The 42,036-nt window shown below is 39.7% G+C and carries 37 protein-coding genes (1 of these 37 cut by a window edge); 4 read left to right on the top strand and 33 right to left on the bottom strand.

The window, feature by feature from the left end; translation table 11 throughout:
• Nucleotides 1–656: 656 nt before the first annotated feature.
• From lysS to pth, 12 genes are all read right to left on the bottom strand, one after another.
• Nucleotides 657–2,153 carry a lysine--tRNA ligase gene (lysS, locus tag OS139_RS12480; RefSeq protein WP_002296055.1) on the bottom strand — a complete coding sequence of 499 codons (1,497 nt, stop codon included), beginning with the start codon at nt 2,151–2,153 and terminating at the stop codon, nt 657–659.
• A gap of 110 nt (nt 2,154–2,263) precedes the next feature.
• Complete coding sequence (gene dusB, locus OS139_RS12475) at nt 2,264–3,268, bottom strand: tRNA dihydrouridine synthase DusB (protein WP_002307694.1); 1,005 nt, start codon at nt 3,266–3,268, stop codon at nt 2,264–2,266.
• The gene (hslO, locus tag OS139_RS12470) at nt 3,269–4,156 is read right to left on the bottom strand and encodes an Hsp33 family molecular chaperone HslO (RefSeq protein ID WP_002298174.1); all 888 of its coding nucleotides are present in this window, start codon (nt 4,154–4,156) and stop codon (nt 3,269–3,271) included.
• A 216-nt stretch (nt 4,157–4,372) separates the two neighbouring features.
• Entirely contained in the window at nt 4,373–6,481 is a 2,109-nt protein-coding gene (gene ftsH / locus OS139_RS12465; protein ID WP_104856508.1) for an ATP-dependent zinc metalloprotease FtsH, read from the bottom strand.
• 89 nt (nt 6,482–6,570) lie between these two features.
• A complete protein-coding gene (hpt, locus tag OS139_RS12460) occupies nt 6,571–7,116 on the bottom strand; it encodes a hypoxanthine phosphoribosyltransferase (RefSeq protein ID WP_002287415.1) in 546 nt (181 codons plus the stop codon).
• Nucleotides 7,116–8,561, bottom strand: coding sequence for a tRNA lysidine(34) synthetase TilS (gene tilS / locus OS139_RS12455; protein ID WP_016628009.1), 1,446 nt, complete (start codon nt 8,559–8,561; stop codon nt 7,116–7,118). Before tilS ends, hpt begins: the two co-directional genes overlap by 1 nt.
• A 119-nt stretch (nt 8,562–8,680) precedes the next feature.
• Nucleotides 8,681–9,151 (bottom strand): S1 domain-containing RNA-binding protein, encoded by a 471-nt coding sequence (locus OS139_RS12450; protein WP_002287412.1) that lies wholly within the window; start codon nt 9,149–9,151, stop codon nt 8,681–8,683.
• A gap of 45 nt (nt 9,152–9,196) precedes the next feature.
• The gene (locus tag OS139_RS12445; RefSeq protein WP_002287409.1) at nt 9,197–9,622 is read right to left on the bottom strand and encodes an FtsB family cell division protein; all 426 of its coding nucleotides are present in this window, start codon (nt 9,620–9,622) and stop codon (nt 9,197–9,199) included.
• 66 nt (nt 9,623–9,688) lie between these two features.
• A complete protein-coding gene (locus tag OS139_RS12440; RefSeq protein WP_002287407.1) occupies nt 9,689–9,958 on the bottom strand; it encodes an RNA-binding S4 domain-containing protein in 270 nt (89 codons plus the stop codon).
• Between the two features lie 10 nt (nt 9,959–9,968).
• Nucleotides 9,969–11,564, bottom strand: a complete 1,596-nt coding sequence (locus tag OS139_RS12435; protein ID WP_325066963.1) for a putative polysaccharide biosynthesis protein — start codon at nt 11,562–11,564, stop codon at nt 9,969–9,971.
• Between the two features lie 14 nt (nt 11,565–11,578).
• Nucleotides 11,579–15,100 carry a transcription-repair coupling factor gene (gene mfd / locus OS139_RS12430; protein ID WP_016628011.1) on the bottom strand — a complete coding sequence of 1,174 codons (3,522 nt, stop codon included), beginning with the start codon at nt 15,098–15,100 and terminating at the stop codon, nt 11,579–11,581.
• A gap of 16 nt (nt 15,101–15,116) precedes the next feature.
• Nucleotides 15,117–15,677, bottom strand: coding sequence for an aminoacyl-tRNA hydrolase (pth, locus tag OS139_RS12425; protein WP_002287401.1), 561 nt, complete (start codon nt 15,675–15,677; stop codon nt 15,117–15,119).
• Between the two features lie 352 nt (nt 15,678–16,029).
• Between pth and OS139_RS12420 the strand changes: the two genes are divergently transcribed.
• Nucleotides 16,030–17,004, top strand: a complete 975-nt coding sequence (locus OS139_RS12420) for an L-lactate dehydrogenase (protein ID WP_002287399.1) — start codon at nt 16,030–16,032, stop codon at nt 17,002–17,004.
• A gap of 169 nt (nt 17,005–17,173) precedes the next feature.
• A complete protein-coding gene (locus OS139_RS12415) occupies nt 17,174–18,574 on the top strand; it encodes a L,D-transpeptidase family protein (RefSeq protein ID WP_002298179.1) in 1,401 nt (466 codons plus the stop codon).
• Between the two features lie 77 nt (nt 18,575–18,651).
• On the opposite strand, the gene OS139_RS12410 is transcribed toward OS139_RS12415, so the two are convergent.
• Both OS139_RS12410 and OS139_RS12405 read right to left on the bottom strand, forming a co-directional pair.
• Complete coding sequence (locus tag OS139_RS12410; protein WP_002332261.1) at nt 18,652–19,374, bottom strand: YebC/PmpR family DNA-binding transcriptional regulator; 723 nt, start codon at nt 19,372–19,374, stop codon at nt 18,652–18,654.
• Between the two features lie 78 nt (nt 19,375–19,452).
• Entirely contained in the window at nt 19,453–19,959 is a 507-nt protein-coding gene (locus OS139_RS12405) for a VanZ family protein (RefSeq protein WP_002287389.1), read from the bottom strand.
• 122 nt (nt 19,960–20,081) lie between these two features.
• Here OS139_RS12405 and OS139_RS12400 point away from each other — a divergent pair, with 122 nt between their 5' ends.
• Nucleotides 20,082–21,881 (top strand): M3 family oligoendopeptidase, encoded by a 1,800-nt coding sequence (locus OS139_RS12400; RefSeq protein WP_002332260.1) that lies wholly within the window; start codon nt 20,082–20,084, stop codon nt 21,879–21,881.
• A gap of 67 nt (nt 21,882–21,948) precedes the next feature.
• Here the strand turns inward: OS139_RS12400 and OS139_RS12395 are convergent, their stop codons facing one another.
• The 18 genes from OS139_RS12395 to OS139_RS12310 all read right to left on the bottom strand — a co-directional run bounded on the left by OS139_RS12395 (nt 21,949) and on the right by OS139_RS12310 (nt 40,443).
• Complete coding sequence (locus OS139_RS12395; protein ID WP_002307706.1) at nt 21,949–23,514, bottom strand: C40 family peptidase; 1,566 nt, start codon at nt 23,512–23,514, stop codon at nt 21,949–21,951.
• Between the two features lie 254 nt (nt 23,515–23,768).
• Nucleotides 23,769–24,278: a rod shape-determining protein MreD gene (gene mreD, locus OS139_RS12390; RefSeq protein ID WP_002287385.1), complete on the bottom strand. Its 510-nt coding sequence runs from the start codon at nt 24,276–24,278 to the stop codon at nt 23,769–23,771.
• Between the two features lie 3 nt (nt 24,279–24,281).
• On the bottom strand, nt 24,282–25,136 hold the full coding sequence (mreC, locus tag OS139_RS12385) for a rod shape-determining protein MreC (RefSeq protein WP_002296044.1): 855 nt from the start codon (nt 25,134–25,136) through the stop codon (nt 24,282–24,284).
• 154 nt (nt 25,137–25,290) lie between these two features.
• Entirely contained in the window at nt 25,291–25,929 is a 639-nt protein-coding gene (locus OS139_RS12380) for a thiamine diphosphokinase (RefSeq protein WP_002287382.1), read from the bottom strand.
• The gene (gene rpe, locus OS139_RS12375) at nt 25,930–26,580 is read right to left on the bottom strand and encodes a ribulose-phosphate 3-epimerase (protein WP_002287380.1); all 651 of its coding nucleotides are present in this window, start codon (nt 26,578–26,580) and stop codon (nt 25,930–25,932) included.
• A 12-nt stretch (nt 26,581–26,592) separates the two neighbouring features.
• Nucleotides 26,593–27,492: a ribosome small subunit-dependent GTPase A gene (gene rsgA / locus OS139_RS12370; RefSeq protein ID WP_002287379.1), complete on the bottom strand. Its 900-nt coding sequence runs from the start codon at nt 27,490–27,492 to the stop codon at nt 26,593–26,595.
• Nucleotides 27,493–27,656: 164 nt separating this feature from the next.
• On the bottom strand, nt 27,657–29,726 hold the full coding sequence (gene pknB / locus OS139_RS12365; RefSeq protein ID WP_002287377.1) for a Stk1 family PASTA domain-containing Ser/Thr kinase: 2,070 nt from the start codon (nt 29,724–29,726) through the stop codon (nt 27,657–27,659).
• On the bottom strand, nt 29,723–30,463 hold the full coding sequence (locus tag OS139_RS12360; RefSeq protein ID WP_325066962.1) for a Stp1/IreP family PP2C-type Ser/Thr phosphatase: 741 nt from the start codon (nt 30,461–30,463) through the stop codon (nt 29,723–29,725). Before OS139_RS12360 ends, pknB begins: the two co-directional genes overlap by 4 nt.
• Nucleotides 30,464–30,475: 12 nt before the next feature.
• Complete coding sequence (gene rsmB, locus OS139_RS12355; RefSeq protein ID WP_002307709.1) at nt 30,476–31,834, bottom strand: 16S rRNA (cytosine(967)-C(5))-methyltransferase RsmB; 1,359 nt, start codon at nt 31,832–31,834, stop codon at nt 30,476–30,478.
• Entirely contained in the window at nt 31,834–32,772 is a 939-nt protein-coding gene (gene fmt, locus OS139_RS12350; protein ID WP_002301208.1) for a methionyl-tRNA formyltransferase, read from the bottom strand. Before fmt ends, rsmB begins: the two co-directional genes overlap by 1 nt.
• Nucleotides 32,765–33,256 (bottom strand): peptide deformylase, encoded by a 492-nt coding sequence (gene def / locus OS139_RS12345; protein WP_002287369.1) that lies wholly within the window; start codon nt 33,254–33,256, stop codon nt 32,765–32,767. Before def ends, fmt begins: the two co-directional genes overlap by 8 nt.
• A 14-nt stretch (nt 33,257–33,270) precedes the next feature.
• Nucleotides 33,271–35,679 carry a primosomal protein N' gene (gene priA / locus OS139_RS12340; RefSeq protein ID WP_002332257.1) on the bottom strand — a complete coding sequence of 803 codons (2,409 nt, stop codon included), beginning with the start codon at nt 35,677–35,679 and terminating at the stop codon, nt 33,271–33,273.
• 252 nt (nt 35,680–35,931) lie between these two features.
• Nucleotides 35,932–36,237: a DNA-directed RNA polymerase subunit omega gene (gene rpoZ / locus OS139_RS12335; protein ID WP_002287365.1), complete on the bottom strand. Its 306-nt coding sequence runs from the start codon at nt 36,235–36,237 to the stop codon at nt 35,932–35,934.
• Nucleotides 36,238–36,241: 4 nt separating this feature from the next.
• Entirely contained in the window at nt 36,242–36,856 is a 615-nt protein-coding gene (gmk, locus tag OS139_RS12330; RefSeq protein WP_002287358.1) for a guanylate kinase, read from the bottom strand.
• Nucleotides 36,857–37,342: 486 nt separating this feature from the next.
• Entirely contained in the window at nt 37,343–37,627 is a 285-nt protein-coding gene (locus OS139_RS12325) for a hypothetical protein (protein ID WP_002287356.1), read from the bottom strand.
• 17 nt (nt 37,628–37,644) lie between these two features.
• A complete protein-coding gene (locus OS139_RS12320; protein ID WP_002301205.1) occupies nt 37,645–38,535 on the bottom strand; it encodes a YicC/YloC family endoribonuclease in 891 nt (296 codons plus the stop codon).
• A 19-nt stretch (nt 38,536–38,554) separates the two neighbouring features.
• Entirely contained in the window at nt 38,555–38,773 is a 219-nt protein-coding gene (locus tag OS139_RS12315; protein ID WP_002287352.1) for a YdbC family protein, read from the bottom strand.
• A complete protein-coding gene (locus OS139_RS12310) occupies nt 38,743–40,443 on the bottom strand; it encodes a patatin-like phospholipase family protein (protein WP_002307711.1) in 1,701 nt (566 codons plus the stop codon). The genes OS139_RS12315 and OS139_RS12310 overlap by 31 nt, the downstream gene beginning before the upstream one ends.
• A 267-nt stretch (nt 40,444–40,710) precedes the next feature.
• On the opposite strand from OS139_RS12310, the gene OS139_RS12305 reads away from it, so the two are divergent.
• Nucleotides 40,711–41,484 (top strand): hypothetical protein, encoded by a 774-nt coding sequence (locus tag OS139_RS12305; RefSeq protein ID WP_002298196.1) that lies wholly within the window; start codon nt 40,711–40,713, stop codon nt 41,482–41,484.
• 80 nt (nt 41,485–41,564) lie between these two features.
• Here OS139_RS12305 and thiT read toward each other — a convergent pair whose 3' ends face one another.
• Nucleotides 41,565–42,036, bottom strand: the 3' portion of a protein-coding gene (gene thiT / locus OS139_RS12300; RefSeq protein WP_002301201.1) for an energy-coupled thiamine transporter ThiT. Its footprint extends 98 nt past the window's final position; the window shows 472 of its 570 coding nt (coding positions 99–570); the start codon falls outside the window, past its right edge — the gene reads right to left on this strand; it ends in the stop codon at nt 41,565–41,567.

The following is a 42,036-nucleotide window of genomic DNA, read 5'->3' as shown; positions in this document are numbered from 1 at the left end:
TAAGCTCAATTTGTTTGCTAGCATATTGCTTGCTTGTTAAAAATGTTTGTTGTCTTGAATTGAATCAAGACGCCCTACACATTTGGTTTGTCTTACTTTGTTCAGTTTTCAAAGGTCTACTTCATCGAGAGTGTTTCCCGATTCATTTTTGGCTGCCGTAGCAACTTTTATATCATATCAGAGAGACAAGCGATTGTCAACTCTTTTTAAAAGTTTTTTTCGATTTCGTTTTTCGAAATCTTTCAGCAACTCATTTATCATAACTTATCGTTTGTTATTTGTCAAGAACTTTTTTGAAGTTTTTTTCGATAGAATCAAGCTTCGCAAGTGGTTCTTTTTTAACGACTCAGTTATCTTATCATGTCGTTAGTAACATGTCAATAACTTTTTTGTTATGTTTTTGAATAAATATTTTCTTCTGTCTTTTGGACAAGTAATAATATACCAACTAAATTTAGCTTGGTCAACGAATTTTTTGTATTTTTTCAAGTTTTTTTCAATAAACGATTATTCATAACTTTTCTTTCTTTATCGTTCGTTTTCGTCTTCTTTAACGTCTAGAATAGTCGGCATTAGCTTTTGAACTTTCGTTATTATTTATTCCTTTCTACACAGCAAAAGCTGCCTAAGGAATTCCTTAGACAGCTTTTATTCGATTATCTCATTGTTGGGAATAGCAAAACATCCCGAATTGATTGTGCATCAGTTAGCAACATTACTAATCTGTCGATCCCGATACCTAGACCACCAGTTGGCGGCATACCGTATTCTAAGGCTTCCAAGAAGTCTTCGTCTACACCGTGAGCTTCGTCATTTCCTAGTTCACGTTCTTTTTCTTGCGCTTCGAATCTTTCTCTTTGATCAATTGGATCGTTCAGTTCTGTAAAGGCATTAGCAAATTCGCGCCCCACGATGAATAGTTCGAATCGATCTGTGAATCGAGGATCTTCTGGATTTTTCTTCGCTAAAGGCGAAACTTCGACTGGATGTCCGTATACAAACGTCGGTTGTGTCAATGTTTCTTCAACAAATGTTTCAAAGAATTCATTGATAACATGTCCGACACCCATAGCTTCGGTTACTTCTACATTGTGTTTTTCGGCTAAAGCTAATGCTTCTTCCAATGTCATTTCTTGCCAGAAGTCTACACCAGTTTGTTCTTTGATTGCATCTACCATATGGATGCGTTTAAAGTCACTTTCTAAGTCGACAGCTTGTCCATCATATGTGATTTTTGCTGTTCCTAGTACTTTTTCAGCTGCGTTACGGATAATACCTTCTGTCAGATTCATTACATCATTGAAATCAGTATATGCTGTGTATGCTTCTAACATCGTAAATTCTGGATTATGTGTAGTATCAATTCCTTCATTACGGAAAACGCGGCCGATTTCATAAACTTTTTCCATTCCGCCAACAATTAGTCGTTTTAAATGAAGTTCTAGCGCAATACGCAAATATAAATCAATGTCCAGTGCATTATGATGCGTGATAAATGGGCGTGCGGCAGCTCCACCTGCCTCATTGTGCAATACTGGTGTTTCTACTTCAATATAGCCATTGCCATCTAAATAGCGACGGATTTCGCTGATAATTTGGCTTCGTTTCATAAATCGGTCAAAGCTTTCGCGATTACTGATTAAATCCAAGTAGCGTTGTCTGTAGCGTTGTTCAATATTCGTTAAGCCATGGTATTTATCTGGCAGTGGACGAAGTGCTTTTGACAAAATCGTGATTTCTGAAGCTTTGATAGAAACTTCGCCTGTGTCTGTTTTCATGATTTGTCCAGTTACACCAAAGAAATCTCCAAGGTCTGCATGTTTGAATACTTCATAGGCCTCATCACCTACTTGGTCTTTTCTTACATAAATTTGAATTTGGCCTTCACGATCTTGTAGATGCGCAAATCCAGCTTTCCCTTTTCCTCGGCGAGTCATCATACGACCAGCTACACTAGCGGTCAATCCCATTTCTGCTAGTTCTTCTTTTGTTCTTGGATCAAATAGTTCATGCAATTCTTCTGAGTTGTGCGTGCGTTCAAATCGTTTTCCAAATGGATCGATTCCATCTTCACGCAATTGTTCCATTTTTTGACGACGTACAAGCATTTGATCATTTAAATCTTCTACTTGATGTTGTTGTTCCTGTGTCACAAAAGTTCCTCCATTCTCATGTTAATCTCTTTCCTATAATGCCAATGAAACACAAAAAAAGCAAGCCGAACTTGGAATTTCGGCTTGAAAATTCACGAAAAACTTAGAAATCACAACGTTTGTTTCAATAGTACTTTTTCCGCTTTTTCTACAAATTGATCCAGCAGGTCATTGATTTCTTGCTGTTTTTCTGTCTGATTGATTGCTACTTTCACTTTCGCTGCTCGAGGAATCCCTTTTAAATAATAAGCCGCATGTGTTCTGAATTCTCTACAAGCTACTTTTTCTCCTTTGAGATCTGCTAAGCGTTGTAAATGAAGTTTAGCTGTAGCAATTTTTTCGGCTGGTGTTGGTTCAGGAATCAGTTCTCCTGTTTCGAGATAATGCTGTGTGCGGTGAATCATCCATGGATTGCCCAGCGCTGCACGACCAATCATCACACCGTCTGCACCGACATAGTCAAGCATCCGTTTTGCATCTTCTGGCGTTTTGACATCCCCGTTCCCCATAAATGGGATCGTCAAATGTTTTTTCACTTCTTTCAATACTTCCCAGTCCGCTTTTCCTTCATACATCTGAACCCGTGTACGTCCATGCATAGCGATGGCACTTGCTCCAGCTGATTGTGCTGCTAATGCATTTTCTACAGCAAAGACGTGCTCTTCATCCCAACCAATACGCATCTTGACTGTTACTGGGATATCTACTGCTGAAGAAACAGCTTGGACCATTTCGTATACTTTCTCAGGATCTAAAAGCCATTTTGCTCCTGCTTCTGCTTTGATCACTTTATTTACTGGACAGCCCATATTGATATCTATTATATCGGCAGCTGTGTTTTCTTCGACAAATTGAGCAGCTTCAACTAGACTATCTTTATTTCCGCCAAATATCTGTAAACTTAATGGATGTTCTGTTTCTTCAATGTGGAGCATCTCTAAAGTTTTTTTGTTTCTGAAATGAATACCTTGGTCACTGATCATTTCACATACGACTAAGCCTGCACCAAATTCTTTGACAGTGACTCGAAATGCTGAATTTGTTATTCCAGCCATCGGTGCAACAACGACACGATTAGGGATTTCCACATTGCCGATTTTCCATGTGTGTTCCACTTAAATCCCTCCTAAGGCTTCTTTCTTCAATCCAGCTAATTCTTCTTCACTATACTTGTATTTGTTATTACAGAAAGAACAAACCGCTTCTGCACCGTGATCTTCGTCTATCATTGCTTGGATTTCTTCTGCACCTAACGCGATAATTGCTTCTGCAAATTTTTCTTTTGAACAGTCACATTTGAATTGAACAGGCATTTTTTCCAAAATGTTCAATTCTTCTGTACCAAGCAATCCTTTCAATATTTCTTCTGGTGTCTGTCCTTCATCTAAGAGGGTAGAGATTCTTGGTGTCGTTTTTAATTGTTCTTCGATCTTGCTGATTGTTTCTTCATCGGCACCAGGCATGATTTGGATCATGAATCCTCCCGCCGTCTTGATGCTGTCGTCAGTATTGACCAATACACTCAGTCCAACAGCTGAAGGGATTTGTTCTGAGATAGCAAGATAGTAAGTAAAATCTTCAGCGATTTCTCCAGAAACAATCGGCGTTTGCCCAGAAAAAGGTTCTTTTAATCCTAAGTCTTTTGTGACAGTAAACATTCCTTGTGTTCCAACTGCTCCCCGCACATCGATTTTACCTTCACTATTTAGAGGAAGACTGAGATGCGGATTTTTGATGTAACCTTTCACATCTCCCTTTCCATTTGCATCTACTACAATTCCTGTTGCTGGACCATCGCCTTGGATTCGAACAGTTAGTTTGTCTTCTCCTTTGAGCGTCGCACCAAGTAGCAGACTACCGACCAATGTCCGTCCCAAAGCAGCTGAGGAGGTGTGCCAAGTATCATGACGTCTTTGTGCCTCCGCTACGGTATTTGTTGCTTGAACGGCGTATGCTCGGACGAATCCGTCGTGAGCAAGTGCCTTAACCAAATAATCTTTCATTTGTTATGTACTCCTTTTTCCGTTTTTAAACTCATAGTGAATCATACTAGCAACTACTGCTTTTTTCAACTTTGGAATGCTTCTTTTAAAAATAATTCAGAATCATCTAGAAAACAGGACATCATCCTATTTACAACTTAAATAAAGAAATCTCCCGAAAACCGGTTTTTGTTCCGGTTTTCGGGAGTCATATCAGATCAATTGACCTATATTTTTTTATTTATATTGATCGTCTGAATGATTATCTTCTGATTGTTGAGAATCTGAATCATGTTCTGCTTTATTTTCCTCATTCAGTTCATGTTTTGCTTCTTCAAAATCACGTTTTTCTTCCGCTTGTTTTTCAGCGTCTTTTTCTTCCAAAGCACGTTTTGCTTCTTCAAAAGTTTTCGCTTCTTTTTCGCTTGGATAATCATTTGACTCAGTACCTTCAGGCATCACACCGTGTTCAAACAATGACTTGATTGCTTTGGCATCCAATGTTTCGAATTCCAAAAGTTTTTCAGCAATCAGTTTATGCTGTGCACGATGAGCTTCGATGATTTCTCGAGCTTTATCATGAGCTTCCATCAAGATTTTTCGTACTTCTTGATCAATCTCGAAAGCGACTTGTTCAGAGTAAGCTTTTGTTTGACCATAGTCGCGGCCAACAAACACTTGATGGTTTCCTTCATATTGAACAGGACCTAAACGATCACTCATTCCATATTCTGTTACCATGCTTCGTGCTAGAGCTGTCGCTTGCTCAAAGTCATTGGAAGCACCAGTTGATTGGACATTGAAGATGATTTCTTCAGCTGTACGTCCACCAAGTAAGCCTACGATTTGTTCAAACATATCTTCTTTCGTCATCAAGAACTGATCTTCTTTTGGTAAAGCGATCATATATCCGCCGGCGCGTCCGCGAGGGATGATCGTTACTTTGTGGACGACCCGAGCGCGACTCAATACTAATCCGACAATCGTATGACCAGCTTCGTGATAAGCAACCATTTCGCGTTCTTTTTTGCTGATTACGCGATCTTTTTTAGCTGGACCTGCAATCACGCGATCTTCCGCTTCATCGATATCAGAAGCATCGATTTTCTTTTTATTTCTTCTAGCAGCTACTAACGCTGCTTCATTCAAGACATTTTCTAAATCTGCTCCGGCAAAACCTGGTGTCTGTTGAGCCACAACTTTCAAGTCAACATCATCTGCCATCGGTTTATTCCGTGCATGGACTCGCAAGATTGCTTCACGACCTTTTACATCTGGACGTCCAACTAAAATCTGGCGGTCAAAACGGCCTGGACGTAGTAACGCTGGGTCTAGTACATCAGAACGGTTGGTTGCAGCAATGACGATTACTCCTTCATTTCCGTCGAAGCCATCCATTTCTACAAGCAATTGGTTCAATGTTTGTTCGCGTTCATCATGTCCGCCGCCCATACCGGCACCACGTTGACGACCTACCGCATCAATTTCATCAATGAAAATGATAGCTGGTGCGTTTTTCTTCGCTGTTTCAAACAAATCACGAACACGACTTGCTCCGACACCGACAAACATTTCTACGAAATCAGAACCCGAGATCGAGTAAAACGGTACTCCAGCTTCTCCGGCAACAGCTTTTGCTAATAAGGTTTTACCTGTTCCTGGAGGTCCTTCTAAAAGTACACCTGCCGGGATACGGGCACCTAATTCAACAAATCGGCGAGGATCTTTCAGAAATTCAACAACTTCAACTAGTTCTTGTTTTTCTTCTTCCGCACCCGCTACATCAGAAAAACGTACGCGATTAGCTTTTTTGTCTGCTTCTTTGGCTTTTGATTTACCAAAGTTCATGACACGGCCGCCACCGCCACCGCCGCCTTGTTGTCCCATCATCATGTAAAAGAAAAAGATGATGATTACGATTGGCAAGAAGCTAAGCAATAGGGAAACCCATATACCGCTGCTTGATTCTTCTTTTACTGTTGTAGCAACTTTGTTTTCTTTTGCCAGTTCTGTTACTTGGCTCAATGTTGTATCATTTGGCAAAATGATTGTTGTGAAATGGGTAGTAGTCGTATCTGTTGAACCTAAGATAGCTAACCCACCGCTGTTAGCGACGGTCTGCTGTTCTTTGTATTCACCAGTGATCTTATATACACCATTTGCAGGCTGCACTTCAAATTCTTTGATCTTGCCTGCTTGTAGTTGTTCTGTGAATTTTGAGTACTCGATATCTGACGATCGCTGGCCGTTATTACCAAAAATAAAATAAACGACCATTACCATCGCTAAGATTACGAGGACATAATACAAGGCATTTTTCATCATGCCGTTGTTCTTTTTGTTCATAGTTGCCCTCCCTAAGCGTCAATTTAATTTAACAGTTTTTTATCAATCCTGACCATTCTATTGTACCATAATTTAATTGAGATACAGCATTAATTTGATTGATAAACACTAGGTTTCAATACACCGATGTACGGAAGGTTACGATATGCTTCTGCATAATCCAAGCCATAACCGACCACAAATTCATTTGGTACGTTGAAGCCAACATAATCTGCTTCGATATTTACTACTCTTCCTTCAGGTTTGTCAAGTAGTGTAACAATTTTGACTGATTTTGCTTTGCGGTATTTGAAAAGATCCACTAAATAAGCAAGTGTTCTTCCGCTGTCAATGATATCTTCAACGATCAACAGATCGCGACCTTCTACATTCGTATCTAAGTCTTTGACGATTTTTACTTCCCCTGACGAGACTGTTGCATTCCCGTAGCTTGAAACATCCATGAAATCCAATTCCAAATACGTATCGATAGAACGAACGATATCTGCCATGAATGGTACCGCTCCTTTTAAGACACCTACTACTAGGGGATTGGTGTTTTGGTAAATTTCTGTTAACTCTTTGCCTAGTTCTTTGCAACGAACTTGTATCTCTTCTTGTGAGATCAAAATTCTCTCAATATCCTTTTCCAACATCAGGTTCTCCTTCCAATTGCTTCTTTTTGATATTTGTAAAGAAGTATGTAGTGTATTTTATCAGTTTCTTCACGAATACTCAAATATGAAAAGGCAAAAGGTATCAAGCTATATATATTTCTTTTGGCATCTGTAATGATCCAAGCATGCTGCCTTTGTGAATTAGGTACTTTCTGATCGATAAAATATCTAGATACTTTTTTTGTGAGATTCTCTGTTAATTTAATGCGGTCTCCTGCTTTTCTTTTTTCGACATACAGTTGCACATCAGCAGGAATCCAAATGTCATGAGAAAATAGAGACCATGAATCTGTTGCTTTGATGTCCCCTGCATTTTCAGGTTTGACCAGACCAATCCATTCTGTTTCATTCAAATATATTCCTTGTTCTGGAATCAGCAACAAGCGCTGGTTTTCTGTCTGGCTAGTTGCTTGTTTTTCTTTTTTAGCGAGTACAACAAAATGATACTCTCTTTTCAGTATCCAATTATTGCCAATACTGAGTTGCCATTGGCTTTTTTTCTGTTGCCACTGGTCTAAAATCGACTCCATTTGTTGTTCTTTCAAAATAATCCCTGTTTTTGAGAATGCTTTGTCGAAAAAGGAGTAAAAAAAATAGTATCGTTCAGCATCTGTCATTTCTTCAATCATTTCTGCAGAAAATCGAAATTGTTCCTCCCACTGTTCGACTTCCTTTTCGATCAACTGTCCCATATATTTTTGAATGACTTGGTCTGCCCATTGGATCTGTTGCGAAAATTGCTGGAAATGTCTCAACGCCTGTGTATTTTCTTGTTTCAATTGAGGAACTACCAAATGACGAAGCCGATTTCTCTGGACATCTAACAATTGGTTTGTCTGATCCTCAAAGTAAACAAGCTGCGATTCCGCTGCATAAGTATATAGGTCTTCTTTGCTAAAACTCAGCAACGGACGAACCAGTCTGCCAGCAGCAAATGGTTGTACTTCTTTGATTCCAGAAAAAGTATTTAACTGTCCCCCACGAACGATTTTCATTAACACCGTCTCGATTTGATCATCTCCGTGATGAGCAGTCATCAATGTGTCATATTGTCCTTCTTCCATCACGCGAGTGAATTCTTGATAACGAAAGTTACGAGCTTCTGTTTCTATGGCGGATTTGGCTGGATCTTCCCAAATACTTACATATAAAGGGAGATTCTTCTCTTCACAATATGAGCGAAGATAGGCAGCTTCTTCTGCTGATTCTTCTCTTAATTGGTGATTGATGTGGACGATACCTAAAGAAAAACCGATTTGGCGTTGCACTTGTAAAAGTAAATGGAGCAAAACCATCGAATCAACACCACCTGATACCGCTGCTAAAATTCTCGATCCTTGTTGCCAGAATCCTTGTTCATTCCCGTGCCGAATAAATGACTGCTGTAATAGCGGTGCTTTTTTCCCGCCTTTTTCAACGTTCATCCTTTCCACACCCTTTCTTCCTAAAAAAAAGAGAGCGGGAAAACGTCTAAAACGACAATTAACCTGCCCTCTGTTGATACTATGACCCAAATAGTCGCACTATCATTATTTGCGGCTTTTTAGCTGCGGCGTCCGCCACGGCCACCGCGCTTTCCTTCTGTGTTTCGCTTCAATGAAGATAAGCGGTCATCGCTATCTTTCAAAAATGAACTCATCAATGAATCGAAGTCTTCTTTTTGAGCTGAAGGTTGACTGCGAGAAAAAGATTTTTTCTGTGCTGGACGATTTCGGTTGTCACGGGGATCTTTTTGTTGATATTTTTTAGGACGGCTTTCTTCTCCAGATTCAGCAGGTTGTTCCTGCGCTTTCCGGATAGATAGTCCGATTTTTCCATCATCATTTACTGAAATAACTTTGACTGTTACTTCATCTCCTACACTTAAAACATCATGGATGTCTTTTACATAGCCATTTGACACTTCGCTAATATGAACTAGACCCGTTTTTCCAGCACCTAGATCAATAAACGCACCAAAATTTGTGATTCCTGATACTTTTCCTTGCAGTTTTGCTCCTACCTCGATTGACATAAAAAAAATGTTCCTCCTAATTATTTCCCTTTTTTATATTCCTGCTTATTTTGCAGTTGTAGAACTAGTTGATTGATCTGTTTCATTTGTCGAGCTGTCTGTATTTGATTCTAATATAGGATAAACTTTTTCACCGTCTTTTGAGTAAAAGAATTTGCTTCTGGCAAGTTTAGCTACATACTCATCATCTTTCAGCAATGAAACATCTTGGTGCAGCTGATCAACGTCTGCGTTGACTTCTTTCATTTCAGTATTTGCTTCGACTCTCAATTCGTTCAATTGATGCATCCTTTGCATGTCATGGAAAATCTGCACACCTATTATCGCGAAAATGACCAAAGCACCAACAAAAATTGCAGCCAGTCTGCGTCTTCGAAAAATCAGTTGACGTTGTTGTTGCTGAAATTCAGCATACTTTTTCTTTGCATATTCCGTATCTAGCGCAGCGATTTTATTGCTTTTTTTCGTCACTTGGATTCGCTCCAATCTTTTTGATTGTCTTTTTCATTATACCAATATCGTGAAAGCTTGTCTAATCTATTTCTCTAGTGTTTCTGTGCGATTTTCAGAAATAATTTCGTACATTTTTTGTGCATCTTCTTTTTTGGTTGATTCATGTAATTCCGTAATTTTCACTTCCAACGTTTTATTGCCGAACTGGACTTTCAAAATATCGCCTACTTTGACATCACTGGAAGATTTCGCCAATTTACCGTTGATTTGAATTCTTCCTTTATCAGCTACTTCTTTTGCTACTGATCGTCTTTTGATGATTCGGGAAATTTTTAAAAATTTATCTAATCGCATATCTTATTCCTCACTTTTTAATTTTTTTATTTAATCGCAGGATTTTCTTACCAAAAGGCAACATTAGCCATTCTCGTACTGTAAACAGACGAAGACGGATCACTGTATAAATGAACACAGAAGCCCCGATCCCAACTCCTATCACGCTGACAAAAAAAGCAGTGGAACGATGAGTTACAGGACCAAACACTATATTCAATACACCATAATACAGCAGCAGTACTACTGCCATACAAAGAAGGCTGATCATCAACTTCCGTCCAAAATGCCGTTCTTTCCAAAAAGCATTTAGCTCTTTTGTTTCAATTCGAACAAAATACCAAAGCGTCACACCTAATCCTAAAAGGGTAGACAGGCTTGCACCTGCTGTTCCTAATAAACCGGTCAGAAAAGAAGTAGTCAATCCTTTTACCAATAGTCCCCATCCTGCGCCTTTTAAAGAAGGGCGAAACGAGTTCTTGCTTTGAGCAATACTTTGATAAGCTTGGATGACTGCAGTGAAAGCAATGGAAAAAACAAACAATACAAGCGCTGCATTTCCCGCATAATCTTTAAACAACGCATAATTGATATAAGGGAGCAGCAAGGCTAATCCCAAAGACGCAGCTAATGCTAAAGCGGTCGTCAATCTAAGATAGATTTTGGCTGTCTGTAAAAACTGACGATAGATCCGGTTGGTCAAATGACGAGTCAACGCAGGCAGGAATGTCGCACTTAATGCAGTGGCAATCACTAAACCTAATTGTACTAAAGGCTGACCTCGATCATAGACCCCTTTTGCTATCTTCGCACCGTATTCTGACAGTCCGTAAACTTCCAAAGCATTTTTTACAAAGAAAGAGTCGATCAGCTGGAAAAAGATAAGCAATCCACTATAAATCGAAACCAGTCCGCCTTCTACCAGAAAACGCCGGATCAAGGGCTTTGACGGCTGTTTGAACAATGGAAACCGTCGGAAGCTTAACGCTCCTCCATGAATCTTTTGTTCATAGTAGTGAAGGATCCCATATGCGCATAAACCGCCAAAAACAGCTCCACTCATTGCTGCCGTCCCTGTTTGGTACACCGTCCATCCAAGCTTTCTAAAAGCAAACGCACTACAGACAATCACAAAAACACGAACGAACTGCTCAACTACTTGAGAAACAGCAGTTGGTTCCATCAAGAATCTTCCTTGGAAATTCCCTCGATAAAAAGATAGACCAGGCATCAGCAAAAAGGTAAAGGAAACTACTTGGATCAGCGGTTTCAATTGTATGTCTCCCATCATCCAAGCAATCCAGCTGCTAAATGAAAAGGCAAACAACCACAAAAAGACACCTGTCCAAAATACTAAGGGATAAAGATTTTGCAAAGCTTGCTTTCGCTCGAAAGGATTCTTTCTTTCTGCAACGTACTTTGATATGAACTGCGGAAGACCGGATAAAGCTAAAGTCATTGCTATCCCATAAATTGGATAAACTTGCTGATAAACATAAAAACCTTCGTCGCCGACTAAGTTTTGGAGGGGAATTCGGTAAAGGGCACTTAATACTTTTGCTATGAAAGAAGCAATCGTCAATACAAATGCTCCTTGCATGACGCGCCGCATTTCTTTATGATCCAAATCATTGCTCCTTCCTACGCTGACAGATATTTTTGCTCACGCAACGCTTTGACAAACTTTTGGATTTCCTGAAGCCATACTGCTTCTTCCATTTGGTTGGGGATCGTCAAGCGTATCACCATCTGTTCTTTTTCAACGCCTAGACTGGCTTTTAGTTTTGTCGCTGTCAGTGCTTCGAATAACTGTTCCACACTATAGCGTTTTGTTCCAACTTTACTTAGAGTAAAGACTATATGCGCCTCCTGTTTCCTTATCGTTTCTAGGAGCGCTCGATCGCCATCCATTTTGATCTGCCCAATTGTCAAGAGATGTGCTACTTCTTCTGGATATTCTCCAAAACGGTCGAGCAGATCATCTTCTAGTTCATCTAGCATTTCTTGCGAATCAAGTTCACGAATTCGTTTATAGATCTCGATTTTCTGCCGTTGATCTGCCACGTATGTTTCAGGTAGATACGCATCGACACCGAGGTCGATCTCAACAGTGGTCTTCTCCACTTGACTATTCTTTCCTTGTTTACGAGAAACAGCTTCGCTTAGCATTTGAGAATACATATCGAAACCGACTGCATCAATAAATCCATGCTGCTGAGCACCTAAGAGATTACCTGCACCGCGAATGGAAAGATCCCGCATCGCAATCTTGAATCCAGATCCCAGTTCTGTAAAATCTTTGATTGCCTGAAGACGTTTTTCACTGACTTCGTTAAGGATCTTCTGCTGCTCATACATAAAGTAAGCATATGCGACACGGCTGCTTCTTCCTACCCGCCCTCGCAATTGGTATAACGTGGATAATCCCATATAATCAGCGTTCTCAACGAACAACGTATTTGCGTTCGGGATATCTACTCCTGTTTCAATGATGGTTGTAGTGACAAGAACATCATACTGACCTTCAATAAATTCAAAAAGCGTATTTTCTAATTGCGCCTCTGTCATTTGCCCATGAGCATAACCGATCCGTGCTTCCGGAACGAGTTCTTGGATTTCTTCTACTTTTTGTTCGATCGTTTCTACCCGATTATATAAATAGAATACTTGTCCACCTCGTCCCATTTCTCGATGGATTGCTTCGCGAATAGCCCCAGGATTTTTTTCCATAACATATGTTTGGATCGGATAACGATTCGCAGGCGGTGTTTCGATTACTGAAAGATCCCGCACGCCTAACATCGACATATGCAAAGTTCTCGGAATCGGTGTTGCAGTCAGAGTCAAAACATCCACTTGTGCACGTAACTGTTTCAATCGTTCCTTATGTTTTACACCAAAACGTTGTTCTTCGTCAATGATCAGTAGACCCAAATCGCTAAATTCAATATCTTTTGACAAAATTCGGTGGGTCCCTACAACAATATCAACTTGACCTGTACGCAGTTGTTCGATGGTTTCTTTTTGTTGCTTTCTTGTTCTGAAACGACTTAATAGCCCGATATTTACGGGGAAACCTTCAAATCTTTCCAGCATCGTTTCATAGTGCTGCTGTGCCAAGATCGTTGTTGGAACTAAAAAGGCTACTTGTTTGCTTTCCTTTATCGCTTTAAAGGCCGCTCGAAGCGCTACTTCTGTTTTCCCATAACCAACATCTCCTACGAGTAGCCGATCCATTGGTTTTTCTTTTTCCATATCCCGTTTGATCTCCGCTGCACTTCTCAACTGGTCATCAGTTTCAGAGTAGGGGAAGGCATTTTCGAATTCTTTTTGGTAGGCGTCATCAGGTCCAAAAGCATATCCTTTTTCTGACTCTCTTGCGGCATATAATTTGATTAGATCGTCAGCGATATCCTCGATTTTTGAAGAGACTTTTCGCTTGGTTTTCGTCCATTCACTTCCGCCTAGCTTATTGATGCGAGGCGCTTTGGCTTCAGAGGCGACATATTTTTGGATCAGGTTCAGTTGAGTAACAGGAATAAACAGTTTATCGTCGTTTTGGTACAAAATAGTCATATAGTCTTGGTGAACGCCATCTACTTCTAGCGTTTCCATCCCGATGTATTTCCCGATACCATGATTGGCATGGACAACGTAATCTCCTGCTTTTAATTCATTATAGCTTTTCAATCGCTCTGCGTTTGTTACTGTTTGACGTCTCGTTTGTTTTTTTGTTGTTTTTTGAAAAATTTCTTTTTCTGTGATAGCTACTATTTTTTCTTGAGGAAGTTCAAAACCAGCTTGCAAAGCTCCTTCAACTAATTGCACTTGTCCTCTGATCAATGCATTTTTTTCTGTTTCTACTACTAATATGTCTTCATCTCGAAGCATTTGTTCTGCTTTGCGTATCCTGTCCTTTGTCGGAATAAAAATCACAACAGTTTGCTTTTGCTTTCGCCAACGGTCCATTTCTGTTTTCAGCAATGGCATTTGTCCGAAGAACTGTTGCATCGTCCGATATTGAAAATTATGGATTGCTTGGAAGCGAAGATTTCCCATTCCTTTTTGAAAGAGCGAGAAAAAGGTTGTGGTGAACTTTTCCTTCTGTACGATTTTTTGTATATCTGCTGAAAATGTCTGCTCAGAAAACACCCGCAATTCGCTGATTTTTTGAGTCTGCCATTCTGCCGCTTCCCTTTCGATTTCCCGATTTGTTTCCATGATTCGCTGATAATCATCAACGACTAGTAAACTATTTGAAGGGAAATAATCCAAGATCGTCACAGATTCTTGGTAAAGAAGATCTGAGTAGAATTTTGCTTCTTCTGTCGGGACACCTGCTTGCCAGCTTGAAGTCAGCCGACCGAAGTAATCTTGCAAAAACTCGCGGTCTGCTTCTTCTGTGGTCGCAGCAAGCCGTTTTTCTAGCATTTTTTGCATTTGCTCTATTCCATGTTCTAGATCCTCTGGTCCGTAGACTTGTTCACTCGTTGGGGAAACCCAGATTTCTTCCGTTTTTTCGATTGAGCGTTGTGTTTCTGCTTCAAAATACCGCATAGAATCTATCTCTACATCAAATAGTTCTACACGAACAGGATAGGTTGTCGTTAACGGGTAAATATCGATAATGCTTCCTCGAATACTGAATTCTCCCGGTTTTGCGACCATCTCTTCTCGTACATAGCCCATCAAAGTCAATTGGCGAGGAAGATTTTCCACGTCTATCTCATCACCAATATGCCAATTCAATTGCGCCTGTAGCCAAGTTTTCTTATTCGGCAGTCGTTTGTGCAAAGATGCGACTGGCAACAAATAGATACCTGCTTTTTTTTCTTGAAGTGCGTTAAGCGTTGCGACTCTCTCGCCTCGCGCTTCTGGAGAAGAAAAGGCCATTTCAGCAGAAAGCACTTCATCCACTGGAAATAAATGGATCTGATCTTGCGGAATCACATGTTGCAGATCTTCTGCTAACTGATTCGCATAATACAAATTTGGCATCAGAATAATCATGTTTTTATTTGTTTTCTTAAACGCTCGAGCAAATAGAAGTGTTTTCGCTGAGCCCGCTAATCCTGTGATTAGTTGTCTAGGCATTTTTTCTTCTAAATTGCTGACCCATTCTTTTACTTGCGGATCTTTTCCGACTAATTGAATAATATCCATTCCTTTTCCTCCTTCCTCAATTGAATCGATTCATCGCATCCACGAACGAATGCCCTTCTATGAGATATTCGACTGCTTTAACAGATTGACACATGCTTTCTTCTATCAAAGGCTGATTTTCTTTGCTGAAAGGACTAAGCACATGCTGGACTACTGTTTTTTTCCCTTCTGGCCTGCCGATTCCCACCTTGATTCGATCAAAGACATTCGTATTCAAATGGGAAATAATACTTTTGATACCGTTATGCCCGCCGGCACTTCCCTTTTGACGGAGCCGGATTTTTCCCACTGCCAGATCCAAATCATCGTAGATTACGACTAATTCCTCTGGATAAATCCCAAAATAAGTCATTAGTGGGCCGACTGCACGACCAGATTCATTCATGAATGTTTGTGGTTTGACTAAAAGGATCTTTTCTCCATTATGAAAAAATTCGGCAACTTCTGCTTCGAACGGATTTTTTTTGAAAGTAGCTTGATGCTCGCGTGCAATTTTATCCACGACCATAAAGCCGATATTGTGTTTTGTATATTGGTATTTGGTACCTGGGTTTCCTAACCCGACGATCATTTTCATTTTTGTTTTCCACCTAATTCTAAAAAGCAACACAAAAGGCTGGACTGCTAATTAGCGGTCCAGTCCATCGAGCTTTTTTCTTTTTTATACTTGTCAATGCATAGTATAACACAAAACAAGGCGTTTCGGCTAAAAGAGAATCGTTAATAAATGATAAAGAAATTAAAAATTTCTTCAAAGTTTAATGAAATAATTGATATATAAAAATAGTGAAATAACGCACATGTAAGCTTTTACATATAATACAACCTTGTTATCTGTTATATTTTATAGCCAAATAGCGTGACATGGGGCTTGAGAAATGTTAGCATAAGCATGGGAAAAAACAAATCAATGGAAGGATTGATACTAAATGACTGCAGCTGCAGAAAAAAAAGATCATCAAAAAGTTATTCTTGTTGGAGACGGCGCCGTAGGTTCTAGCTATGCCTTTGCTCTAGTTACTCAAAATATCGCTCAAGAAGTAGGTATCGTGGATATCAATACTGCTAAAACTGAAGGAGACGCAATTGACTTGTCTCACGCTTTGGCATTTACTTCACCTAAAAAAATCTATTCTGCTACTTACGCAGACGCACATGATGCTGACTTAGTTGTTATTACAGCTGGCGCACCACAAAAACCAGGTGAAACTCGTTTAGACTTAGTAAACAAAAACCTAAAAATCAACCGCGATGTTGTCACACAAATCGTTGAATCAGGATTTAACGGTATCTTTTTAGTTGCCGCTAACCCAGTAGATATTTTGACTTACTCAACTTGGAAATTCTCAGGTTTCCCTAAAGAACGCGTAATCGGTTCAGGTACCTCTCTTGACTCAGCTCGTTTCCGTCAAGCACTTGCGGAATTAGTTGACGTTGATGCACGTAACGTCCATGCTTACATCTTAGGTGAACACGGAGATTCAGAATTCCCAGTTTGGTCACATGCAAATGTTGCCGGCTTGCAAATCTATGAATGGGTAAAAAACAACCCAGAAATCGATGAAGAAGCTATGGTTAACCTATTCTTTGGCGTACGTGACGCTGCTTACACAATTATCGAGAAAAAAGGCGCTACTTTCTATGGTATCGCAGTAGCATTAGCACGTATCACTCGTGCCATCTTAGATGATGAAAATGCTGTTCTTCCTTTATCAGTATTCATGAATGGCGAATATGGATTGAACGACATCTACATTGGTGCACCTGCTGTTATCAACCGTCAAGGTATCCAAAAAGTAATCGAAATTCCTTTAAGTGACAGCGAGCAAGACCGTATGGCTGCTTCTGCTAAGCAATTAAAAGAAATTCTAGATGAAGCTTTTGCTAAACTAGACGCTGAATAATCTTTGAACATGACGGAAAACATCTATTCGGTGTTTTCCGTTTTTTTATTTTATCACCCTTATGGTTTCTAAATTTTTTCATAAAGTAGAGATAACCTTCGTCTTTTCCTCTAAATTATGCTATCATGAGACCGTTCCACCCTAAACTTTTACTTAAGGAGTTGTCGATATGACAAGATCTTCGCATCGAAAAAAATCGAAACATGTTGCTTTGCTTTCAGCTCTTGGTGTTCTCTTAGTGCTGATCAGCTTTTATACCTATCGCAGTACATACTACACAAAGCATTTTTTGCCGAATACAGAAATAAATGGAATAAATGTCAGCAATCTAACAGTCGAAAAAGCAAATGAAAAATTAAAAGAAGCTTATTCTGATAAAAAACTGGCTATTAAAGAAGATGGAAAAGTCTGGCAGGAAGTACCAAAATCCGAGCTCGGCTACAAAGATGATTTCACTTCGGAGCTTTCTCCGATCCTAAATGAACAAAACGGATGGACTTGGGGAATGACTTATGTCTCAGCGGCAGAAAAACAAGAAATAGATCCTGTCAGTCAAAACCACCAAAAACTAGACACTACCGTTCAGACATTGACAACTAAGCTGACTGATTTGAACAAAGACCGGACACCTACTACTGATGCAACGATCGAAAAAGCAGGTGACTCTTTCGTTATCAAGCCTGAAGTCAATGGAAATACGATCGACGTCGATGCTGCGGTCAAACAATTAAAAAGTGCGGTAAACTCTGGTAAAGATACAATTGAATTGACTGAATTCAAAGAAAAACCAAAAGTAACATCTGAAGACAGCTCACTTAAAGAACAACTCGCATCCATGAATGCTATCGCAAATGTAAAAGCTACTTACAGTATAAACGGTGAGACTTTCCAGATCCCATCAAGTGATATTATGAGTTGGCTGACCTACAATGATGGAAAAGTCGATTTAGATACAGAACAAGTACGTCAATATGTAACAGATTTAGGCACAAAGTATAACACAAGTACGAATGACACAAAATTTAAAAGTACAAAAAGAGGAGAAGTTACGGTCCCAGTTGGCACTTACAGTTGGACGATCCAAACAGACAGTGAGACAGAAGCATTGAAAAAAGCGATTCTGGCAGGCCAAGATTTTACTCGTTCACCCATTGTGCAAGGTGGCACAACCGCTGATCATCCATTGATCGAAGATACGTATATCGAAGTTGATCTGGAGAACCAGCATATGTGGTATTACAAAGACGGAAAAGTGGCCCTTGAAACAGATATCGTTTCCGGAAAGCCAACTACACCTACACCTGCTGGAGTCTTCTATGTTTGGAATAAAGAAGAAGATGCAACTTTAAAAGGAACAAATGACGATGGAACACCTTACGAGAGTCCGGTAAACTACTGGATGCCGATTGACTGGACAGGTGTTGGTATCCACGATTCAGACTGGCAACCTGAATACGGTGGAGACTTATGGAAAACCCGCGGTTCACACGGCTGCATCAACACCCCACCAAGTGTAATGAAGGAATTATTCGGGATGGTCGAAAAAGGAACGCCTGTATTGGTCTTCTAACAAAAATAATATATAAAAAGAAAGCACCCGTACGATTGGTACAGGTGCTTTCTTTTTATTATCTAACCATGTGCTACTTACATTTCAGCAGCAGTAAAGACTTCTGAAACATCATCATCGTCTTCTAGCTTATCTACTAGACGTTCCAATTGCTCTTTTTGTTCCTCATTTAAATCAATCGTCGTTTGTGGAATCATCGTCAATTCTGCTTGCGCCAAAGTGAACTCTTTTTCCAACTCATCTCGTACAGCAGCAAAATCTTCTGGTGCAGTATAAATCTCGAATACTTCAGGAGAAGTTTGCAGATCTTCTGCCCCCGCCTCTAATACATCCTCAAACATCGTCTCTTCATCAACAGTCAACCCATCGCGTTCAATAGCGATATATCCTTTGCGGTCAAACAAGTAACTGACTGAACCCGTTTCTCCCAGTGATCCACCGTTTCGTGTAAAAGCTACTCGGACATTTGTCGCTGTCCGATTACGGTTCTCTGTCAATGCATGGACTAAGATTCCTACTCCACCCGGACCATATCCTTCATACGTGATTTCATCGTAATTCGTTTCATCTACGGCGCTCGTAGCCTTTTTAATCGCCCGTTCCACATTGTCGTTAGGCATATTTGCAGCTTTTGCTTTGTCCACAACAAGCCGCAAAGCTGGATTCATAGATGGATCAGGACCGCCTGCTTTAGCTGCCATATAAATTTCACGAGAAAGTTTCTGAAAGACTTTCCCTCGTTTTGCATCTTGGGCATTTTTTCTTCCTTGGATATTATGCCATTTACTATGTCCTGACATGATTTTTCCTCCCTTGTTCTTTTGAGAATACACTTCTATTCTAGTACTATTTCACAAAAAAACAAAGCCACAGCCAATCTATAAACGCTTCTTGAATGCCGCAAAAAGCACACATAATATCACAGCAGTCAGAGCACCGATCGAATCCAACATGACATCTTGGAACATAGGTGTTCGTCCACCGGTCATCATCTGATGGAATTCGTCCAAACCTGCGTACCCTGTTGCTGAAAGCCAAGCAAGGATCGCTGTCAGCCACCAAATTTTTAGTTTGGGGAAAACACCTAAAAACAAGCTGCCTCCCAAAATAAAATAGGTACCGAAATGTGCGCCCTTCCTTAAAAAGAACTCTAAAAATTTGGCGTAGCCAAGATGGTCGATACTCACCATACTTCCACCATAATTAAAACGTATACCCGCTAATGTGTCTTTAAATGGCTGATTAGGCAGCCAGCTTTCTAATCGCGAAACTTGTGATTGCTGTCCGTAAGTTTGAGAAGAACTGTAAAATAAGATTATAACGACTATCAGTGCGATTACTAAATAAATATTTCCGTTTTTCATTTGTTTTTTTGAAGAATTCATAAGTCACCTCTGTATTTTATCTTAGACTTTTTTTGAAGAAACAACAATCATTTTCATAGAGACTTCTTCCATAAAAAAGTGCTATACTTAATTTTGTATTACAATATGAAGGGAGTTTTTTCATGAGTTATTCATTAAATTGGAATCTAGATTCTATTTTTTCCGGAGGCAGTCATTCTGATGCTTTGAACCAACGGATGAAGCAATTGGAAGACCAAATGAACGAGTATTATCACCGCGTAACAAAATGGTCACCTAGTTCTGACAATGCAGAGCAGTTAAACGCTATTCTTCAATTGCAAGAAACGATTACGAATGGCTTTACCCAATGCAGCAGCTATATTACTGCATTGCTTTCTGCCAATGTCAATGATTCAGATGCAAAGGTCTTATCGAGCAAGCTTTACGCAATGCTGCCTCGTCTGCAATCAGCCGAAACTGTATTGTCAAAGAAATTTGCAGAAATATCTGACAATGATTGGAATCAGATGCTTTCTCAATCTTCGTTTGAAACAATTGCTTTTCGTTTAAACGAGATTCGTCGTGATGGCTCACAATTATTATCAGAAGCTGAAGAAAACATTATAAATACGCTTTCTTTAGATGGTCTAGATGCTTGGAGCAGTCATTATGATACGATTGTAGCCAGCATTTCGATTCCCTTCGAACAAGATGGACAAGTAGTCGAATTATCTGCTGGACAAGCCTTCAATAAGATGATGGGCGATCCAGATCCAAAAGTCAGAGAAACACTTTTCGCAGCATGGGAAGAAGCCTGGAAAGAAAAGGCACCCCTCTTCACGGATACTTTGAATCATTTAGATGGTTTTAGACTTTCTGACTATGAACTTCATGGTGTCACAGATTTTCTACAAAAACCATTAGAGTACAATCGGTTGAAAAAAGAAACATTGTCTGTCATGTGGGATACAATCCAGAAAAACAAACAACCCCTTGTTGATTACTTGACTAGAAAAGCTAATCTTTTCGGTAAAGAAAAAATGGAATGGCAAGATCAAGATGCACCTATTATTTTAGGCGATTTGAAAGAAAAAACCTTTAGTTTTGACGAAGCAGCAGCATTTATTATCGAAAACTTTAACAAATTCAGTCCAAAAATGGCTAAATTTGCCCAATCTGCTTTTGAAAAGAGCTGGATCGAAGCAGAAGATCGTCCTGGGAAACGTCCTGGTGGTTATTGTACTGAGTTACCAGAAACAAAAGAATCAAGGATCTTTATGACCTACAGTAATTCTGTTAATGAGGTTGCGACACTTGCTCATGAACTAGGACATGCTTTCCATAGCAGCACGATGTGGGATTTACCTTCTTTAAATCGCGAATATGCCATGAATGTCGCAGAAACAGCAAGTACATTCGCAGAACTGATCGTAGCCGATGCTACATTAAAAGTCGCAAAAACAAAAGAAGAAAAAATCAATTTGCTAGATACAAAACTGCAAAATGCTTTAGCTATGTTCATGAATATCCATTCCCGATTCATTTTTGAAAATCGATTCTATGAAGCACGGCAAGAAGGATTAGTCTCAGAAGATAAGATCACAGAGATGATGGTTGAGGCGCAAAAAGAAGGCTATCAAGGAGCGTTAGCTACTTACCATCCATATTTCTGGGCTGCAAAATTGCATTTCTTTATTGATGACGTACCGTTTTATAACTTCCCATACACATTTGGCTACCTCTTTAGTTTGGGCATCTATGCTTACGCCAACCAAAAGGGAGCAAATTTTGAAGAAGAATATATCCATTTACTACGCGATACTGCCTCAATGACGACGGAAGATCTTGCGAAGAAACATTTGAATGTCGATCTTACCCAACCAGATTTTTGGCAAGCAGGTATCGACATGGTGACTGAAGATATCCAAACGTTCATGGAATTGACAGAAGAATTTATCTGATTTCTATTTTATCACAATAAAAAAAGAGTTAGTCCAGAATGGGCTAACTCTTTTTGATTAATCATTCTTACATGCTGACAGCAAAGTCAGGGGCAAACCATTGAACTGAACCAACTTTTACGCTTTCGCCTGGTTGAGGAGCATGGATATATTGTCCTCCGCCTAAAGCAATCGCTACGTGGTAAGTTCCGCCTTGTGACCCCCAGAATAACAAGTCTCCAGCTTTTGCTTGAGAAACTGAAATTTTTGTTCCAGCTGATTCTTGAGGAACTGTCCAACCACCGATGTCACGACCAGTTACTTGCATGTAAACATAGCGTGTGAACCCTGAGCAGTCAAAGCCACTTGGATCTTTACCGCCCCAAACATATGGAGTACCAATATATTTGTAAGCTTCTGCTACGATTGCTGCACCATTCACACTTCCAGAAGGAGCTGGAGCAGGTGTTACAGGTTTTGGTTGTTCAGGTGTTGGTGTTGGCGTTGGAGTACTACTTCCTGTGCCGTTTCCTGTATCAACACTTTGATCTGTTGATGGTGTTGTAGGCGCAGGTGTTGTTGATTCTTCTGTTGAAGATTCAGGTACAGTTGTTGATTCTTCTGTTGTTGAAGATTCAGGCACTGTTGTTGATTCTTCTGTTGCTGAAGATTCAGGCGCTGTTGTTGATTCTTCTGTTGCTGAAGATTCAGGCGCTGTTGATTCTTCTGTTGAAGATTCAGGTGTTGTTGATTCTTCTGTTGCTGAAGATTGTGTAGCTGATGATGATTCTTCAGTCATTGAAGATTGTGTAGCTGATGATTCTTCTGTTGCTGAGCTTTGTGCAGTAGATGAAGCTTGAGTAGCTTGTGCTTCAGCCTCTGCTTGTTCGCGTGCTTCTTTTTCAGCTTTTTCTTGTGCAGCTTGTTGACGAGCTTGTTCTGCTAGACGTTGTTGTTCACGAATACGAGCTTGCTCTGCTTCAGCTTCTGCTTTTTGACGGTTCAAGTCAGCTTTCTTGTCTTCAGCAGTTGCTTGTTCAGCAGCTAATGAAGTTTTCAGTACGTTCAAATCAGCTTGTTTAGATAAAAGATCGCCTTTTTGAGATTCCAAAGCAGCTTGGTTTTCAGCTAATTCTTTTAGTTTAGCATCGTTTTCAGCTTTTTTGTCTTCTACAGCTTTTTTATCTTGTTTTTGTTGTTCCATCAAGTCGTTGTTTGCTTTTACCATCGTTGTCATTGCTTGAACGCGTCCAATAGCATCTGCTAATGAATCAGCATTCAATACAGCATCGATGTAGTTTGAGCTTGTGTTGCTTACTTGTGCTTCGCGTGCTTGTTTTTGGATTGTATCTTCACGTTTTTCAATACGTTCTTGTAAATCTGCAATGTCTTTTACTAATTGTGCAGATTCTTGACGCAATGTATCTTGTTTTGCTAATAGGTCTTGTGCTTGTGTGTTGATTTCAGAAACTTGGCTTTCTAAGGCATCGATTTGTGATTGTGCATCTGCTTGTTGATTTTTCAAGTCTGCAATCTTTTGATCTTGCTGTTGTATCTGAGAATCAAAATCGTCCGCCGCGGCAGCGATCGGTGATGCTACGGCAGTCAAGGTCATTGAACATACCATTACTGCTGATATTAAACTCTTTTTCACTCTTCATTCCTCCGACTGGCTTAATTTAATAAATATCTAAATATATTTAAGTCTTTCTTAACGATATAAAAATTGTACCATAGCAGTGTGTCAACGATATAATAGTTATGTTACAAAAATGTTTCAAAACAACTTTTAAAAATGACAAAACTGTTCGTTTCAGAAAATGATCATGAAAAAGCCGCGTTAAGTCTAGCATTTCTTAAGATAACAACGATTCTTTTTCGCTTTCGACCTAAAAATAAAAAAAGAAATTATTCATCACTGAATAATTTCTTAAAGGGAAAAATGAATAATACAAATATAATCATGTTCAACAGCAGTGTAGGTCCTAAAAACCTTGTAATAAAATACGTGTTATTTACTACTGCTAATTTAAAAATCAACTGGACCACCATCGTAAACAATTCATAACCCGTGACAAAGATGATCATACTGAAAAATTCAGTAAAGATGTTGACATGGATAACGTCTTTCATTACATACATCAACCATACAATTAAAGGGAGAGCTACTGCATAGATACCGATAACGCCAATATAGTAAGCGTCATAGATAGCCCCGAGAACAATCGTGGTAATCAGTAAATAACGTTTTTCAAACGCCATACTGCAACATAATAATGCCAATATCAGAAAGTGGGCATTTGACATATAGGTTCCTTTCGACCACTCCCCTAGCATTCTTGTTAAATGACCATCTATCAACATCAAAAAGAACAAAACGATTGGCAGATAGTACTTCATTGTTTCTTTCTTCAACATGGACTAATCCTCCGCTAGCCGTTGGACAATCGTCACAACTGACACGTCATACATTTCTGCATAAGGTTTCACATAAACTTCCCGATCCAGCCCATAACTATCTGGTTTCGTTTTAATAACCGTACCGATCGGCAAGTTAGCTGGAGAATTCCCTCCAAGACCGGATGTCTGGACAACATCCCCTTCTTTGATATCCGTATCACCAGTTAATTGGGTCACCACTAAGGCATGGAGCTTTTCATCATAGTTTTTAAGCAAACCAAACGCTTCGCCATTAGCCGAAGATACCCGTACTGGAAAATGATTGGAGCTTTCATTAGAGGATGACAGTAATTCGATTTTAGACGAAGCCGTATTGACCTCGATCACTCGGCCAATCAATCCTTTTTGCGACATGACTGCCATATTTGCTTCGATACCGTCTTTAGAACCCTTGTCTACGATCAGCATGTCCTGCCAACTGTCAGGCGAACGAGTAATGACATTTGCCGTTACTTTTTCGTAACTAGTCAGCGTCTGATTCAACTCAAGTTCTTTTTTCAACGCTTCGATTTCTCTCTCGTAATTCTTGTTTTGCTGTGAAACGTCATCATAGCTATCGATTTTTTCTTTTAGCCGCTCATTTTCGGCATAAGTTGAAAAAAGATTATGGACAGAATCTACTCCATTTCGTACCCACCGTACTGGGGCAGAGATTGTTTTATCAACCATTGCAACACTGTCATTAACGATGGATTGGAAGAAATTGGGCTTTCCTTCATTCGCTCGCTGCGCAGCGGTCACACTTAGTATCGTCACCACGATGATAACAATAACCAAGGTAATAATAATATTTTTATTAGGATTGAACTTCTTCACAAAGACACCTCGAATTAATTAGACTCTTGTGTTCAATTTTATCACTAAATGCCGTGAAACAAAAGGTAAGTTGCTCCTCTTAAGCTTTTTTTTAGCAAATAATAGATTCTGTCATTTTTAGCCTGAAAGACAAATTTTTTTATTTGTTTATGGATCAATCTTTGCTTTGAATAACTGCAATCATACCATCTGAAAAAGAAAATTCTGCGGTATCTGAAAGAAATTCGTTACTTGCATAAGATGTCGGATATTCTACTTCTTTATTTTCCAATACATACTTGCTGCCTTTTAATGTAAGATTCGAGACGGGAGTCAAGCAGCAATAAGCTAAATACTTCATATCTGGTATCTGTCTTACTATATGCTCTCCAGGCAAATAATAAGACAAATAATTTTGACAATCTCTGATAATAAGCTGATGGGCAAAGGGTTTGAAGCGAGGTTCCATACCTAACCAGAGATTGGCTAAAAGATGATCCAATCTTCCGCCCGTAGCTCCAATCAAAGTGACTTCCGCTTGCGGGTAACGTTCAAATGTTTTTAAGATACCTAACTGTGTATCTGTATCGTCTTTTTCTGCAGGGGAACGGGTATACTCTTTGGCTTTTGCAAATACTTCCTTCTGCTCTTCGTTCGACAATGAATCAAAATCACCCACTGCCAGATCTACTGGGTAGCCTGCTTGAAGCAGGTACAGCGCACCACGGTCTATCCCGACATAGGCATCGTATTTGGACAGCAGAGACTGCGGCCAGTTTTGCGGATTACCTCCAGCAGCTAATAAAATTTTCATTTAGTCTAATGCCTCTTTTAATCGTTCGATTTGTCCGACTGGATTTTCGGCTCCATAGATATATGATCCTGCAACGAAGACATCCGCCCCTGCATCTTTACAGATTTTTGCTGTTTCTGGAACGATTCCGCCATCTACTTCGATTGCATAAGTCCAATTGTTCTCTCTACGTAGATCAGCGAGTTCCGTAATTTTTTCTACTGTTTCTTCAATAAAGCTTTGTCCGCCGAACCCAGGATTGACAGTCATGACTAGTACTTGATCAGCCAAAGGCAAAACATGTTTGATCATGGAGACTGGTGTTCCTGGATTGATAACTACTCCAGCTTTAACTCCTAAGCTTTTTGTCATTTGAAGTGCCCGATGAATATGAGGAGTTGCTTCGACGTGGACAGTAATGATATCTGCTCCAGCTTTTGCAAATGCTGGAATGTAGTTTTCTGGATCAACGATCATCAGATGGACGTCTAACGGTAATTTAGTAACAGGACGGATTGCCTGAACAATATTTGGCCCTAATGTGATATTTGGGACAAATTGGCCATCCATTACATCTACGTGGATGTAATCTGCGCCTCCTTTTTCCACTAACTCAATGTCTCTTTGTAAATTGGCAAAATCTGCACTCAAAATGGATGGTGCTATCTTCATTCTTGTTTCCTCCTATTTTCGTTTACCTTCTTTTTTTGCATACATTGGTTTTCTTTTTTCGATTTCTTGTAAGAATTGCAAATAATTGTCGTAACGTGTCTGTGCGATACCACCTGTTTCTACTCTATGTTTTACTTCGCAGCCAGGTTCTTTAGCATGCATGCACTCTCTAAATTTGCAATGGACAGAAGCTTCTACAAATTCAGGAAATTGTCTCGGCAGTTCTCCTGCTTCAATTGTCAAAAAGTCAATCGAGCTAAATCCTGGTGTATCTGCTACTAACCCACCATAGATAGGAATCAGTTCCACATGACGTGTTGTATGCCGTCCTCTTCCAAGTGCATCAGAAATCTCTCCTGTTGCTAAATTCAGTTCCGGCGATATTTGATTCAGTAGCGTCGATTTTCCTGCTCCAGACTGACCCATAAAGACCGATAGCCGTTCTGGGAAGTAACGGATCAGTTCTGTCGTATCACCCGTATGATTGGGTACAATCACCGGATAGCCTATTTTAGTATAGGTTTGCTTGATCTCTTCGATTTTTTCTGGGTCGTCTGACAAGTCGGTCTTTGTCAAAAAAATAATCGGTTCGATCGACTCGTATTCCAAGGTAACTAGAAAGCGGTCAAGTAGATTATAAGAAAATGCAGGCTCTACGATACTTGTGACAATGATTCCAAGATCAACATTTGTGACTGGTGGGCGAACTAATTGATTTTTTCTCGGCAAGATTTCCAGAAGATAGCCGTCTGTTTGATTTTCACTCTCAAAGATCACCTGATCTCCGACAAGCGGCGTGATTTTCCGATTCCGGAAATTTCCTCTTCCTCTTGTTTGATAGGTCTCTCCGTTTGCGTATACATAGTAAAAACCGCTGATTGCTTTTCTGATTTGTCCTTTGATAAGTGCCACCTCCGTTTTTGTTTATTTTACCATACGAAGAGGAAAGTAGGTGTTATTCCATGCAAACTTCTCAAAGTATAAGGCTTGAAAATTGATCAAAAGAGATAGAAACACAAAAAAGAGAATGCAACAAATCAATGTCGCATTCCCTTCTGATATATTTTATTCAGCACTTATTTTGAACTTTCTGAGGTGCTAGCTGATGAACTTGTGGAGCTGGAAGATTCTTCTTTTGAAGAGTTGCTTGTGCTACTGGAGCTACTTGAGCTGCTAGAACTGTCTGAAGAGTCTTTTTCAGAACTAGAAGACGCTGGATCTGGTCCTTTAGAGTAAATTACGTTCACAACCATTCCTTTGGTAATTGTCGTTCCTGCCCCTGGTACTGTACGAATCACTTTATCTTTATCCACCGTGTTTGAATATTCGGAAGTCTCATGCCCGATATATTCTGCACCGACACTAGCTAAATAACTTTGTGCTTCGCTTTTTGTATAGCCGGAGATATCATTCAATTTAGGCTCTGTTCCTTGGCTTACGACAAAATTGATGTAAGTTTCTTCTGCTACAACTTCACCCGAGGCTGGATCCTGACTGATGATCGAACCTGATGGTACAGTGTCGCTATAGTCATAAGTAGCACTAATATTATTGATATTGAATCCTTGTGTAACAAGCCAATTACGAACAGTTTCGTAGTTTTCTCCTACATGACTACTCAAAGTCACTGTTTCTGGTCCTTTGCTGACTGTGAAAGTAATCGTGTCTGTTTTAGGATCGACTTCTGTATCTTCTGATGGAGATTGCGAAATGATCATTCCGCTTTCTACCTCTGAACTGAATTCCTCTTCTTTTTGAATCAAGTCAGCAGAAAACCCTAATTCTTTCAAACTTGCTTCGGCATCTTCATAACTTTTACCACTGTAATCATCTAATTTGATTTTTTTCGTGCCGCTACTAATATACAGAGTGACTTCGCGTTTTTGCTTGACTGTCGTTCCCGCTGCCGGGTCTGTCTTCACTACATTACCTTCTTCGATTTTGTCATCTGCAATTTCTTCTGTTTTTGTTGCTACTTCTAATTTCGCTTTTGCGAGTGTTTCTCTAGCAGAAGCTTCAGAAAGATCAGAAACATCAGGAACAACAACTTCTCCTCGCCCTCCAGAAGCAAAGAATACAGCTGTTCCGATTCCTAAAACAGCAAGAATAGCTAATAGGATCAGCCACCATTTTTTCTGTCCTTTCTTTTTAGGATCAGGCAGAACTTCTTCCTCCTCTGGTAAGGTTTCGTTTTCTGGCTTGTCTTTTGGCAGAGGCATAGATTTGAATGAATCAGGCATTGGTGCATCTTCCGTAAGGGGTGTGATAACTTTTGTTTCATTATCCATCACATGAGGCTGCCATTTTTCTTCGTTTGCACGAGCTGGTGATAATACTGTAGAAAGATCATCAGACATTTCCTCGGCTGACTTATAACGGTCTGCAGGTTCTTTAGCCGTTGCCCGTAAAATCACGTTTTCCAGTGCTTGTGGCACATTTGGATCAAGTGCTTTTATAGATGGAAGATCATCTTGAAAATGTTTTAAAGCAATTGTTACAGCAGATTCACCATCAAACGGTACGCTACCCGTCAACATCTCGTAAAGGATGATCCCTAAAGCATAAATATCTGACTGCTTCGTTGCCATACTTCCTCTGGCCTGCTCAGGGGACAGATAATGAACAGATCCTAGCATCGTATTCGTCTGCGTGATCGATGTTTCAGATAAAGCGATAGCAATCCCGAAATCCGTGATTTTTACAACACCTTCATTATCGATCAGTACGTTTTGGGGTTTCAAATCTCGGTGGATGATTTGATGGTTATGAGCTAAAGAAATAGCAGAAAGGATCTGCTGCATAATATTTACTGCTGTTTCATAAGGAACAGGATAATGTGTTTGGATATATCGTTTCAAGTCCATTCCTTTGACGTATTCCATCACCAGATACTGCATGTTGTCTTCTTCACCAACATCGTAAACACTAACAATGTTTGGATGAACGAGTTCTGTTGCTGCTAAAGCTTCTCTCTGAAATCGTCGAATCGCAGTCTGGTCATTTTGAAAGTCAAATCGTAAGACTTTAACTGCTACATCACGATCCAAGATTAAATCGTGCGCCAAAAATACATTTGCCATACCACCGCTACCGATATTTCCAGTGATTTGATAACGGCCATTTAATTTTTTTCCCAACTCGATCATACACTGTCCTCCTTATATTCGATAAGAAGAACGGTGATATTATCCGCTCCGCCTGCTTCATTGGCACGATCAATCAGCTCAGTTACTTTATGAGACAATGGGCCTTCTTGATTGATGATCGTTCCTATTTCTTCTTCAGACAGCATGTTCGTCAAGCCATCTGAACATAACAGGAGTCGATCTTTTAGTTGCCAAAGATGAGTAGAAACATCTACTTCGACTGTTCCAGGCATGCCGACAGAACGTGTTAAAATATTTTTCCTTGGATGGTTCACTGCCATTTCTTCGCTGATTTCTCCTGATTTGACTAGTTCATTGACTAAAGAATGATCCTCCGTCAATTGCATGATTTTATCTTCACGAATCAAATAAGCTCTGCTATCCCCAACATTGGCAATCGTGAACCAGTCATCTGACAGAGCGGCCGCTACGATTGTTGTTCCCATACCGTTATATTCCGGCTGTTCTTGTCCACGTTGATAAATCAGCATATTTTCTTCTTGAATCGATTGAATGAACCATTGGGCGATTTTTTCATCGTCAACAGCTTTTTGTTTTTCCCAAGCTTCGCCTAGATTCGTTACCGCCATCTGACTGGCAATGTCTCCGGCACGATGACCACCCATCCCGTCTGCTAATACAGCAAGCTTGAGACCTGAACGGCTGGTAAATACACTGGCATAGTCTTGATTTGTGTTACGTCGTCTTCCTACATCTGATTGATATTCAATCTGCATTTTTTCACCTCATTACTTTTTGCGCAAACAACAAATGAAAAATCCATCTGTGTAAAACTGATGCGGATACAAAGTCAACATTTTCTCTTCGATTGATGATTGTAGCATAGGATTGGTCAAAACATCAATCCTCTCAAAATCAGGGTGTCTTTCCAAGAAAGCAGAAACAACGTCTTGGTTTTCTTCTTTTAAGATCGTACAAGTACTATAAGTCAGAATACCGGAAGACTTTAAAGCTGGTGCGCAGCTTTCTAAAATTTCCAATTGGATTTTTGGTAAATTCGCTAATTCATCCGGCTGTTTTTTATAACGAATATCTGGTTTTCGCCGAAGCAGCCCAAGACCTGAACAAGGCGCGTCTACTAAAATCCGATCAAACTGCTCTGCTTCGAACTGTTTACTGACTTCTCTAGCATCCATCTTTTGAGCGTAGACAGTAGAAGAGACACCTAGACGTGCTGCATTATCTTCAATGAGTTTGACTTTGTGTTCGTGTACATCTAAAGCGACCACTTCTCCACCGCATGACGGATCTAAAAAAGAAGCAATATGCGTCGTCTTACCTCCGGGTGCTGCACAGGCATCTAAGACATGATGTTCAGGCTCGATTTGCATAGACGGCGCTACAAGCATCGAACTTTCATCTTGGATCGTCATGACGCCATCGTGGAACAATGAGCTAGAAGCTAAATGCCCTTTTTTCGCTACTATACCGTATGGACTGACTTGGCTTTTTTCAGCTGTGATCTCTTCTTCTTGCAAAACAGTGATGGCCTGATCTCTGGAAAGTCGGCGTGTATCTACTCGGGCACTAGCATGGCTAGGCTGATATAGCGATAAACCGAGCTTTTCAGTTTCTTCGTATCCGATTTGATCCACCAGTCGTTTCGTCATCCATAGAGGCAGGCTGATTTTGACAGAAAGTCTTTCGATAGTATCAGCAATGCCTTGCAGATCTGGTGCTCCTTGACGCTGATAATTCCTCAAGACACCATTTACAAATTTCCCTGTCCCAGGATTTCCTTTTACTTTTGCGATTTCGACCGCCTCGTTTAAAATAGCATGTGCAGGGACTTTATCTAAAAATTCTAATTGGTATACAGAAAGATAAAGAAGCGTCTTGACCCAGTCATCCACTTTTTTTGCTTTAGCGATCAATGGTGCAACGTAAAATTCCAATAGTCGCTGATGGCTAATCGTACCGTAGATCAATTCTGTAAATAAACCCACATCTTTTTGATTTAGCTCGCTTTGTTTGATCATCTCATTCAACAAAAGATTCGAGTAGGCGCCACCCTTGTTCACTCGCTCTAATGTCAGTAATGCCATATATCGTACTGATTTTTTCATTTTTTTAGGGATTTTTTTCATTATTTCACCTGCTGACCAATCTGAACTTGCTGACCGCTTCCGTTAAGGAAATCATGTACGGCCTGTTTTCCTTTACCAGCTGGCTGTAATTCATTGATGGCTAAGACGGTCTGTTTACCGCAAGCAATCCATAGATTTTTTTTGTCTTTCCGGATGATCGTACCAGGTGCTTTGTCTGTAGTTTCTGCCAATACTTCAACCGATAATAATTTCCAGCGTATGCCCTCATAGGTCGTGAATGCAATTGGCCAAGGACGCATTCCGCGTACTTGGTTGTCAATTTCTTCTGCAGTTTTATGCCAATCGATTGCTTCTTGTTCCCGTGTGATGTTTGGCGAAAAAGTTGCTTCTGACTCGTCTTGAGGTACTGGTTTTTGTCCATCCAAAATATTGGGCAATGTTTCTAGCAATAGCTTTCTTCCTAAAAGGCTAAGCTTTTCAAACATCGTCCCTACATCATCTTGTTTAGTGATTGGTATGCTTTCTTGCGCATAGATTCCGCCTGCATCCATTTTTTTGATCATTTCCATGATCGTTACACCAGTTTCTTTCTCCCCATTCATGATGGCATAATGAACAGGCGCACCTCCCCGATATTTAGGAAGTAAAGAAGCATGGACATTGATTGCCCCTAATTTTGGTACTTGCAATAACTTTTCAGGCAAGAATTGGCCAAATGCCGCAGTGACGATCACATCAGGCGCCAATTCAATGATTTCTTCCATTTCTGGCGAACCGGAGATTTTCTCTGGCTGCAGCACACGGATACCGTGCTTCAGAGCCGCTTCTTTTACCGGTGTCGGCGTAATTACTCGTTTCCGCCCAACTGGACGGTCGGGCTGTGTTACCACTGCCTGGATCTCGTAACCTGATTCTATCAGCCCTTCAAGAATCGGCACAGAAAAAGCAGGTGTGCCCATAAATACTAGCTTAGTCATCAAGATGTTCCTCCATATATTCTTCAAGTTCTTCTTCCGGGATCTGCTGTATCATTTTCTCAATGAACAAGATACCGTCTAAGTGATCGATTTCATGCTGGAAGGCACGGGCTAAATAGCCAAAAGCCGTCACTTCTATCTCTTCTCCATCTCGATCATAATAACGCACGGTCACTTCATCTGCTCGCTTGACCGTTCCATAGACATGCGGAATACTGAGACAACCTTCTACGTCAAGGCTTTCACCTTTTGCTTCGATGATTTCTGGGTTAATCAGTTCAAATTTCTCGCCTTCATCTACTTCGATCACAGCAATTCTCTTGTTTTGTCCTACTTGAGGAGCAGCGATCCCTATTCCGTCATTCGCAATCATTGTCTCATATAAATTGTCTAATAAAGCGATTGTCTCGTCCGTGATTACATCGATTGGCTGAGCAGTTCTTTTTAATTTATCATTAGGGTGGATCAATATAGGATAGCGCATAATTTGGCCCTTTCTTAAATAAAGTTTAATGGTTCGTTGTCAATTGCCACAAAAAGACCTTGTCGCTGTTCTTTCTGGCTTCCATTCAAAATTTCATCCAAAACATGAGGAAGATTCGGTTCATGTTTATATTTGATGATTAGTTGATAATAATATCGGTTTTTCACTCTCAAAATCATGCTGGGCGTTGGCCCTAATAGCAAGCTTTGAGGGCTTAACACTTCTTTTAGCTGATTGGCAATCTGAAAGATTTTCTTTGCCGCTACTTGTTCTTCAGGATGGCTGGCGGTTATTTTCACAGTAAAGTAATAAGGAGGATAGCCTCCACGATGCCGTACATGCATTTCCTGCTGATAAAACTGCTCATAATTTTGTTTTTTAGCCAATTCTATGGCGTAATGTTGAGGATTGAATGTTTGGATCACGACTTCGCCTGCTTTTTCCGCTCGCCCTGCTCGTCCTGAAACTTGGGTAAGCAATTGGAATGTATGCTCACTAGAACGAAAATCCGGTAAATTCAGGGAGGTATCAGCATTCAACACCCCAACTAATGTCACTTCTGGAAAGTCCAAACCTTTAGCAATCATTTGTGTCCCTAATAATATATCTGCTTCTTTTGCACCGAATTTTTGTAAAATCTGTTCGTGTGCCCCTTTTCTTCGAGTGGTATCTACATCCATACGCAAAATCCTAGCTTGCGGATAAAGTTCTCGGAGTTCCTCTTCTACTTTTTGAGTACCTGTTCCATAGTAGCGGATTTTATTGCCGCCACAATTAGGACAGCGATTGGGAATAGGTTCTTCATGTCCGCAATAATGGCAGTGCATTGAACGTGTATCCATATGCAGTGTAAGAGAGATATCGCAATTAGGACATGGAAGAACAAATCCACAGTCCCTACACATCACAAAAGACGAATATCCTCGACGATTGAGCAGTAGGACAGTTTGTTCTTTTTTGTCTAATCGATTTTGTATTTTTTCCTGCAAATTAGCAGAAAAAGTAGAGGTCCGATGATTCTGAAACTCTTCACGCATATCTACGATCTCAATAGCTGGAAGCTGTGCAGCTGCTTTGGCTCGGTGGTTCAACTGCAATAACTGATAAACGCCTTTTTGAGCTCGTGCTCTTGATTCTAAAGAGGGCGTCGCGCTTCCTAGAACTATTGGGCAATGATGATATTTACTGCGCCAAATTGCTAGATCTCTCGCATGATAACGCGGTGTCTCATCTTGTTTGTAACTTGATTCATGTTCTTCATCGACAATGATCAGCCCGATATTTTTCAGCGGGGCAAAAATAGCAGATCGTGCGCCTACTACTACTTGCGCTTCTTCCCGCTCAATCTTGCGCCATTCATCATATTTTTCACCTTGGGAAAGTCCGCTATGTAAGACCGCAACTGATTCTCCGAAGCGTCCTTTGAATCGCTCGACCATTTGCGGAGTCAATGCGATTTCAGGCACTAACATGATCGCCGTTTTATTTTCTGACAAAACATCAGCGATTGCCTGAAGATATACTTCTGTTTTCCCGCTGCCAGTGATTCCCTCCAGCAAAAAGACCTGATCTTTTTGCTGCTGACCTGCTGTGATGATTTGTTCGACAGCATTTTTTTGTTCTGCATTCAGTTCCAATGCCGTCGTTTGGTCAAATACTCGGTCTTTATAAGGGTCGCGATAACGTTCTGATTCTATAAACTCCAGCCAGCCCTTTTCTTTTCCTTGATTCAAGACAGCAGTACTGATTCCTTTATTTTTGAAATAAGCAATTGGTTCTTCTTGGCTCAGTTCAGATAAACACAAAAGAAGTTCTTTTTGTTTCTTGGCATTTTGCCGTAATTTTGCCCATTCTTCTTCGATTTGCTTTTCAGTTAACAAAGAACGGACCAAACGAATCGTTTTTACTTTATTTCGTGTATGGACTTCATATTTGATATCTACTAATTGCTCTTGGCGCCAGCGAATCAATTGAGAAAGGCTGCCTTCTTCTTCTGCTTCCTTCCAGGAAATCACTTCTCGCTGATCAAACAATACCTGAACTTCTGGTGTGTCTGCCAAAGGATAGATCAATTTATCATATTCTGCTTTCATCACACTCGGAAGCATCGTTTGTAGACAAGTGATTTTGAATGCGTAAGTAATTTTTTTCATATAATCAGCTAATGAAAGCAATTCTTCATTGACCACCGGAGCAAGGTCTAGCAAACGAATAACTGCCTTCAAAGATGGATTAGCTGATTCTTCTGATTTTTGGATAGCCATAACAAATCCTTGGACATGACGATTGCCATTACCAAAAGGGACTTCTACTCGCATCCCGACTTGCAAAGCTGTTTCCATTTCAGAGGGAACCAAATAAGTGAATGGCTGATCGGTCTGCATAGTAGGTACGTCCACAATGACTTCAGCTGTTAATGTCATGGTTCGTTTCCTCCTTTTTTTGTCTTTTCTTATCAAGCGACAAAAAGTTCCTTGCCTATTTTACTAGAGATCGATGGATTTGTCTTATTTTCTGCCAAATCCTAACAAAAAATTAACAGCAGATAAGAAAAAAAAGAACTGTGTCAAAAAGTTCAGACACAGCCTTTTCTACCAGACAATAAGTGGCGAATGTTTGAAAAGGAAACAGCTGGGTTTGCTTTTCTTTTTAGATGTTCGCTCTATTTTTCTTTATTACATTTTTTGCTCTTCACGGATACGTGATTCCAATTCGTGTTGTTCACGCTCTTTTTGTGCTTGACGTTCCTCTTCTTCCATCTTCAAACGTTCACGTTTTAATTCAGGATGTGGATCATTGACTACATTTCCTGCATCGATTTCTTCTAAAGCTTGACCGACGCTTTTTACTGAATCAAAAGAATCTAGAGTAGGCTGTGCACTTGCATCCAATTCATGCGCGCGTTTACTTGCTAAAATCACTAGAGAATATTTTGAATTTACACGATCTAATAGTGAGTCAATTGAAGGTTTTAACATCATAAGACTACATCTCCTTTAACATTTTAATATATTTACCGATTACGCGATCTACTCGAAAATGTTCACTGGCAATAATGTTTTTGATTCGTTCAACTGCTAGCGGCACTTCATCATTTACAACAGCATAGTCGTAAAGAGCCATCATTTCGATTTCTTCTTTTGCAACTTTCATTCGTTCTTCGATTACTTCATCTGCATCTGTTCCTCGGCCTACGATCCGTGATTTTAATTCCGCTAAATCTGGCGGAGTCAAAAAGATGAATACACCATCGGGCACTTTTTCTTTGACTTGTTTTGCTCCTTGGACTTCAATCTCCAAGAAAACATCTTTTCCTTCATCCAATGTCTTGTTGACATATGACAAAGGAGTTCCATAATAATTCCCGACATATTCTGCGTATTCCAGCATCTCTCCAGCTTCGATCATTGATTCAAACTCTTCTTTGCTTCGGAAGAAATAATCAACGCCTTCGACCTCCCCTTCACGCATTTTACGGGTAGTCATTGAGATCGAATACTGAAAATCATTATCCTCACTCTCAAAAATTGCTTTTCGTACTGTGCCTTTTCCTACACCGGATGGACCAGACAACACGATTAATAATCCACGCTCTGACATGACGACGTCCTTTCAACTAGTCTTTTTGTACTTATCGTTTATTTTGCACTTTTTTTCTGCAACTTTCAAGGTTATCTTTAATTATAGCTAGAAATTGGTAAAAAAGCTACCCTGTACCAAGAGGTCGTAAAACAGCTGTCCTGCATCAAGTAATAAGAACAGCCAAACATAAACAGCTTCTCATGTTTTTCGTTTGGTTGGGCTTATTACCGCAGATGCAAGCTTTTGAACGCCGTGTATAAGAGGTCGTGAAGAAGCCGATTAGTTTCGAGTATGAAGAAAAATTTTGTGAAAATAGTTTCTCACATTTTTGCATAAATTTGGCTTAATACCGAGAAAATGGTTTTTGAACATCACTTATTCAAAATAAAAAAAGATTGTGTCACGAATTTTGTCACAACCTTTAAATGTATTCCTAGAGCAAAGAAGCTAAGCGAAGAAATCCAATTCTGATTATTTATTGTATTTCTTTGTTCAGCATCCTTGCTAAAAGCCCATATTGGACAAAGTATTCACTACACCCATGATCTCATCTTTTCGAGAACGTGCTTTTTCTGTCGGATCTTCTACCTCTTCTGTGTCGATTCGAACAATAAATTTCCGATTCATCGTCACGTAAGCACCGTCGTTGATCAAAATAAACAGTTCGTTCTCATTATAGTCTGCACAGGCATCTTTCCATACGTCAAAGCCGTTTTTTTCAGAAGGGATATCCCGTTTAACCACAGTTTTTCCACTTAATTCGTGGAACGTTACGTCATAGTATTTCATTATCTCTACCTCTTTCGTCATTCAATATTTTGTACTTGTTCTCTGATTTTTTCTAAGATCGTCTTAGACTGGACGACTTGATTTTTAATTTCGATTGCATTTGATTTGGAACCGATCGTATTGATTTCCCGATTCATTTCTTGGATCAGGAAATCTAATTCCCGACCTACAGGACATTGTGCTTCGATAAGTTCATCTAGTTTTTGTACATGGATCGCCAGACGATCCAGTTCCTCGTGAATATCTCCGCGTTCCAACAAGATGGCTAGCTCCGTCAACAACCGTTGCTCATCGACTTTCGCTCCAAGAAATTCCTCCAGCTTTTTTTGATACCTTATTTGAAATTCCTTTTCATAGATTTCTACAAAACTATCGAGTTTTTTTAGTACTTCTTTGAATTCTTCAGTATTCTTTTTCAACACTAAAGCTAAAGCTTGACCTTCTTTTTCTCGACTCACCTCAATAGAGTCAAGTGCGCTTTTCAATGTATCTAGAGCTAACTGTGCCAATTCTTCCATGCTCTCTTCCGGTTTTTCTTCTACCGTTACGAAGTTTTCGTCCAGCGCGAAGCGTTCCGCCATCCGACTAATTGACACTTGATTTTGACTACCGTATCGTTGTTGAATTCCGTCTGTCAATTGAGTGATAAGTGAATCAATCAATTCCCAGTTGATGACGATCTGTTTTTCGTTTTTGCCAATATAAGCTAGATTCACAAATACTTCGATTCGACCGCGGCTTAACTGCTGTTTAATAAGCTGACGAAAATCGTTTTCAATAAAGTTCAGGATTTTAGGACTTCGTATTTGAACATCTAGAAAACGCTGGTTGACACTTTTTATTTCAATATCTAACTGATACGCTTTTGTTTCGCGGATGGCTTTGCCAAAACCAGTCATACTTTTCATTCGACAGGGTCCTTCCTCATTACATATTTTCTATTGCTTTTTGCAGTTGTTCAAACTCTTCGTTCGTCAATGTCAGGCCTTTCCCCATTTTTTCATGGTCTGGCGCCCAATCTCGAAGATCGAATTTTGGCGGGCGACCATTCCAGCTGACTAGGTTCAGTTCTTTACGCCACCCCTTGTTGTTTTCTGACAATATAGCGATTTCTTCTACGATTTCATATGAAAATTCTTGTGCCATGGTTGTTCCTCCTTGAGATAATATAAATATAGGATCAGTAATGTGTCAACTGGTTGCTTAAGCAATTCATGCTGCAAACGATCCTTGCGTTTTCCTTGTAGCAGAAAATCAAAATAAACAGTTTTCGTGCGCTCATTTTGTATTTTTTGCTGGTATTTTCGGTACCTTCGCCATTCTTCAGTACTTAATTGACCAATTTGTGCCAATAAATCATCCGGCATACTTTTTATATCTTGTTGGCAGATCATTTGAATCATCATGTCTACTTGATAGATTTCATTGGGCAGTAAAAAATGTTTTTTTGCTAAAAGTTCTAGCATCGCCAATCCGCATGTCTCTGGTACGACCCTGTTCTTATATAAATTACGCAGTTTTTGCCAAAATTTTATGCTTTTGAAAAAAGATAATTCTAACTGAATTTCTTTTGTTAAGTAAGACAAAAATCCTCGCCAGTATGTTCTTGCAGGTTTAACAGAATGAAATGTATACCAGTTCCCATAGTAACAGCCTAATCGTTTTTTCATTTCCAGATAGCCTAATTGTAAATTTAATTGGTTCCTTTGGCTATCAAAAAGCAGAAAGCTGCCTAGTGTCCATAATGTTTGACATTTCCAATGGATAAAAATGTCTGGCATACGAATTTTTTTCGCTGGGCCTGGCCCTTGCACATCTACGACAAATGCCTCTGTTGCTCCTTTGTTAATCGCAATATCAATAGGTATTTTGTTGCGATACCCACCGTCTGCATATTTATTTTTTCCGATCTTTCGATAAGCCATAGCGGGATAAAATGAAGCAGAGGCGAGTATCCAATCTGGTATTTCTTCTGTTTTTGTCTGTTGGATATCAGTCACTACTTCCGCTAGTTCTGGCAGTTTAGTAGACACCGTATATAAACGTATTTTGGGATTATGTTTGAGTAAGGACAAATCCAAATTGTCTTTGACCATCTTTTCCAATGGAGCAGAAGAAACCCCGCCTTCAATTAGTGCTGTTTTCGTCATTTGGCGTCTTTCTCGATAGAAGCGTTCACGAAGGTCTTCAACCGCAGCCATTTCTGGTAACGCAAGCACTTGTCTTGTCGACAGCTTTTTCCATAAATTCACAGCTTTTTTCATATCTCCTTGTAAAATCAATGCGCCGTTCAACGCACCTACCGAGGTACCTGTGATAATCTCAAAGTTGATATCATGTTCCTTCAGCGCCTGCCACACACCAATCTGATAAGCACCGTGCGCTCCTCCTCCACCTAAAACAAGTGCTGTATGATAGACCAGCTTTTTATTTAATTGTGTGGTTCCTTGATAGCCGTTTTTATGAAAAATACGCAACCATTCTTCTGATAGAGGAGATTGAAATAAAAAACAACAGTTTTCTTTAATAAAAAAACGAGCGCAAGCTTCCATATACCGAAAAAATTTTTTCCATTCAAAAGTTTCACCTTCAATCAACAGATTATTAAAAATAACATCTCCTCTACTTTTAGCAATAGTAAAATAGACGGTATATTTTTTCGATACTGCTTTAAAAGCACATTGCTTTTTTGCAGAACGCCAAAAAGCGTCTCTACTTTCTTGATGACTTTGAAAAAATGGAAGGGGTTGTTTTGCTTGCTTGATAGGCGAATACAGCGACATTTTCTGTGAAAAGTAAACTTTTTTTATCTCCATCGCTCTCTCCTTTTTCTTCAAGTATACCAGTACGTCATAAAAAGGTCATGAGTCTCGTATTCGACTTTGTAGATTCCATAAGAAAACAATTCATAAAACCTCCTTTAAATAAAAAAAATACAAAAATCACAAAAATTAATTGAAAATGAGAGTGTTTTCAATGAAAACGTGATTTTGTAATGGAATTTTAAAATAAAAGAAACAAGCTTTTTTAATGCAAATGTTGTAAAATAAAAGAGATTAAGAGGAAATAAGAGGAGGAACATGATGACTGAGTCAGTTTATGTACATATTGATACCACAAGTAATGCTGTTTTAACAAAAGGGCTGACTGCTACTGACTTTGCAAACAGTATCGTGCATTTTCCTCAAAACTTGCTCTTGCTTGATCCATCTGCTTCTGCTGGAGAATATGAATCCCATACAGGGCTGAAAGTAATCCGTGGTACAGAAAATATTCAGCGTTTCTTTTCCTCTTCTCGTAACAGGCGTGGATTCGATGAATTGAAGTGGATCGACTTTACTGATTTAACGATGCTGAAAGAATTGACACCTTTAGAAATTTCAGAATTATTATATTTTGGTCATATGAAAACACATCTTCATTCGCCGTTTTTTTATAAACTACAGAATAATTTTGTATACTTCGATCTTAATGATCAGCTGAATCGGATTTATTATCGCTATTTAGATGAATTTTATAGGATTTTTGCTAGTAAATTAAGTTCGATCTTGTCAGATAAGATCAATGTAAAAAAATCTTTTTTCAAAAAAGAAACACCTGTTGAAAAAATCAGTGTGGAATTATTGAAAGAAATGCGTAATTTGATGCAGGAAGGGATCATTTTTTCTTTTGATCAAGTTGGTTTGATCGATGGTGAATATCGTATCCCAATCTATGTGATTGAAGATTATATTTGGAAATTAAAAGGCACCCGGTATCGAGAAGAGGAAATCATCGCTACTTTAATCTACTCTGTCACCGATCGACACTGGCAATTGGTAGAAGATGCCGATCTTTCTTATCTGCCATTGAAGTAGATCTATTTCTTATCAAAAAATAAAAAGGAAACAAGAAACTAGGACATGATTCTGTCTCAAGTTTCTTGCTTCTTTTTTATTTACAGCTCCTGTCGTTTATCTGGCACAAAAATCGAAGGAATCGTTTGTTGGATCCCTAATAAAACGATGATCGTTACAATAGCTGTACTCAACCCGCTGGCACCATTCATTACGAAAGAAAAGAGCCAAGGATTCATCCCCCATAGTGCATACGCTCCCCAGAAAACCACTCCTGCAATAAAATGCCAAAAATATCTGGAAAGTGCGCCAATCAATGCACCAAACACGATGCTTTTTCTAATTTGTTTCGTATTATCGTCTACATAGCCTTTTTGGACATTTGAAGCCATGAGCCCTGCTGCGCCTGCAAAAGTATAGGCAATCGGGTACTCAATCAACACTTGAACGACACTTAAATAATAAACTTGTCCCAACGGAAAATGTAGGATGCCCCAAATGAAACCTGCCAGCATCCCTGCCTTTGTCCCTCTTCTTAACGCAAAAAGAGTCAATGGAATCTGCCCTAATGAA

The sequence above is a fragment of the Enterococcus sp. E4-223 genome, from assembly GCF_035727065.1.
Classification (GTDB): domain Bacteria; phylum Bacillota; class Bacilli; order Lactobacillales; family Enterococcaceae; genus Enterococcus_B; species Enterococcus_B faecium.
The sequence above is the reverse complement of the archived record's forward strand: the minus strand, read 5'-3'. Positions and strand labels throughout refer to the sequence as shown.

What these genes read in the sequence shown, in the direction of transcription:
- rpe (WP_002287380.1), bottom strand. Translation starts at nt 26,580, where the DNA reads ATGAAGATAGCACCATCCATTTTGAGTGCAGATTTTGCCAATTTACAA.
- rsmB (WP_002307709.1), bottom strand. Translation starts at nt 31,834, where the DNA reads ATGAAAAAAATCCCTAAAAAAATGAAAAAATCAGTACGATATATGGCA.
- rpoZ (WP_002287365.1), bottom strand. Translation starts at nt 36,237, where the DNA reads ATGATGTTAAAACCTTCAATTGACTCACTATTAGATCGTGTAAATTCA.
- mreD (WP_002287385.1), bottom strand. Translation starts at nt 24,278, where the DNA reads ATGTTGAAGAAAGAAACAATGAAGTACTATCTGCCAATCGTTTTGTTC.
- OS139_RS12380 (WP_002287382.1), bottom strand. Translation starts at nt 25,929, where the DNA reads ATGAAAATTTTATTAGCTGCTGGAGGTAATCCGCAAAACTGGCCGCAG.
- OS139_RS12305 (WP_002298196.1), top strand. Translation starts at nt 40,711, where the DNA reads ATGACTGAGTCAGTTTATGTACATATTGATACCACAAGTAATGCTGTT.
- OS139_RS12400 (WP_002332260.1), top strand. Translation starts at nt 20,082, where the DNA reads ATGAGTTATTCATTAAATTGGAATCTAGATTCTATTTTTTCCGGAGGC.
- mfd (WP_016628011.1), bottom strand. Translation starts at nt 15,100, where the DNA reads ATGGATATTATTCAATTAGTCGGAAAAGATCCGCAAGTAAAAGAATGG.
- OS139_RS12325 (WP_002287356.1), bottom strand. Translation starts at nt 37,627, where the DNA reads ATGAAATACTATGACGTAACGTTCCACGAATTAAGTGGAAAAACTGTG.
- gmk (WP_002287358.1), bottom strand. Translation starts at nt 36,856, where the DNA reads ATGTCAGAGCGTGGATTATTAATCGTGTTGTCTGGTCCATCCGGTGTA.
- OS139_RS12360 (WP_325066962.1), bottom strand. Translation starts at nt 30,463, where the DNA reads ATGCAGATTGAATATCAATCAGATGTAGGAAGACGACGTAACACAAAT.
- OS139_RS12410 (WP_002332261.1), bottom strand. Translation starts at nt 19,374, where the DNA reads ATGTCAGGACATAGTAAATGGCATAATATCCAAGGAAGAAAAAATGCC.
- hslO (WP_002298174.1), bottom strand. Translation starts at nt 4,156, where the DNA reads ATGAAAGATTATTTGGTTAAGGCACTTGCTCACGACGGATTCGTCCGA.
- pknB (WP_002287377.1), bottom strand. Translation starts at nt 29,726, where the DNA reads ATGATCGAGTTGGGAAAAAAATTAAATGGCCGTTATCAAATCACTGGA.
- OS139_RS12320 (WP_002301205.1), bottom strand. Translation starts at nt 38,535, where the DNA reads ATGAAAAGTATGACTGGTTTTGGCAAAGCCATCCGCGAAACAAAAGCG.
- OS139_RS12415 (WP_002298179.1), top strand. Translation starts at nt 17,174, where the DNA reads ATGACAAGATCTTCGCATCGAAAAAAATCGAAACATGTTGCTTTGCTT.
- ftsH (WP_104856508.1), bottom strand. Translation starts at nt 6,481, where the DNA reads ATGAACAAAAAGAACAACGGCATGATGAAAAATGCCTTGTATTATGTC.
- OS139_RS12440 (WP_002287407.1), bottom strand. Translation starts at nt 9,958, where the DNA reads ATGCGATTAGATAAATTTTTAAAAATTTCCCGAATCATCAAAAGACGA.
- OS139_RS12405 (WP_002287389.1), bottom strand. Translation starts at nt 19,959, where the DNA reads ATGAATTCTTCAAAAAAACAAATGAAAAACGGAAATATTTATTTAGTA.
- pth (WP_002287401.1), bottom strand. Translation starts at nt 15,677, where the DNA reads ATGAAAATGATCGTCGGGTTAGGAAACCCAGGTACCAAATACCAATAT.
- hpt (WP_002287415.1), bottom strand. Translation starts at nt 7,116, where the DNA reads ATGTTGGAAAAGGATATTGAGAGAATTTTGATCTCACAAGAAGAGATA.
- priA (WP_002332257.1), bottom strand. Translation starts at nt 35,679, where the DNA reads ATGACATTAACAGCTGAAGTCATTGTGGACGTACCTACTATGCAGACC.
- def (WP_002287369.1), bottom strand. Translation starts at nt 33,256, where the DNA reads ATGCGCTATCCTATATTGATCCACCCTAATGATAAATTAAAAAGAACT.
- OS139_RS12450 (WP_002287412.1), bottom strand. Translation starts at nt 9,151, where the DNA reads ATGTCAATCGAGGTAGGAGCAAAACTGCAAGGAAAAGTATCAGGAATC.
- OS139_RS12310 (WP_002307711.1), bottom strand. Translation starts at nt 40,443, where the DNA reads ATGGAGATAAAAAAAGTTTACTTTTCACAGAAAATGTCGCTGTATTCG.
- tilS (WP_016628009.1), bottom strand. Translation starts at nt 8,561, where the DNA reads ATGAACGTTGAAAAAGGCGGGAAAAAAGCACCGCTATTACAGCAGTCA.
- OS139_RS12420 (WP_002287399.1), top strand. Translation starts at nt 16,030, where the DNA reads ATGACTGCAGCTGCAGAAAAAAAAGATCATCAAAAAGTTATTCTTGTT.
- OS139_RS12315 (WP_002287352.1), bottom strand. Translation starts at nt 38,773, where the DNA reads ATGGCACAAGAATTTTCATATGAAATCGTAGAAGAAATCGCTATATTG.
- fmt (WP_002301208.1), bottom strand. Translation starts at nt 32,772, where the DNA reads ATGACTAAGCTAGTATTTATGGGCACACCTGCTTTTTCTGTGCCGATT.